The organism is Parapedobacter soli (assembly GCF_025460835.1).
Lineage (GTDB): Bacteria > Bacteroidota > Bacteroidia > Sphingobacteriales > Sphingobacteriaceae > Parapedobacter > Parapedobacter soli.
The window spans coordinates 1-57,671 of the sequence record NZ_JAMXAY010000016.1 but is presented as its reverse complement, the minus strand read 5'-3'; the positions used below and the strand labels follow the sequence as shown (position 1 = coordinate 57,671).

Genomic DNA, 57,671 nt, shown 5'->3' with positions numbered 1-57,671 from the left:
TTGCAGTAAATGACAATGTGTATGGCTGTTATACCAATCTGGGTGTGCAGGGAGCAAATGAATACCCCATACGGACAATTGTGGGCAGACGCCATAAGTTGATTGTGAACCTCCGGCAAGGCAATCGCTTTTCGTTGAAGGCGATGGATGAGCCGGATGAGCGCGCCATAATCGACGCTAGGATGGTGCTGGACTCATGGGTGTTAAGTGGGGACGCTGGCGTAGCCCGGGCGAATAACTACCGGTATCGGCCTGCACTTGAGTTATATGACCTACTGGAGGACCCTTACGAGTTAACCAACCTTGCCGACGACAAAAAACTCCGTGAAACGATAGTAACCATGTACCGGGCCCTGGCCGTGTGGATGGAAGAACAACAAGACCCCTTTTCAAATGAAATGCGGGCAACCGAGACAGATTTATTCACCAAATGAACAGAAAAGAATTTTTATATAAGACAACCGCCGGGTTCACCGCTTTAATGGTGGCGCCCAGCCTTTGGGCATTCCGAACGATAGAAGAGGGCTGGAAATCATTTGATTTCCGCCCGTTCAGAAAGGGTGAAACGGCCGCACCGATAATCCAGGTAACGCCAAACGATGGATATTACCTGCATACATTTTATGACATATGCCCTTGGAGCCCCTCGGGGCGGTATTTGGCGTTGACGAAATTACCCTATCAGCAACGGAAACCAGTCTGGGGTGATATCGCAGAAATTTGCGTGGTCGATCTGGAAAACCAAGCAATCCGCACAGTGTACAGAACCAAGGCATGGTCTTTCCAGGTCGGGGCAAATGTGCAATGGAATCATGTTGCTGACCGGTACCTCTATACTAATGACATCATCAATGGGAAACCCGTGTGTGTACGTATCGACGTCAACTCGGGTGAGGCCATTGCCTTTTCCGGCGCCAAGTATGATGTGTCGCCGGATGGCAGATCCGTTGTAAGCCCAAACCTGCTCAATATGAATATCCATCAATATGGGTATGGCGTACCCGACCCGCCGCCCGGTAAGCCCAAACCGTTCATGCCGGAAGATAGGGTTCATGAGGGATTGTGGAAAACAGATTTGGAAAGAGACAAGACGACACTGCTGGTAACGATAGACCAGTTTTTTGATGCGGTGGCAGAAAGTGACCGTAAACGGTACCGCGATAGTATCGGGTACCTCTTCCATTCCAAGTTCAATAGACAGGGCACCCGGATACTACAGGTATTCCGTGCACAAGTCGATAGCAAGGGCCGCAACGCTTCATTATTTACGTTGGATGCAGATGGGCAGGCACTAACCCAATGCCTGACCGCCGAAAAGTGGAACCAGCGTGCGCGGTTGGGCGGGTCGGGAAATCACCCCAACTGGCATCCCGACGGAGAGCGGGTGATTATGAACTGCATACCTACGTGGCTGGGTTATACTGATATGCTGTTTTGTTCTTTTGACTACCGGGGCAATCAATTTACAGTGCTCTCCGAGAAACACCTCGGCAGTGGCCATCCAACGATGCACCCGGACTCGCGGTACCTGCTTACCGACGCTTACCCTAAGCAAACATATGTGGTCCCCGAGAGCGGGGAAATACCAATCCGGTTGATTGATTTGAAATACGATAAGGAGGTTACCGTCTGTACCATGCCGACCGATGTAGGTGGTGGTAGCAACCAATATTTGCCCGAAGATAGGATAACGGGTGGCAGCCACCACAAGTTGGACCCCCACCCGGCTTGGAGTAGAAACTATACTCAAGTCTGCTTCAATGGCGCACCGGGAGGGCAGAGACAAGTGTTCATTGCTGATATCAATGCGTTAATATCATGATTAGATTGACTATTGTTTTATTGTTTTTAATTATTACCCCGTGCACCGTTAGCGCACAGGGGGCTTGGCAGAAACGTGATATACTCCATTTGATGAATAAGTCAGCACAATGGCAGATGCAACAGCCAAGCAAATATCCGGTTCTTGACTGGCACGAAGGGACTTGGTACGCCGGCTTAACGGCACTTTATGAAACTACCCGCGACTCACGCTACTACCGTTACCTGTGCAATATGGCGTCGACGCATGATTGGCAAGGAATGCCAGACATATATGATGCGGACCGTTTGATGGTTGTACAGACATATCTGGATTTATTCCAGCTCGAACCAGACAGCCAACGCATGTTGTATAGCAAATGGGTGTTGGATGCCCATGTAGGCCGGCGGCCTAAAGCCGATGTGCGCTTTATCGACAACCCCTACCGTAGGGAATGGTGGTCGTGGTGCGATGCACTATTCATGGCACCCCCCGCATTTGCGAAATACTACCGGTTGACGGGGGATGAGAAATACCTCGATTACCTAACCGAACACTGGAGGAAAACATCGGAATACCTCTATGCCCAACCGGAGAACCTCTTTTACCGCGATGACCGATTCTTGGATGCCAGAAGCCCCAATGGTGCGAAAGTGTTCTGGAGCCGCGGCAATGGATGGGTGTTAGCGGCTATTGCGCGCATCTGTAGCGAATTGCCCACCGATTTTAAAGGCCGCCCCCGGTTCGAAAAGCAATTTGTAGAGATGGCCGCATCCATCCGTGCGTGTCAGGGGGCCGACGGGCTTTGGCGGGCTAGTCTGCTCGATTACGATGCTTTCCCCGAACCGGAATGCAGTAGCACGGCACTTTTCTGCTATGCCTTTGCTTGGGGGGTCCGTACCGGCTTACTCGACGCGGACACCTATCTACCCGTCGTCAAGAAGGCTTGGGCCGGGCTAAGCAGCCACGTCAATGCAGAAGGCCGGCTGGGCTTTGTACAGCCACCCGGCATCGAGCCCAAGGCTTTTTCGGAAGAAAACTGGGAGTCGTACGGAACCGGTGCGTTCTTGCTGGCGGGATGTGAAATCCTTCGGCTGCTTGACGGGCCGGAGCTCCGGGAGACATACGGAAAAGGAGTACTGCTTTATGAGAATAAGCTGGCAGACACCACCGATGTGCGTGGATGGGTGATGGAAGGACCGGGTAAACTGAGCTTCAAAAATGACTGGATGGAAATGTATGCCGAGCAGCAGCAATGGCACCATGTACTGTGGTGCCCTAAGACATTCCCCGACAGTTTTATCGCCGAATGGGAGGTACAAAACCTCTACCGCGAAGCCGGCTTATTGATTGCATTCTTTGCCGCTGCCGGAAGAGCGGGCGAGGACCTGTTCGACTCCAGCCTCCCTCCCCGCGAAGGTACGTTCAAGTACTATACAAAAGATCAGATTAACAGCTACCACATATCTTACTACGCCAATAATCCCAAGAACCCTGCACGGGAGTTCGCCCATCTCCGTAAGAACAGTGGCTTCGCATTGGTACAAACGGGAGCTGAAGGTATTCCAAAGCAGTCCCCCGCTGTTCACCGGATAAAGCTGGTGAAAGACCAAAGCCGTATTTACTTCTTTATCGATGACCGGAAAATCATTGATTGGACAGATGCGGGAACTACCGGGGGGCCGGCACTCGGTGGAGGCAAGATAGGCTTCCGACAGATGCAATGGTCCCATTTCCGATACCGGAATTTCAGGGTTTGGAGCCTGGTCCACCAAAACCGTACACAGCATGGTACGTAAGCAGCCAACTTGTTTTGTCTTGGGTATAGCCGCGGCTGTTGTTATGCAATGCAGCACACCACACACCACGCCGCCACCCTATCCCGGCACGGTATATTCACGGTATCTCGCAGTGGCCCAGCCGACCGCAGGTATTGCAGCGCAGTTCAATGTGCCTGTCCTCCGCTGGCCGGCAGAAAAAGAAAAGACGACGTATTATGACGTCCGCTTGTCGCAAGATTCACTATTTAGAGGACATACGATATACCGGGAACAAATTCCATGGGCAATGTTCAATCCACATCAACGCCTTTCGGATGGACAATGGTATTGGCAATATCGGGTGTCCGGCAAAACCTGGTCTGCTTTGCAGACTTTCCAAATTACACCGGAGGCAATCCCGTTGGTATCTCCACCCATTGACCGGTTCTTCAAAGGCATACCTCCAGACCACCCGCGGCTACTCGCCGATGGGGCGGCGGATATACCACGTATCAGGACGCTCGTTGCCAATGGTGATGCGGAGGCCATCATCCGCGAAGCGGAAAAGGCCCTTAAACAACCGATCATGACGGAGCGTGAAGGCTTGCCAAAAAACCGGCTCAACGATGCGGAGCAAAACCGTAAGCTAGAGCAGGATGCTAGTAAGAGGTTGGGTGACTTTGCCTATGGAACCACAATGCCGCTCTGCCAGGCATACCTCCTTACCGGCGACAGCCGGTATCGGCTCCACGCCATACGCATTGCCAGGGAAGTTGCGACATGGGATACACAAGGGGTATCCAAGATAAGTGATTTCAGTGATGCACGCTGTATGCTGGCGCTCGCTACCGTATATGATACCTTCCATACGTCTCTCGACAGTGCAGACCGCGTCGCACTGGTCGGGCCGATCGTTGAGCGGGCCACCGGTTTTTATATAAGCTGGCGGAACGATGTGGAAGCAAAAATATTGAGCGGCCACGTGTGGCAGCACATACTGCATTATTTCTTCCAAACCGGGATAGCCGTATATGGAAAGGTGCCCGAGGCCGCCCAATGGCTGGCATATGCCTATGAATTGTTCCTCGCCCGTGCACCCATATTGGGGGGGGTGGATGGCGGCTGGATTGAGGGGGCCTCCTATTTCCGGATGAATATGGCGACACTCATCGACATCCCGCTCACAATCAAACAGTATACCGGATTTGATTTTATTAGCACGCATCCGTGGTATACGAACACTATCGACTGGCTTTTATACCATGTGCCGCCCGGGTCTTCCGCAGACGGGTTTGGAGATAACACGGAAGAGGTATTTTCACCCGGGGTAGCCTATATTGCCTATGCCGATATACTTGCAAGGCTGACGCGCGACCCCAGGGCCGCCGAATATGTGAAAAGGTGCCGGCAATACGAAAACCCTGATATCTCTGCTGATAAGTCCTTGAGATGGATCAGGCTTTCCCGGACCGAAGAGACGGATACGGCAGATTTGGCTACGGAAAACGACATGGAAATGGGGAAGGTTTTCCGGGAAATCGGCTTAGCAGCACTACATTCCAATCCGGCCAATACCGATGAAAACCTCATGGTGGCCATGCGTTCGAGCCCCTTCGGGTCGTATGGGCATTTCCTTTCCGACCAAAACTCGTTTAATATCTTATACGGCGGAAAGCGTGCTTTCTTCCGTACCGGCTATAAAGTAACGATGAAAGACCCACACCGTACAGGATGGTACCAGCACACAAAAAGTAATAACAGCGTGCTGATTGACGGTGCCGGCCAGCCATACAGTGTAGAAGCCTATGGCTGGATACCCCGGTTCCTGCAAGGTGAAGACATGGCCTACGTGATGGGGGACGCGTCTGCCGCGTACAGTAGCAACGAAACCAATGAAGACCACGGGGTGAAGAAATTTTACCGGCATCTGCTCTTGCTTAAACCGGATATCATAGTGGTATACGATGAGTTGGAATCCGACCATCCGGCTAGTTGGTCTTGGCTGCTCCACAGTATGGCCAGAATCCATATCGATACTACGAGCAACCGCTTTTCATCCCACTTCGATGGGTTTAACGGAGTAGGTAAACTGTGGACCCCTGATGCCGTATCGTGGAGCTTGGCCGACACATTTGAAGTGCGGGCAGAAAATTGGCGGGGTAGCCGCAATGAGTCGGGGGAGTTGAAGCGTTACGATGACGAACAGTGGCACCTTAAAGCAATCAATCGTTCCAAAACCCGTACCACACGCTTCCTCGCCGTTTTCCAGATTGGCCCCGCAGCGGCGATCGAATCGGCAGAAGAAGTATACCGCGATGGCGTGGTGACAGTTTCCCTGGGCGATTGGGATATCCAAGCGCAATTAGACACGGCGCTGTCGCCCAATGTATCTGTAATGAACCATTCGGGGACAACAGTGTTCTCTACACACGCGAAACAGATTTCGCTAGCCGGGAAAAACTTTGGCCAACATGAGGGGCACGCAAAGCTCGCCGAAAAGCTTAACAGCCATATCCGGTATGTGGAAGCCCCGGATGAGTTGCCCCATGCTATCCGGCAACGGTTGTTAGTCGACGGCAAAAACGATAGAAAATGAACAAGTTACTGATCTGCAACATATTGATTGGCTCCATCATGAGTTGGAGCGCCTGTACGCAGCAATCCCATAAAACGAAGCCGCAACGCGCGCCCAACATCCTGTTTGCTATTGCCGATGACCAATCGTACCCATACACCTCGATTTACGGTATGCCACAGTTCGTGACCCCTGCATTTGATAGCGTGGCGAGGCATGGTGTCCTGTTCAATAACGCATTTGTTGCCGCACCGCAATGCAGCCCTTCCAGGGCGGCAATTCTTACGGGGCGCAACATCTGGCAGCTGGAAGAAGCAGGCACACATAGCAGCTATTTCCCCAAGAAATTCCCCGTATTCACCGATGCGTTGGCATCGGCCGGCTATTTTACCGGGTATACCGGCAAGGCGTGGGGACCGGGCAATTGGCGTGATGCCGGATGGCAGCAAAATCCGGTGGGACCGGAATACAACAGCGAAAAATACACGGGTGTACCTACAAGTGGGATCAATCGCACAAACTATGCCGCCAATTTTGAGCGTTTCCTTGCTGAAAGGCCGGAAGGGAAGCCGTTCTTTTTTTGGTTTGGCTGCCATGAGCCACATCGGGTATATGAATACGGGTCGGGCCTTCGCCAAGGGCTGGACTCCGTGGGAATGCGTGTCCCGCCCTTTTTGCCCAGCCATGATACGGTGAGGACCGATTTATTGGATTATGCTTTTGAAGTCAGTTGGTTTGATCGGCACCTCAAAGAGATGCTCGACCTATTGGAACGCATTGGGGAGCTGGAAAATACCATCATCGTCGTAACAGCCGACAATGGCATGGCATTCCCGCATGCGAAAGCGGGCTTGCACGAGTATGGCATCCATGTGCCTCTGGCCATCTGCGGCCCCGGAATCAGGGGGCCGCGCACAATCGACGTGCCCGTAGGTCTCATCGATTTGGCCCCTACCATCCTCGGCTGGGCTGATGCCGCCCCACTGCCCGCCACTGCCGGGGAAAGCCTTGTTCCGTTATTAAATGATGGGGTGTCTGATACCAGTCGCCGCTACGTATTGAGCGGGAGGGAGCGGCATACACATGCCCGGCCGGATAATCTAGGTTATCCGGCGCGTGCTATCCGGACAACGGATTACCTGTATATATGTAACCTCAAACCCGATCGGTGGCCGATGGGCGACCCGCCGCCAGTTATCCCGGTGGATGTTGCCTCCGGCACCGGAATGAAGCCAATTGTGTGGGGGTTTGAAGACATCGACGATTCGCCCACTAAAGAGCTCCTGCTCACCAATCGGTACCGCTGGCCGGAACAGTTCGGCTTGGCTACCGCCAAACGGGGTGCTGAAGAGTTGTACGCCATCCGCGAAGATCCCGCCTGCTTAACGAACCTGGCATCCGATAGCCGCTATGCCGACGTGCTGGCCGGGCTCCGTACAGAACTCTGGCGGGTGCTGGCTGAGCAGGGCGACCCTCGGGTCGTGTCGGGAGGTGAAGTGTTTGATAGCTACCCCCGGTTCGGCAGGATGCGCCCATTCCCTGGGTTCCGTGAACAGGGCGTCTATAACCCGGCTTACCAGGATAAGGAGTGAAACTTGGATGAAATTGAAGGAAGACAATTATGGACAATGATTTTTGAGTGAAATGAGTAAACAGAGTAGAAGAAACTTCCTGAAGAAAACCGGGCTCGGCATGATGGCGCTCCCCTCCTTCCATGAACTCGCCGCAGCCATTTCCCCGGTGGTTTATTTGACAACCGGATTTAAAATTTCGGAAGTGACTGACCGGTCGGCTATTTTCTGGACTCGATTATGCCGTCAAGAAGCACCCGTTCCCATCCGGCACAAACGGAGGGAAGAGGTATTCAGGCACCCCATTGGTTTCGATGAAAACCAACCCGTGGAGGAAATGGACGGGGCCGTTGCCGGTGCGGCTGGGTTTGTACGGGTTACACTCCTCGGCGACGGTATACAAACTTTCCGCTCGGATTGGCATGCAGCCATAGCTGACGACGATTACACGGTCAGGATCACCATAGACAACCTGGAAAGCAATACCAGTTACCATATCGAGGTCGAAGCGCGCGCATCGATGAATGGGACTTCCAACTATGCCAAGGGCTCCTTCCGAACGGCACCGGACCCGCAAACAGCTGCTGCGGTATGCTTGGTGGCCTGCACTTGCCAATACTTCTGGAGTTATGACGACGAGGAACGCGGATTTAGGGTGTATGACAGCATGCGCCAACTGCGGCCGGATTTTTACGCCCATACAGGTGATTATGTCTATTATGATAAACCCGGGCCATTGGCTACCACGAGGGAAAAGGCAAGGCATAAGTGGCATGCGATGAACTCAAGACCGTCGATACGGGATTTCTGCCGTGAGGTCCCTATCTACATGCTGAAGGACGACCATGACCTGCTGAAAAACGATGTCGATCCCACGGCGCAACCCTATGGTGAGCTTTCTTATACGGATGGCCTGAAGGTGTGGCAGGAGCAAGTTCAGCTCCGGGATAAACCCTACCGGACCTATCGGTGGGGTAAGGACCTGCAAATATGGTTGATCGAATCGCGCGAATACCGGTCAAACAATGATATGCCCGACGGACCCGGCAAAACCATCTGGGGTGGAGAGCAGATAGCATGGTTCAAGGAGACCATAGGGGCCTCTAACGCCACATTCAAACTGCTGATTTCACCGACACCGATTGTCGGCCCCGACCGGGATACCAAAAAGGATAACCACGCCAATAGAAATTTCCAAACCGAGGGGACATGGCTGCGGCAGTACCTGTCAACCATAGACCGGTTGTTCATCGTCAGCGGCGACAGGCACTGGCAATATGTTTCTGAAGATCCCGGAACGGGCTTGATGGAATTCGGTTCGGGCCCGGTCAGCGATTTCCATGCGCAAGGGTGGAAGCCGGATGATATACGGCCGGAACACCGTTTCCTGCGGGTTAAGGGCGGATTTCTGCAGGTCCGCGTATACCGGAAAGACGGCAACCCCTATATCCAATTCGATCACTGCGATGTGGATGGCAAAATTGTCAACACCTACTCGCAATATGCTCACTCATAAACCACAAATTATGATCCCAAGAAAATCGTTTTTACTTGTTTCGATAGTGTTAGCAGGGTTTTCCACGCATGTACTCGCGCAGCAACCCGAAACGCCAAACATTATATTCATTTTGGCCGATGACCTCGGTTGGTCGTCGCTCTCCATGCCGATGGACAAAACCGACCCGCGTTCGTCCAGTGATTACCACGAAACCCCCAACTTGGATCGGCTAGCTACCGGAGGCATTCGTTTTTCCCGGACTTATGCCTCCGCGTCCATCTGTTCGCCCTCCAGGCGAAGCATCCTCTTTGGCCATACACCCGCCCGGCAGGGAGATGAGTCGTTTGGAGCAAATTACCAGCCAACTGCAGGGAACTACCCAACCTTGCCCCAAGTACTCAAAGGCATCAACAGTCGCTATCAGACGGCTCATTTCGGCAAGTGGGATATGCGTGCCGGGTTTTCGCCGGAAGATGCAGGCTATGACGAAAGCGACGGCGATACCGGCAACAAAAACGGCAACTTTGCCATCGAGGGAACGGACAAGTGGACCGATTATTTCATCACGGGCGATCCGAAACGGGTGAATACACTCGCGGCACGGGCGGGCAATTTCATGACACGCCACGCGAAAGCCGGAACTCCCTTTTTCCTACAAATCTCGCACTATGCCACGCATATAGAGAAGCAGACGACTGCCGGGTCGTATGAGAAATACCAGAAGAAACCTGGGGGAAAGAAGCATGACGACCCTGCGTTCGCAGGTATGCTGGAAGATCTCGACCGCAGCATCGGGGCCGTGTTGGATACCCTCGAACGGCTGGGCATTGCACAAAACACGTATGTCTTTTTCATGGCCGACAATGGCGCCACCGAATTCATGCCTGCAGTGCGGAACCGGCTGGATCACCCATCGAAGTTTCCCAAGCCGATGCGGAATTATCCCCTTCGCGGCGGAAAATGGACACTTTACGAAGGGGGCATACGGGTGCCGTTCCTGGTCAGGGGTCCCGGTATTGAGGCCGGTAGCCAATGTGACGCCCCAATTGTCGGTTGGGACCTGCTGGCTACGTTTGCCGAGCTGGCCGGTGGAACCCCCGCTTCCAGTAACCTGGACACCGATGGCGGCAGCTTCGTGAACATGCTCCGGGGCGAAACGGGCAAACCCGTTGCGCGCACAAACAACGCACTCATTTTCCACCGCTACAACGACGGGTATCCCCACTCAGCGGTGATCAATGGCGACTACAAACTGTTGAAATTCTGGAAATCCGGCAAGGTGGAATTGTACAACCTCAAGGAAGACCGGGGTGAAACGCATAACATTGCCCATAAAAATCCCGGAAAAGTCGAGGAATTAGAAGCCGAAATGACTGCCTATTTCCGAAAAGTGAATCCCGAATTATTAACGCGTTATCAATAGCAAAACCATGAAGTACGGTTCTTTATCCTTTTTGCTCGTAGGGTACCTGCTGCTTTTCGCTGCCCGGTCATCCGGACAGCAGAAAGCTTCCCCGCCGATTATTGTCATCATGGCCGACCAGTTGCGGGCCGATGTCATCGGCGAAATGACACCGAATATTTCGGCACTTGCGGAGGCCGGGGTCTCGTTTACTTCCGCGTATGCGGCCTCACCGCTTTGTGCGCCTTCGAGGGCCTCTTTCTTCACCGGGCTTTATCCCAATCGCACGCATTCGCTGATTAACCCGTGGGCGCCACAGGATGCCCATTATGGGTATGTAAGTGCGGGCATTCCCAACCTATATACCCTCATGGAGGATAGTTGGGACAGCTGGCATGTGGGCAAGCAACACCTTTTTACCGAGGATCCGCTTGAAAAGGATCCGGAAAGTAAAACCAAATGGATTACCCAGCAGACGTATGCGCAGTGGATGAAATCGGAAGGTGTGGACAAGCCCGGAGGACGCATTTTCAAGGCATTGGTTCCAGAACAGATATCCGGACGCTATACCGGTGCCCGGTATTATTCAACTCCTTTTGCGGCACCTTACGCCCCGGGCGTCGACTACTTTACAGACCGGTATTTCAGCAACGAGGCACAGCGGGCCATCCGACAGCGCGACAAAACCAAGCCTTTGCTGCTCAACTGCATGTTTCTGGCTCCGCATCCACCCTTCCATATCCCCGAACCTTATTTTTCCGCCATCGCCAGCCAACAGGTTGACCTGCCGGACAATGTGGGCCAGTGGTACCCCGGCCAGTCTCCCCTGCAATTGTATAACATCACCGGGTTTCTGGGCACCCGGTATACCCGCGATGAATGGCGGGATACCTGGGCAAGATACCTCGGACTGGTCAAACTCCTGGACGATGAAGTGGGCCGGATCGTCCAAGCACTGAAAGACGAAGGCCTGTACGATGAGGCTATCATTGTTTTCACTGCCGACCACGGCGAAATGCTCGGCAGCCATTCGCTCTGGCAGAAAAACTGCATGTATGAAGAGTCCGTCCGCGTACCGTTGTATATCCGGTTTCCGGTTGGTTTTCCGGTTGACCGTACAGCCATTGTTGAGCCGGTGAGCCTGGTAGACGTATTGCCTACCTTATTGGACTATACGGGTGTGCCCGTTCCGGAGGACCTTGATGGCCAGTCGTTACTCCCGTTGGTGCGTAACGAGCAGCCAAACAAGGCACGACCGATATTCCTGCAATACGACGGCAACGGTTCCCTGGGAAACTTCCAGCGGGCAGTCGTAAAGGATGGGTATAAATTGATCGTCGATCTATTTGGTGACGAGGTATTCCTCGAATTATACCAGGTAACCGAAGACCCCCAGGAAAAAATGAACCTCGCTTTCCAACGGGAAAACGAACGCAGGGTGCGCGAACTGTTGACTTGCCTCCGGGCACATATGGAACAGACGGACGATCACCTCTCAATTCCGGAAAATGTGTACGCACAATTTACAAGCCATTACAGCCGTTTGAACTAATGATGAATAGCTCTCATGAATAACTCCCTTTTTAAGAATATACTGCTATGCCTAATTGGGCTTGGCTCCGTCGTCCAACCGATCAGGGCACAGCCAGCCCAACCCAATATTGTGTACATCCTTGCTGACGACCTGGGTTACGGCGATGTAAGCATCTACAATCCCGACGGCCGGATTAATACGCCCCACATCGACGCCCTAGCTAAGCAAGGAATGCGGTTTACGGATGCCCATGCCCCAACGTCGGTCTGTACGCCCACCCGCTACGCGATCATGACAGGTACGTATGCCTGGAGAAGCCGTTTACCTGTCGGCGTACTCCGGGGATATGGTCGCACGCTTATTCCACAGGGTAGTTTTACGATAGGTACCTTGCTCCAACAACAAGGCTATCACACCGCCGTCATCGGCAAATGGCATCTTGGGTTGGATTGGGCGGTCAAGGAAGCGCATCGTGACGTGCTTGATTCCAGCAATCCGGAAATGAACGAATATGGGCTATTGAAAGACATGAATCCCGAATACATCGACTTTACTAAACCGCCGACGGGAGGACCGTTGAGCCATGGATTCGACTATTCCTTTATACTCCCGGCCTCGCTCGACATGGAGCCTTACTGTTACCTTGAGCGGGATACGCTGATTGAGCTTCCCTCCGCCTACACACCGGGTAACGACCTGAATACGGGGTACACCGGTGCCTTCTGGCGCGCGGGGAAAATGGCACCTTCATTTAATTTTGACCGCGTATTGCCGACGTTTACCGACAAAGCCGTGCAATACGTCGAACAGCAAGCAAAGCAGCCGCAGCCGTTTTTTCTGTACCTTCCCCTTCCCGCCCCCCATACACCGTGGTTGCCTACCGGTGACCAGCGTGGGGCCTCCAACGCCGGGGATTATGGTGATTACGTACAAATGGTAGACGATGCCGTAGGTCGCGTATTACGGGCAATCGACAGTCTCGGCATGACACAGCATACAGTGGTCGTCTTCACCAGCGACAACGGTCCCTACTGGCGTCCGCAATTTGCCGAACGTTTTCACCACCGCGCAACCGGTCCCTATCGCGGAATGAAGGGCGATGCCTGGGAAGGCGGCCACCGCATCCCCTTTATCGTGCGCTGGCCCGCTGCGGTGAAGCCGGGTACAACGAGTGATGCGTTGACGACGTTGACCAACCTTTCGGCTACCTGTGCTGCCATCCTGCAAACCGGAGTGCCGGCAGATGCTGCTCTCGACAGTTACAGTATCTTGCCCGTATTGAAGGGAGAGACAGCCGACATTCCCGATCAGCGCGCCGTGATCCATCAGGCTTCAAACGGTTATCTTGCCATCCGCAAAGGTGCCTGGAAATTGATAGACGGCCTGGGGTCCGGCGGCTTTTCCGAACCTCAACGTGCAGAAGCCGTTCCCGGTGGACCCGCCGGGCAGCTGTACAACCTTGAAAAGGATCCGCAAGAAACCACCAATCTATATCAGCAATTTCCAGCTAAAGTAACGGAATTGCAGGCGCTGCTCGCCGAAATAAAAGGAATGCACCAAACCGATTGAAACCGATGAAGACGACCATTTTCCCGCTTTTGATGCAGCTACTTGCCTATTGCTGCAACCCAAGTTTCGCCCAGCAGGGCCCAGCAGATCGCCCCAACATCGTAATTATCCTCGCTGATGATATGGGGTACTCGGATGTGGGTTGTTATGGTGGAGAAATACATACACCGAATATCGATAAACTTGCTGAAGAGGGATTACGCTTCCGGAGCTTTTATAATGCCGGAAGGTGCTGCCCCACACGTGCATCGTTGCTAACGGGGCAATACCCGCACGACGCGGGTATGGGGCACATGGTCACTTACGCCGACGAGCCCATCACGCCCGGCCCCTATCAGGGGTTTCTGCGCACGGACCAGCCGACGATTGCTGAAATGCTGCGCGAAGCGGGATACAGCACCTATATGGCCGGGAAATGGCACGTCGGCGAGCGGCCCCAGCACTGGCCCCGGAAACGGGGGTTTGATCGGTACTTCGGGCTGATTTCGGGCGCCAGTAGCTATTACGAGATTGTTGACGAAAAGCGGCGCCGGGTGATGGTGAGCGATGATGATCCATGGACTCCCCCGGCAGATGGGTTTTACATGACCAACGCATTTACAGATTCGGCCCGCTCGTTTATCAACCAGCATTATACCGATCGTAATACGGCAGGGCGACCGTTTCTACTTTACCTTGCCTACACCGCGCCCCACTGGCCGCTGCATGCGCCAGACTCCGTGGTAACCAAGTATGAGACACTTTATCTGCAAGGGTGGGATGCCATCCACAGGTCGAGATTTGACCGGATGGAAGCAATGGAAGTGATTGACAGGCGCTACGTGCTCCCACAGCGGCCAACCACTATACCCGAATGGGATTCAGTAGACGATAAAAAGCAGTGGGCTAGGAAAATGGCAGTATATGCGGCAATGGTTGAGGTTATGGACGAGAACATCGGGAAGCTTATTCGCCAACTTGAGGAAGAAGGAGCGTTGGACAATACGCTAATCATATTCCTTTCGGACAACGGTGCCTGTGCGGAGAGTGTAGAGCGAAGGGGACTGAATGACACAACCAAGCAGATCGGTGAGCCGGGCTCATACACTGCGTATGAAGCTCCATGGGCTTACGCATCGAATACGCCGTTTAGGAAATACAAGAAATATATGCACGAAGGAGGCATTGTGACCCCATCTATCTGGCACTGGCCGAAGGGTATTGAGCAGCCCGGGCGATTCACCAATAGAGTGGGCCATATCATTGATCTGATGCCTACTTTGTTGGAAGCGGCAGGGGTAAATGAAGACGGAAACTCCCCGGGAACGAGCTTAGTACCCTTGCTGCAAGGCAAGGAGCCACGTGGGGCGCATGAGCGGATTATCTATTGGGAACACGAGGGAAACGTGGCTCTCCGTGCGGGAGACTGGAAGCTTGTAAAGGATAAGGAGGACCCGTTGTGGGCATTATACAATCTGGCAGATGATCCAGGGGAGTCCGTGGATTTAAGCGGGCCTCACGCAGGTAAGGTACAAGAGCTGAAGGCTATTTTAACGGGGAAATTGGAAGCGACCTTGCCGTGAGGTGCCGGTTATACATTATTCGTAGCGTAACGCCTCCACCGGGTCGAGCCGAGAAGCCTTGGACGCCGGATAATATCCGGAAACCATTCCCACACCTACACAGACGGCAACCCCCAGGATAATCCAGTTCCATGGGACGATGAAGCTGGCACCCATCACCACCGCGAGGATGTTGCCGATAAGTATGCCCAGGAAGATACCCGCAAATCCGCCCATTAGGCAAATCACTACGGCTTCGGTAAGGAACTGTCGGCGAATAACGGTGGGTGTTGCGCCTATCGCTTTGCGTATGCCAATTTCGCGGGTACGCTCGGTGACCGAGACCAACATGATGTTCATCAATCCGATAGATGCACCTATAAGCGTAATCAACGCGATGACAACCGCGCCGATGGTCACGTAGGTAAGGCTTTCGATAAGCATCTGTGCCACGGCGTCGCTTTTGGTAATCTCGAAATTGGTTTCCTGCCCTACCCTGACCCCGCGGACGTTCCGGAAGAGCGCCGTCGCCTCGCCGATAGCCATTTCGATTTGTTGCGGGTTTCCGGCCATTACCGTTATGGTATAGGATGGCCGGCCCATGGACATTACGGCACGTGCTTTGGCCAACGGGATGATACAGGCGCGGTCGCCGCCAAAGCCGGCGCTTGAACCTTTGTCTTCAAGCACGCCAATGATCGTATATTGGGAGTTTCCGATTCGTATAACTTGGTTCAATGGATCCTCGTTTTTCTTGAAGAGCCGTTTTACGATTTCAGATCCCACGATGACCACGTTGTTCCCAAACTCGATTTCGCGAAGGGAAAAATTCCGGCCGGCCGATAGGTTGTATCCGGCGGTTTGCAGGTAGTTTTCGTCGGCACCGAGCACATTTATATTTGGATTTGTCTCTTCACTTTTGTACTTCACTGTTGCCCCAGTAGATGCATAGGCGCTCAATGATACAACCGCAGGGTAGTTGAACCGCTCCTTAAACGCCTTCGCTTCGTAGTAGGTAATCTGCGGAAATTGCTTGGGCCGTGTACCACCGCCACCAATCTGTACGTTCAACCCCCGGTTACGTATGTTGAACGAATTGGACCCCATGGCTGAAAAGGAGTCGGTCAGGGAATTCTTGATTGCGTCTATGGAGGTAAGGATACCCACCAATGCCGTAATGCCGATGGCGATGATCAGCGCCGTGAGGAACGTGCGTAGCTTGTTGCTACTAATCGACTGTAGCGACAACTTGACATTTTCCTTATTGGACATTTTAACCGACATCTCACTCCATGTTTATAAACGATTAGACCGCAGTCTCCGCTATGTGTTACACGGCGGTTATTATTTGGTGTGGCCGAACAGCCATGGTAGCAATTCGGGTTCCGCAAAAGCATCATCCCAACTGTTGTGGTTGGCGGCCGGGTAGAATGTGGCTTTTGGGTTGGCTCCCAAGCGCTTCAGTTCAGCTATAAGCGCATGCGAATGCGTGGATGGCACGACATTATCTTGTTCGCCATGGAATATCCAAAGTGGGATACGCCGATATTTCTTTACGTTGGCTGTGTTATCTCCCCCACAGATAGCAAAAGCAGCCGCAAAAAACTTTGGCGCTCGGCGTAGTGCCTCGAAGGTTCCCATGGCCCCCATGGATAGCCCCCCAATATAAAGACGTTGCTTGTCTACCGCTTCTTCTTTACGGATGTTTTTTACAAGCCGCAAGAGCAGTGACATGGCGTCAGATGGTTTTCCTTTGGTTCGGAAATAAAACTCCCGCCCACCTTCGGGGGTCGATTGGATATCCACATTGCTCCAATACGAATCGGTCGGACATTGCGGAAAGATCACGATCGCCGGGAACGCGCTGCGTATACTGTCTTCAAGAAACAGCTTGCCCCCATGCACCAGTTGCTTTTGGTTGTCATTACCCCGCTCGCCGGAGCCGTGCAGAAAAAACAATACGGGGTAGCTTCCCGCTGGGTCATATCCCTCCGGATACAAAATCCGGTAGGGCAACGTGTCGCCCCGATGGATGAGTTGTTTGGATTGGAAAGCAGAAAAGTCTTGTGCTTGCACCGCTATAGACATAAAAAAACAACCAATGGCAATCAATAACGTTTGCTTCATACGACAATAAGGTTAGTTTGTTTCACCAAAACATAAAAGTACTACTTTATTCCTTTCTTGCAAATAAAAGTGGAATATCCGCGAATTTATTAGGTGGTCGCACTGGCGTTCTTTTTGAATGAAGAGGGCGGCATACCATATTTGCTTTTGAAAGCCGTGGAGAAGTATGCGGGAGAAGAGAAGCCGGTTTGATAGGCCACAATGTTGACCGGCATTCCCTGTTGCAGCAACACCTTGGCTTTGCGGAGACGCCTGGCCGATATATAGTCATTAATACTGCAATTGAGCAGCGACTTTACCCTCCGGTACAGCTGGATGCGGGATACGGCAAGATGCTCACAGAGGTAATCCACATTCAGCTCACTGTTGGCAATGTTTTCTTCCACTACAGCGGCAAGTTCGTTGAGGAATTGCCGGTCGGCCGAAGCGAGTTTTGAAACCGGTTGGAGTTCGACGGCATCGCTGCTGAAATGATGGCGCAATAACTTTCGGTTCTGAATCAAGTTGTTGGCAACGGCGATAAGGTGGTCGAAATTGAAAGGCTTCGTGAGGTACGCGTCGGCTAAAGTATCTAGGCCGGTCAGCATCTGTTCATCCGACCCCCGGGCTGTCAACAGAATAATTGGAATGGTGGCCGTTCGCACGTCGGCTTTGAGCTTTTTGGCAAATTCGGTACCCAGCAGTCCCGGCATCAACACATCGGAAATAATCAGGTCTGGCAATTGTGCCTGCGCTTGGTTGATCCCTTCTCTTGCATCAGCCGCTGTAAAGACGGTAAAATGTGCAGCCAATTTTTCCGAAAGGAACCGTCGCATTTCCGGATGGTCTTCGACGACCAATATCGAATGGTCTTTTACGACGTCAGGATTCGATATTTCCGTTGCGGTGCCATTTCCATGCGCATCGCTCTCATGCTCATGCTCCAACACCGACAAAAGAGACGCGGTCTCATTCGCTTCGCCAGACGCATGGGGGGCTGGCGACTGTGCTTTATCTTCTTCGGTAAGGTGCGCATCACCCATGGGGAGCCTGACAGTGAATTCGGTTCCCTTTCCCAGTTCGCTGCGTACGGTGATACTACCGTGGTGAAGCGAGGCGATTTCCTTGCACAACGACAATCCGAGACCGGTTCCGTTTGTGTGATTTTCGGCTTGGTAGAACGGCTCGAATAGGCGTGAAATGTCGGCTTCGGCGATACCCTTGCCCGTATCGGTTACCTGGATTTCAAGTTCTTTTGCGTCGTAAGCGGTTGAGGCTATCCGCAGCACGATCTCTCCCTGCGGCGGGGTGAACTTGAATGCGTTTGACAGGAGATTGTACAGTAGCTTCTCCATAAGGACTTCATCAAACCACAGGGTCGTATCCGCCGATTTGTTCTCCAGCCTGAAACTGATGGATCTTTGCTGTGCAAGGGGACGGAATGATTGGACGACCTGATTGCAAAATAAGAGTATATTTCCTTTTTTAGCCTTTATCCGTAAGTTTTCGTATCCCATCCGCCGCAAATCGATCAATTGCGACACGAGGTGCTGCAAAATTAAGGCGTTCTTTTTTACCAAGGATAACGATCGGAGGGCGCTTTCGGGGAGCTTCTCGTTCTTAACGATATTTTCGAGCGGAATCAGCATCAGTGATAGCGGTGTCTTGAACTCGTGTGAAATATTGGTGAAGAAATTGATTTTTGCCTCAGTGGCCTGTTCCACCTCGCTGGTCATCTCGAGGATCCGCTGTTGCTGGGCAAGGATTTCATGGTTCTGCTGTTCCAGTTGCTTGTTTTTTTCCCAATTGGCTTTCAACGAGTAAAACGAGACGCCTGCAAATACCACCGCAAACACCAGACTGACCACCAAGATATTTAGTACGCGTTGCTGATTGCTGAATAGCTGTTCTTGTTCGGCCAGAAGCCGTTGTTGCTTGTCGATATCTCGTTGTTGGCTAATGACTTTGTCGGTTTGGAGCTTCATGAGGTGTACATTGGCCGAGTCAATGACCAATGTGCCTAGGATGTTTTCCCGTTGATAGGGCTGATTGTTGAGTATGGCCACGGCTGTTTGGATACACTCCTTGCCGCCTGTCGGGTAAAGCATGGTCGCGTCCAGTACCTTTTCGGCCACGGAGTGCAGGCCGTTGCCGTCGCCCGGCAGCGCATCTACGCCGACTATCTTAATTCCGTTACCTGGCAGTGCTTGCTGTAGTGCCCCATACGTCCCCAGGGCCATTTGGTCGTTGTAGGCAAATATGGCATCCGAAGCGGCGAGGTCATCCGTTCGCTGCGCCACCTGCAACTTGGCCTCGTCGATCAACCACCGGCCGTTTATTTGCGCGACGAGCCGGATGCCAGGATGGGGTTTGAGGGCGTCATGGAACCCCTTCTGGCGTTCGATAGCCGCCGATGATCCAGGCAGCCCCATTACTTCGCTGATTGCGCCTTGACCACCTAATTGGCGGGCGAGGTACTGGCCCGCCATGAAGCCGATTTCGTAATTGTCGGCGCCTACATACGCGTGGTACAGGCCGGAGGAGGTCTTTCGGTCTGTCACAATCACCGGAATACCGTTCCGGAAAATTTCATCGACCACCGGAGTGAGCGGCTCGGCTTCATTGGGTGAAACAATGATCAGGTCCGGGCGCATCGCAAGCAATTCCCGGAGCTGATCGATTTGCCGTTTGTTGCTATTGTCGGCATCGCGGTAGACGAACTCGATATCGGGATAAAAGGAAAGCTCTCTTTTCATTTCCTCGAGCATCGTCTGCCGCCAGGCATCAGACCCCACACATTGCGAAAACGCAATGCGATAAGTCGGTTCTTTTTCTACCAACCCACATGTTTGCATACACAATGCTAAAAACAGGATAATCCAATGTATTTTCATCACGCCCAATAACCCAATTGCGATATTTCCGTTAACCCGGCGCAAAGCCAAAGTGGCTCCAAGGGAATATCGCTACCGATTGATTTATAATTTACCGTGAAGTTAGCAAAAAAATACGTATGCTGATCCGTGCTACTGTAAATTTGTGTATCCTTTCGTGTTGTAGATGTTCAAATATTGAAAGACGGAGATACAATAACGAAAATCAGCACATTCTTTCAAAAAGAAATCGTCTGATTAATAATCAGTTGTCAGCGTAAACTAAAAACGAATGATTTTGGAATAATCCCAAACCCGCTCGAATCCGGTGGCTATTACATTTGCTACAGACAACACCAGATTATAGAACAAAAGAATCTTATGACAAAAAATACTGTAGTAGCGTGGTCGTTCGTGGTGGCTTTAGGCGGCTTTCTTTTTGGCTTTGATACCGCCGTGATATCCGGAGCCGAGAAATTGGTGCAAGTGTATTGGCATTTGAGTGAAGTGGAACATGGGGTTACCATGGCCATCGCATTATTAGGGACAGTAGCTGGGGCGCTGCTGGGTGCCTATCCGTCCGACAGGTTCGGACGCAGGCGTACGCTTTTCATGATTGCGGCGCTATACTTTTTTTCCGCTCTCGGCACGGCCCTCGCGCACGATTGGTATTTGTTTATCCTATTCAGGTTTCTCGGGGGTATCGGCGTAGGCGTATCTTCAGTAACAGCCCCCATCTATATTTCGGAGATTTCTCCCGCCGACAAACGTGGACGTTTGGTCGGCCTGTTTCAGTTCAATATTGTATTGGGGATCCTCGTATCCTATCTTTCCAACTACCTGATTGGGCAAGGTGGGGAAAATTCATGGCGATGGATGCTGGGGGTACAAGCGTTTCCAGCGGCAGTGTTTTATATACTCATCCATTTTGTACCTGAAAGTCCGCGGTGGCTGCTCTTGTATCGGAAAAACCAGGCTGGGGCCTTGCAAATACTTAAGAAGATCAACCCTTTGCATTATGCCGATGAACTGGAAACCATCCTTGCATCGGCAAAGGCGACAAACGGCAATGGCACTCGCACATCGCTATTTAGCAGAAAATACCGCTTCCCGGTACTTTTAGCGATTCTTTTTGCCGTGTTCAATCAGGTATCGGGCATTAATGCCATTATTTACTACGCCCCGCGCGTGTTTGAGATGGCGGGCCTCGGCGCCCAAAGTTCCCTGTTGTCAACGGTGGGGATTGGGTTGGTCAATTTCACGTTCACGTTAATCGCTATTAATATCATTGATAAGGTGGGGCGGCGCAAATTGATGCTGGTTGGTTCATTCGGGATGATAGCCTCGCTTGCCATGGTGTCCTACTCGTTTTATACCGAAAACCCCGATGGCCTTATGGTCACGGCTTACCTCATGGTTTTCATTGCTTTTTTTGCCTTTTCGCAAGGCGCGGTTATCTGGGTGTTCATTTCGGAGATCTTTCCCAACGAAGTACGCGCCAAAGGGCAGACACTGGGTAGTCTCACCCATTGGGTGATGGCCGCCATTATCACGTTTTTCTTTCCTATACTCAGCGAATGGACCGGGGGAGGCACCACGTTTCTCATATTCGCGGGCTTTATGGCGTTGCAGCTGCTGTTCGTATGGAAGTTGATGCCCGAAACCAAGGGCAAGTCATTGGAATTGATTGGCGGAACAATGATGCCAAAATAGCGGGTGAATAATAGTTATAAGTAAAGGAGCAAAAATGGTGTACACGGGAAACAAAAAGGTAGTATGTTTTGGTGAAGTCCTCTGGGATATGCTCCCAACAGGCAAAAAGCCCGGTGGAGCCCCCATGAACGTGGCGTACCACCTCAACCGCCTCGGCATCCATAGCACCATCATCAGCAGAATTGGTATGGATCGCGAGGGGGAGGAATTGAAAGGTTTTTTAGCCAACATTGGCATGCCCACGGAATTTATACAGACAGACGAGCGGTATCCAACTAGTAAGGTGCTCGCCCACATCGGTGCTGACGATGAGGTTACGTACGACATCGTGGCACCCGTGGCTTGGGATTTCATCCGGTATGAACATGGATTCGCCCGGTTGATCGAAGACGCCGATGTATTGGTCTATGGTAGCTTGGTAGCGCGCAATGCCACCAGTTGCGATACCTTGTTGCAACTGCTGGACAAGGCGCGGTATCGGCTGTTTGATGTTAACTTGCGTGCACCACACTATGCGCCGGATACCATCGACCTCCTGTTGCACCAGGCGGATGCCGTCAAACTGAACATCCACGAACTCCACGAACTGTCGGGCTTGTTGGTTAATCGGCCGGGTAATGAATCCATGGGTATCCGCCTATTGCAGGATCGATACGGCCTGGAGGAAATCATCGTCACGAAAGGTGCTCAGGGCGCTTCGTATTATACGCCGCAGGCACGGCATGATTGCTCGGGGATACGGGTGCTGGTAAAAGACACGGTGGGAAGCGGCGATTCGTTCCTCGCCGGCTTTCTTGCACAAAAGCTGCGTGGAGAAAACAGTGAAAACATGTTGGGTTTCGCAACGGGGCTTGGTGCCTATGTCGCCACACAAGTTGGCGCTTGCCCACCTTATTCGCGAGCGGATTTGGACCGGTTTATATGGGAGAAGTCATTCGAAGCGACATAGTGGAAACGAAAAATCATATGGACTATCAATTATAAAATAAATGTTTCACCAAAAAACCAATTAAATGAGAAAAGGAGCACTGACGATATGTTGCATAGGGATACTGGTTAGTACCCTATTTGCCCAAGATCCGCTTTTCAGCGGCAAAGTGACCGATACGGAGGGGACTCCCCTGGATGGTGTGACGGTGGCGCTCGTTGAAGCCAACCTAGCCACCACGACAGATGCCAATGGGGCATTTTCTATTAAAGCTACAGTTGGACAAACCCTAAGGTTCTCTTTTGTGGGTGCTGAAACGAAGCTGGTTACCATAATAAGTATCCAGCCCATCGTAGTCCAGCTGGAAGAAACCCTTCATTTGAACGAGGTGGTGGTAACGGGATACCAGAAAGAGAAGAAGAAAGATTTGACCGGTGCCGTATCGGTGGTAGATGTTGAAGCGGTCGAAGACCTGCCTCCCGGAAATATCATGAAAAATCTGCAAGGACGGATTCCCGGTGTTTTTATCACAACCAACGGCCATCCCGGTTCGCCTGCAACTATCCGGATACGAGGGATAGGCACCCTCAATAACAACGACCCCCTCTATGTGATTGACGGCGTTCCCACGAAAAAGGGAATGCACGAATTAAATCCCAATGAGATCGCGTCTATCCAGGTACTGAAAGACGCATCCTCCGCCAGTATATATGGGTCACGGGCGGCCAATGGCGTGATTATCATTACCACGAAGCGGGCTAAGACCAATCGTGTGCAGGTAGATTTCGATGCCGCATCCACCTTGCAGCACTACGCGCACCACTTAGACATGCTAAACACCGAAGAGCGCGCACAGGTCGCCTGGAGGGCTGCCGTAAATGACGGGATTTCGCCGGCAAACCCGCTTTATCTATTTGATACCGGTACCGACAACGAAGGAAACCCGGTACTAAATCGCGTTTTGTTCGCTGAGTTCATAGACCCTCAGAGGACGATGCGGCCGAGCAATACAAATTGGTTTGACGAGGTAAGCAAGCCTTCTTTTCTGCAATCGTATAACATGACGGTGTCCAACGGGAATGAAAGGGGTGATTTTTTGGTGTCGTTGGGGCATATGGACAACCGAGGAATTATAAAAGAATCAAGGGTAGTGCGGACTAACCTACGGTTGAACTCGGAATACCGGTTTTTAGGCAACAGGTTTCGGATTGGGGAAAATTTTCAGCTTTCGAAGCAAAGTGAAGTGGCCATACCCTCCAACGATATCATGTTTCTGGCATTGGTACAGCAACCAATTGTTCCAGTTCACACCGTTGATGGTGGCTGGGGCGGACCTGCACCCGGAATGTCGGATAGACATAATCCGGTCCGTTTGATAGCTGATAATAAACAGAATAAAAGCACGTATATACGGCCGTTTGGTAATTTTTATGTAGAAGCAGAACCCATCGCCGGGCTAACGCTGCGGAGTAGCCTAGGAATCGACTATGGTTTGCACTACAGCAGGCATTTGCAAAAGAGCTACCGATCTGGGTTCTTAAGTGAACCTAATAATCGGGTGACCAACGGGGCATGGTTTGACGGCAGCTGGGTTTTCCAAAACACACTGACCTATGATTTCTCAATAAACAGCCATCAGTTTAGTTTTTTAGGGGGAGTTGAACAGATTAAATACAATGGGGAGCAATTTTCTGCATCGCAACGCGGCTTGGCCATCGAAACCATCGACTATGCCTTTTTAAACGCGGCCACTGAACTTCCTGTAACCGGGGGTTCTGGGTCGCACCATGCGTTGCAGTCGTTTTTCAGCAAACTGAACTACATCTACGACGATCGTTATCTTCTTTCCCTTACGATGAGGCGAGACGGTTCTTCACGGTTTGGCCAGAACAATCGCTACGGCAATTTTCCGGCCGTTTCAGCCGGTTGGCGCTTGTCAGAGGAAAGCTTCCTAAGCAACGTGGATTTCATTTCGGATCTGAAGATAAGGGTCGGTTGGGGTCAAAATGGCAACCAAGAAATTTCAAATACAGCCGTCTACAATTTGTACATCGCACAATATGCCACCAATGCCACCTGGGATCCCGATGCGGGAACGGCGTATGACATTGAGGGTGCCGATCGTGGGGAACTGCTTTCCGGTTTCCGGCTGACGCAACAGGCAAACCCGGATCTAAGGTGGGAAACCACCACACAAGCCAACTTCGGACTGGATTTTTCATTGGCAGACGATAAGTTGTATGGATCGGTGGACTATTTCATCAAGCAAACGGACGACATCCTGATACGGCCCCCTTACCTGGGTGCTATAGGTGAGGGGGGCAGCCGCTGGGTAAATGGCGCATCGATCGAAAATAAGGGTGTCGAGGTAGCGTTGGGCTTTATGGAAACCGTTGGTGACCTGAAAGTTGACATCTCTGCAAACGCGTTTAACTATCGGAACAAAGTTGTTCATTTGCCTGACGCAGTAGTCAATGCTTACGGAGGGAATGGGAAAGACAAGAATATCCTGGGTAGATCCATCAATTCCTTATTCGGCTATGTACACGACGGACTCTTCACAAGCGGCGAAGAAGTCCTTGCGCACGCCGATCAACCAGGAAAGGGACTAGGCCGGATTCGGTATGTTGACGTGAATGGAGACGGGATAATTGATGACGATGACCGGGATTGGATCGGGCTCCGAGACCCAAAACTATCCTATGGATTGAATGCCAACATAACCTGGAAGCAGTTTAATCTACAACTGTTTGTACAAGGTATTACCGGAATTGACGTTTTCAACGATACAAAGATATATACGGATTTTATGTTGGTACAAGGCACAAATTACGGTAGGAGGACGTTGGACGCTTGGTCACCTGCCAACCCGACGTCGACCATTCCTGCGCTTTCATTGGCGGATAACAACTTTGAGGCGAGGACGTCGACCTATTTTATGGAAAACGGATCGTACGTTAAATTGCGGAATATTCAATTGAGCTATTCCTTTCCGCCGACGGTATTGAATAAGCACTCGATTCGGAATCTCCGCGTTTTTTTGCAGGGCCAGAATCTCTGGACATTAAAAAACAAGCGGTTTACTGGCCCGGACCCGGAAAATCCGGGCAATGGTTATCCGATCCCTTCCATGTATACAGTAGGGGTCAGTGTTTCACTCTAAATAACAGACAAAATGAAAAAAATAGCATATGTCATATTAACCGCGGCGATGCTGCAAATGTCCTGCAACAGTAATTTCTTGGATTTGCCGCCTCTTGGTACCATTTCCGATGCACAGCTAAACACACCCGAAAATGTTGAAAAACTCATCATAGCGGCCTATTCAAGTCTCGGCAACGACCATTATACCGTGCCAAACGCGCTATGGCCGTACGGGGATCTGAGAAGCGGCGACGCGTATAAAGGAGGTGCCGGGCCATCAGATATAGGTGATTTCCATTTTTTTGAGACGTTTGTTTATAACCTGCCAGCCAACGGGTTAGCGGATAGGAAATGGTTTGTGCAATACGTGGCCATATCTCGGGTAAATAATGCGCTGAGGCGGCTTAATGCCATGAGGGAGGCTGAATTTCCGCTTAAGCAGATCAGGCAAGCCGAGTTGAGGTTTCTCAGGGGACACTTTTTCTTTGACCTGAAAATTTTGTTCAAACATATTCCCTACTTTGACGAAACAGCAACTGTTGAAGACATTAACGGAATCAGTAACGACATGCCAAACGACGAACTCTGGAATGCGATTGCTGAAGATTTCCAGTTTGCCGCGGCACACCTTCCGGAAACACAGCTTCAGGTGGGGCGGGCAAACAAAGTCCAAGCGAAAGCCTATTTAGCCAAAGTGCGCTTATACCAAGCCTACGAGCAAGACGATCAACACCGGGTCGTCCATATTAATCAAAATAGATTGAACGAAGTGGTTCAACTGGTTGACGATGTGATTGCGTCTAAGAAGTATGCCTTAGCCGATGACTTTGCCGAACCGTTTTTATGGGAGTATGAGAATGGGCCGGAATCGGTATTCGAGATACAGCGGTCAAGGGACGATAATTCTCCCCAAGGAGGAAAGGTTGACTTCTCTGCTATGCTGAACAACCCGATGAACCCTGAATTCGGATGCTGTTGGTTCCACATTCCATCGCAAAATCTGGTCAATGCTTTCCAAACCGATGCAGCGGGACTGCCGTTGCTCAATGCACTCAATAACAATGATTTGACGAACGTGCAGGAGTTGCGAAGCAGGTATATAGATCCTCGCCTAAACCATACGGTGGCGTTTCCGGGTACCCCATGGAAATACGACCATAAATATATTTATCAGAACAACTGGACCCGGGCGCCCAATATTTACGGATATTTCTCTTCACTGAAGGAAAATGTGTCTCCTGATTGTGATTGTTTCGTAAAGCTTCCACCGTTTATGTCGAGTTCCAAAAACACCATTCTTATCCGATATGCGGATGTGCTCTTGTGGAAGGCAGAAGCGTTAATTGAATTGGGACGGCATCAGGAAGCACGGCCGATCATCAATCAAATTCGTAACAGAGCTGCGCAAAGTACGGCAAGGCTTACGCAGCCGTCGGGATCCCTGATTGGCAATTACCATGTTTCCGGTTACGATGCCGGGGTGTGGACGCAGGATTTCGCAAGACAAGCTCTTCGTATGGAACGTCGGTTAGAGTTGGCAATGGAGGGACACCGATTCTTTGATTTGGTAAGATGGGGGGTGGCCGCTGAATATCTCAATGCATATTTCGAGGTAGAGAAAGGCAAGCGGGAGTATTTGAGGGAAGCGAGATTCCAGAAAAGTAAGGATGAGTATCTTCCTATTCCCCAGCAACAGATGAACTGGAGTAAAAACCTTTATAAACAAAATACGGGTTGGTAATAAACCGAAAACGAAAAAATATGAAAAGTTTCAAGAACATATTTCCTCTTTTTATCACTTTGTTGTTGCTTCACTATTCCTGCGAACGACATGAAGTTGGGCTGCAGATCAATGCAGATGTTACCATTCACGGTCTCTCGATAGCTGACCGGGAAGGACGGATCAACGAGGGGGATAAGGTCATTGTTGTGGAAGTACCCGAAGGTACCGATTTAACAAACCTTTACCCGGCCGTCAGTTTAGATGCCGGGGCGGTATTGTTGCCTGATATCACGGCAGGTTATGATTTTTCAAACCCAGTGTCCGTAAAGGTTATCAACGGGGATTTGTACAGTGAATATACCATCCAGGTATCTTATATTGATGTTTCCTTTAACGCTTTTTACGTTAACGGGGTAAGAGGTATCGTAAATGACGCCGAACGCACCGTGACGGTCGTACTTCCCGACGGAACGGATATAACCGGTTTGTCAATCAATGTTGAACTCCCGGCGGGCGCTTCGATTTCACCGGAAATAAGTCCGGCGCTCGATTTCTCCGCGCCGGTAAGCCTTAAAATCACCAACCAAGGCGCTTCTCGGACATACTCGGTAATCGTTAAAATACAGGAAACGCTCATTGGCTTTTTAGGTACCTATGCGGACTCCCTTTCGATAACCGACGACGATGAAAAGGCTGCCGCTAAATGGCTGTTCGAAAACTATGAGAATGCACGATACATCAGTTTCGATGAAATCAAAAACGGTGAGGAGAACCTGAGTTCATATCGCCTGTTGTGGTGGTATCATGATGCGTATGGACATCTGCCCGGGATTGCGATAGACCCGCTTGTTTTGAACGCTATTACCTCCTATTATAAAAACGGAGGTAACCTCCTGTTAAATACGCATGCCGTTGGTTACCTTTGGCCAATGGGTCGCATAACCAATAACTACGCAAAGGCCGTGGGAACAGGAGGGGGCTTTGACCTGAACGACACGTGGTATGTAGGGGTAACCGTGGGCGGAAATCTGCAACCCCACGATAAAAGCACCCACCCCGTATATGAGGGGCTGTCGGTTGTAATCCAACCCAACGGTGACAAATGGATACCGCTCATTTCTCCGGGTTGGGCAGAGGACCATAACCATGTCATTATAGAAATAGCACCGTTTCATGGGTATGACTATGGGAATGCAGGTGCCTATAACGCTTTCCAGCAAGCGAACCAGGTTGAATGGTTGGGAGTCTGGGCAGGGAACCGTGATTTTTATATGGCAGGTGTAATGGAACTGCTGCCAACTGACCTATTCCAAGGGAGAGCCATCGCTCAGGGCTTGGGGGCTTTTGAGTTCAATAGGGAAGCAAAAGGAAATTTGAGTCCTGAAGGCGTAAACCTATACCAATCGAATGTTGAACGGTTTACAAAGAACGCCATTCGGTATTTATTAACCAATTAGCGGTTTTTGGGCATTTGGCTTTCAAATGCCCCAATTAAATGATGATTATGAAAACAGGTATGGTGAAGCGATCAGGGTGGCGATCGGTGTTTGGGACGCTAATCATGGTGTTATTGTTGGGTGCTTGTAAATCTGACCCAGCGGGGCCGGACAAGAAAGAGTCCGAGGAACTCCAACGCCGGGCAACTCGTCCTTTTTATCATTTGACACCGCCTACGGCGTGGATGAATGACCCGGCGGGCATGGTATATTATAAAGGTGAATACCATATTTTTTACCAGCATAACCCTAACGACGTCGTGTGGGGGCCTATGCATTGGAGGCACGCGATAAGCACGGAACTCTTCCACTGGAAAGACCAGGGGATAAAACTGGCGCCCGATCAGTTGGGTACGATATTTACCGGAAGTGCGGTAGTCGATTGGAGCAATTCCAGCGGTTTTCAGGTCGGTGAGGAAAATGTGCTTGTTGCCATGTTCACGAACGCAGGCAATCTGCAAACCCAAAGCCTCGCCTATAGTAACGACAAGGGCCGGACATGGGTGAAGTATGAACATAATCCGATTTTGTCGAAGACCGGAGATTTCAGGGATCCGAAAGTGATTTTCCACGAAGCTACGCAAAAATGGATCCAAGTAGTAGCCGCGGGTGATCGAATCCAAATCTATTCTTCCATCAATTTAATAGAATGGAAGTGGGAAAGCGACTTCGGTCCACGCATTGGTTATACCAACGGCGTATGGGAGTGTCCGGATTTTTTCCCCTTAAAAGCAGATGATGGCACGGAGAAATGGATCATGATTGTTAGTGTCGGTGGCGAGTCGGAATACAGCGGTATAAACGGCGGAAGTGCAACGCAATACTTTGTGGGGCGTTTCGACGGGAGAAAATTTACACACGAGAATCAGGAGGTGCTCTGGGTGGATTATGGCATCGATAATTACGCTGGAATAACTTGGTCAGATATACCCAAAGCGGATGGCAGGCGAATTTTTATTGCGTGGATGAATAACTGGCATTATGCCGGATTAATTCCTGCCACGGACTGGAGAGGGGCAATGACTGCTCCCAGGCAAGTCGGATTGAAGAAAAGAACAGGTCATGGCAATGGTTATTTTCTTACTTTCGAACCCGTGGACGAACTTGACCAAATAATGGGCAGTACGGAGACTTATAAAGATTCATCCCCGTCTGTGTTGCTGAAAAGTAGTCCGATCATCGAAAGCGGCAGCTTCCGCATTCGTGCCGACATTGACTTGACGCATCACTCGGCTTTCGATTTTAGCATCCGAAATAAAAGGGAAGTCGTCCGACTAACGTACGAAAAGAGCAATGCAACATTTGTACTGGACAGAAGTCAATCCGGAAGTGCCAGTTTTCATCGCCTCTTCAGCAAACAAATACGTTGCGAATTTCCGTTCGGGGGAAACGTTCTTCCGATAGAGATACTTCTGGACCAATCTTCCATCGAAGTGTTTATCAATAATGGTGAAAAGGTAATGACTGCTTTGATTTTTCCGAGGTATAACTTTACCGATATGGAAATTGCCGGAAATGGTACAGGTGCGCTTGTCCAGCATCTGGAGTTATCTTCTATTCATAAAACTATTAGTTATGACTAACGCAGCTATTTCAAAATACTTATGGTCTTATCTAGCCGGATTTTCAATATTGCTCATGATGGGGTGTTCCAAAGGTGGCCCATCTCCGAAGGCCCCGGACGGAGATGCCAAGGTGCTCTCGTTTAGATTGGGCGTCGAGAAGAATGACATACCGGTAAGTTCAGAAGGAACCATTGACGGCGAACGGATCACGTTATTCCTGCCAACTGGAACAGATGTTTCCGCATTGGTGCCTGACTTTACGCTATCGGACAATGCCAAGGCGGTTGTAGGTGGTGAGGAGGTAATCAGCGGGAAGACCGCCATTGATTTTCGTCACACCGTCCAGTTCTTGGTATCGTCAGGTGGCGGCCCGTCCAAGAGCTATGAGATTAATCTAAAAACCGATGATGCCTCCATCGACAGTGAAGTGAGCCGTATCATGAACAAATATAACATCCCGGGGTTGCAGTTGGCCATTACGTACAAAGATCGATTGGTCTACCTGAAATCATATGGTGTGGGCAACAAAGAGACCGGTGAGCCGGTGACGAATGAGTCGTTATTCAGAATCGCAAGCGTATCCAAAGTTATCACACTGGTCGCGATATTGAAGCTAATCGACGAAAAGCGATTGCGTTTCGATGATAAGGTATTTGGACAAAACGGTGTCTTAGGGTTCGATTTCGGAACCAAGCCTTATAGCCAATATGAGGAAGCGATTACCGTTAAACACTTGATTGAACATAAATCTGGGTGGACGAACTATCCGTTTGACCCGATGTTCGGTTACCCCGGGTATTCAAATGAAGATTTGCTGACGGAAATGCTGGACAACCGCCCCCCTGTAAATCTGCCGGGGTCAGTGGAGAACTATTTGAATTTCGGGTATTTTGTGCTTGCAAGGATCATTGAAAAAGTAACGGGACTTCCTTACGAGACGTATGTTCGCCAGACGCTGTTTGAGCCATTCGGTATCATGGGCATGAAAGTGGGTAGGAATTCGATTGATCAGCGGTACGAAAACGAGGTGACCTATTATGACCAGGAGAATTATAGCCCCTATCTGATTGACGTGACCCGCATGGACGCGGGCGGAGGTTGGGTGGCCAGCGCCGCGGATCTTGCGCGGTTACTGGTCCGAATAAATCGGAATAGCCTAAAGCCAGACATTCTCCCCGGGAACGCCCTGAACTACCTGTATCTAGCGTTTCATACCTGGGTGTCCAATGGTTCAATGTCCGGCACTGCGGCATCGCTGGTCAGGATCAACGATGATTTGGGTGGGGCGATCGTGGTAAATACCAGACCGATACCGGATGGGGATATGTTGAATGACATCAACAACCTCCTGACCAACCGAGTTAGCCTGATAAGCCGATGGCCGGCTTATGACCTTTTGGGGGATTAAAAGAATTAATACCTAACAAACATAGAATGAGAAACCAAAAAAAGAATATCGCCGGCGGAAATTGGATGGGGGGCTGGATTGTGTTCTCACTATTCGCATTTGTATTTCCAAGCTGCGCGCAAAAGGAGAAAAATATCGCCCATCAGGAGGTTAGCCTTACCCACCAAGAACAGCATAGGCCCCAATACCACTTCACACCGCAAGCCATGTGGATGAACGATCCCAACGGAATGGTCTATTACCAGGGAGAGTATCACCTGTTTTATCAACATTATCCAGACAGCACGGTATGGGGCCCGATGCATTGGGGGCATGCGATCAGCAAGGACCTCGTGCACTGGGAGTATTACCCTATAGCCCTATATCCCGATAGTTTGGGTTATATTTTTTCAGGCAGTGCCGTGGTAGATTGGGACAATACCTCTGGTTTCGGCTCCGCGGATGCCCCTCCGCTGGTGGCGATTTTTACCCATCGCCACCTCGGTAACAAGAAACGTGGCTTCGAAAGCCAATCACTGGCTTATAGTATCGACAAAGGAAGAAGTTGGGTGAAGTATGAAGGCAACCCTGTTTTGGTTGACGAAAATAGCCTCGGGTTTAGGGACCCGAAAGTGTTTTGGCACGAAGAGACAAAAAAATGGGTCATGGTTATATCGGCGGAAGATCAGGTTAAACTGTTCTCTTCGGAAAACCTCATCGATTGGACGTTGGAAAGCGAGTTCGGACGAAACTTGGGTGCACATGGAGGGGTTTGGGAATGCCCGGATCTTTTCGAGCTGGTCGTCGAAGGTTCGGATGAAACGAAATGGGTCATGCTGGTCAGTATCGGCAGCGGTGGACCAAACGGTGGCTCGGCCACCCAGTACTTTGTTGGTGATTTCGATGGCACTTCGTTTATACCGGTTGAAAGCGGTATCAACTGGCTTGACTACGGCAAGGATAATTACGCTGGGGTTACGTGGTATAACCATCCGGATAACCTACGGGTTTATGTTGGGTGGATGAGCAATTGGCAATACGCAAATGTAGTGCCTACGCACCCTTGGCGTAGTGCCATGACCATTCCCCGGCAACTGCGCTTACAATATTCAAACAACCAGTATAAACTGGTGTCGGCCCCCATAGCGGAACTCAAAAACCTAAGGGGTGATTCGCGCAAAATACCCTCCCAAATTATTGCAACAGGGCATGATGTGCTTGTTGAAGACCAAGGTCTAAGTCAGGCTGAGTACATCTTTGAATTTGATGGCCAAGCAAATCAGGGAGCTTTGACAGCGGATTCGCTAGTTATCGAATGGTCAAACCGGTTAGGGGAGAAATTGGAACTGGGATACTCGATTGTCAACAACCAATTCTACATCAACCGGGCCCGTGCGGGCGCGGTAGGCTTTTCAGACGAATTCCCCGTGGTGCAGCATGCGCCGCTTAATAATCGGGGCGATTTAAAAGTACATGTTTTCATGGATTGGTCATCCATCGAAGTTTTTGTCAACGATGGAGCATTGGCAATGACGTCTTTGGTGTTTCCTAATGAGCCTTTCGACCGCTTGCGGATTTTTACCGTCCAGGGGGAAGTGGAGATGAAAGGCGCCGAAATATGGGGTTTGAAAGCCATTTGGTCAAACGAAGTACGGGACTGATGCAGAATTAAGGCAATAGCATCGTTACGCGGGGAACAGTTCGCAATGCGCACCAGATCGATTCGTCCGCCGTACTATGCATGATCCGTGCGATTATTATGCTCGCAAACCCTCTTTTCTATGACCTTAATATAACTGGAAGGTGTGAGATTCATTACATATTTAAACTTCCTGTTAAAATAGGTTAGGTTGTTGTAGCCGGACTGGTGGGCACTTTCTGCAATCGTCACATCACGATCCATCAATAGTTTACACGCATTGGCAATTCTAACTTCATTTAAAAATTGAATATAGGTTTTCTGCGTTTTGGATTTAAAATATCGGCAAAATGATGCCGGTGACATACATGCCAGGTCAGCGACCTTGTCAATTGTCACTTCTTCTTTGAAATTGGAAAATGTAAACTGGAGTATTTTGTCCAATGTTTTTGTCTCACTTTCGTTATAGACCTTTTTTGCGTTTGGTGCCAATACTGTATACGCTGTATTCACACATAAGTGCAAAAGTTTCGTGAAGTGCAGAATTTTGTCGAAGCCCCAACTTTCGGCAGCTCGCTCAATCGCTGCGCTAATTTCAATTGAATCTGCCGGTTTGATCTTCATGCAATGCTGTGTATTTCCAAGCCATTCTCTCAATACCTCACACTCGGGCAGCGCTAAAAAATGTTCGCCAAGAAAGTCGGGTTTAAAAATAATTGATAACGCGTTTTCCCCTGTCGGCTCTACATCGCCGTCACTTCTAAAAACATGCGGTATATTAGATCCTATTACATATACCTCCCCCGTATAGAAACGGCCATAATGCCCCCCCGATAGTACGTCGCCTGTTGCTTTTTTAATGAGCGTTATTTGTATTTCGGGATGGACATGGAGTTTGGAGAAGAATGTTCTTCCTTTGTAGTCATCAACCCAAAAAGATTCACTGTTTGTTTTCGGTACATTAAAACTTGAAATTCTCATAACCCAATACTGAAGATAGCTGCTATGTTAACTTGGCAAGTATGCAACACGGCAATGATTGAACGCTGTCAGGACGTATGCAAATTTAACAAAACCGTTGAAATATAACACTATTTTAACAATTTCGGCCAAATATAGAGCCGGAATGCGTTAATTATGTACCTTGGTCTGTCGGGTTTGATGTCTCGGAAACATCACCCCATGTGGCGAAATCTAAAAACGTATATAATGAAAAGGAAAACACGGTTTTTTGGGATAGCTTTATTGATTGTAATTTTCTGTTTCAATCATTTCGCTTTCCCATTTCCACACGTTTATTCAGATAGGCACCATGAACGGGTAACCTCCATAGGTAGTAACACGAGCTTGGCTCAAAACCTAGATTCGGCCCTTAGTTTCGGGAAAGAGGTTTCCGAGTCCATCCAGTACAATGATGAACACGCTTACACGCTCGAGGCCAATGCCGGCCAATATGTCGATATCGAGGTCGTGCAACGGGGCACCAACATCGGGGTTACCGTATTCGCGCCCGACGGCACGGTGGTGGCCGCGGAAGACGTCCAGAAACACGTCCATGCCGTCGAGCGGCTCTCGTTCGAGGCGGGCCAGGGCGGCACCTACCGGATCAAGCTGTCCCCGCAGCCCGGCTTTTCCATCCAAACGGGGCTTGATGCCAACGCGTTCATCTGGGACGGGGAGCGGCGCGTGCCGTATGAGATGGCCAACGACGGCGGGGAATACACGCTGACGGTGAGCCGACCTTCAACAAGCGACAGCAGCAAGCTGGGTCAAATCGACCGGCTTTTCCGCCCCTACGCCACCGCCGGGTCCGCCGGGGTCGCCGTAGGGATCGTCAAGGACGGGGCCATGCTTTTCTCGCGGGGTTACGGGTTAGCCAACCTGGAGTATGGGATTCCGGTGTCGCCCCATACGCCATTCCATATCGCCTCGGTGTCGAAGCAGTTCGCAGGCTACGCCATAGCGGCACTGCACGATGCCGGAAAGCTGTCGCTGGATGACGATATCCACCAATACCTGCCCGAGTTGAAAACCCCGGAGCGGACCACCATCCGGCAGCTGCTGAACCACACCAGCGGCATCCGCGACCAATGGGTGGTCGCGGCACTGGCCGGCTGGCGCATGGACGATGTGATCACCCAGGAGCAGTTACTGGGATTGATCTTCAGCCAGGAGGCGCTGAACTTTCCGCCGGGCACGGCGTACCAATATTCCAATTCCAACTACACGCTGGCCGCCGAGATCGTCCGGCGGGTCACGGGCAGGACACTGCGCGAATGGACCACGGCAGAAGTCTTCGAGCCGTTGGGTATGCGGAACACGTTCTTCTACGATGACCATGAAGAAATCCTCCCGCAGCGGGCGTATTCCTACGACGACCGCTCGGGAACGGTGAAGAAAAGCGTTCTCAGTTTCGCCAATTATGGTGCCACGAGCCTGTTCACCACCGTCCACGATTTCGTGAAATGGATGCCCAATTTCCGGCATCCGTCCGTCGGCAACGCCCGGATATTCGAACTGATGACCACACGGGGTAAACTCAATGACGGTACCCGGCTAAGTTACGCTTTGGGGGTAGCCGTTGGCCAGTACAAGGGCCTGCCCACCATCGACCACTCGGGGGTGGATGCCGGTTACCGGTCGTTCATGCTGTATTTCCCCGAGCAGGATGTCGGCATCATTGTGCTGAGTAACCTCGCATCATGCAACACGGTCGACTTGGCAAGGCGCACGGCCGACATCCTGCTGGATCTGCCCACCGAGCGGAAACCGGAGGCCCTGAAACCCCAAGCCCCGGCACAGCCCTACGGCACAATGGCCTACGAGCCGACGGCACTGGCCTCGGATTACACCGGCGTGTATTACTGTCCCGAGATCCAGACCGAATACCGCATTAGCGAGCGGGAGGGCCAGCTGTATCTCAGCCACAAGCGGTTTTCCGATGTCCGGCTGCTGCCTACGGCCGCAGACCGGCTCAAGGGTACCTACTGGATCTTCGACGACATGGAATTCAGCCGTAACCGGCGGGGAGAGGTCACCGGTTTTACTGTCTCGAACCGCGGGGTAACCCGTATGGAATTTACGAAACTTACAGAAGAAAATACAAAGACACGATGAAGCAAGTTATCGCAAGCAACGATGCGCCCGCCGCGATCGGGCCCTACAGCCAGGCCATCCGGCACGGCAACCTCGTTTTCCTTTCCGGCCAGTTGCCGATCGACGCCACCGACGGCTCGGTTCCCGACGACATCCAGGCGCAGACGCGACAGTCGCTGGAGAACATGCGCCACGTGCTGGCCGCCACCGGCTGTACGATGGACGACGTGGTGAAGACCACGTGTTACCTGGCCGACATGGAGCTGTTCCAGGAAATGAACGAAGTATACCGGTCATTCTTCGGTAGCGCCCCCCCGGCGCGGACAACCATTGCTGCCAAAGGGCTGCCGCGCGGCGTGTTGGTGGAAATCGATTGCATGGCCGTTCACACCGACGAATAACATGGATATGACGACAGAAGCCCCTACAAAAGAGGTGTGGTACCGCGTGGGCAACGCGCATGAAATCGATTCGCCCGCGCTCTTGGTATACCCCGAGCGGGTTAAGCATAATATCAACCTGGCGAAGTCGATGGTTGGCGATGCGAGCCGTTTGAGGCCACACGTGAAAACGCACAAGTCGTCGGCCATTACGAAGCTGCAGCTGGCCGCCGGGATTACCCGTTACAAGTGCGCCACGCTCGCCGAAGCCGAGATGCTCGGCCGGTGCGGAGCACCTGATGTGTTGGTGGCCTACCCGCTCTTCGGGCCGCGGGTACAGGCCTTTTTGGCGCTGGCCGGCCAGTATCCTACGAGCCGGTTTTCCACCCTCGTGGACGATCGCTCCGCTGCCGGGCAGCTTTCGGAAGCCGCCGTGTCGCGGGGCGTTGTCGCAGACGTTTACATTGACCTAGACATCGGCATGGGGCGGACGGGTGCGCCCATCGATGCATCGGCCGAGGGGCTGTATGCCTATTGCCGTTCGCTGGTTGGCCTGCGGGTGCTGGGCTTGCACGCTTATGATGGCCAGGTGCGCGAACCGGAGGCCGCGGAACTATGGCGGCAGTGCCGGGAGAACTACCGGCCGCTGGCAGCCCTCGTGGATCGCCTGGTTGCGCAGGGATTCCCGAAGCCCGAGGTCATCGTCGGTGGCTCGCCCTCGTTCCCTTTTTATGCGGGCATTGAGGGGGTGCAGTGCAGTCCCGGCACGTTCATCCTGTGGGACCACGGCTACGCCACCGATTGCCCGAACCAGGGCTTCCTGCCCGCGGCGGTCTTGATGACTCGGATCATATCCATGCCCACGCCGGAGACCATCTGCGTGGACCTCGGGCACAAGGCGGTCGGTGCGGAAAACCCGATCGACAAGCGGGTACATTTCCCGGATGCGCCATCGCTCAAGGCGCTCCGCCAGAGCGAGGAACACCTCGTGCTGCAGGCACCCCGGGGGCACGGGTACAAACTGGGAGACGTACTCTACGGCATTCCCTACCACATCTGTCCAACGGTGAACCTGTATGATGCCTATAATGTCGTCGAAAACGGAACGGCCACCGGCAGCTGGGATATCGATGCCCGGCAACGGTTCCGTTTTCCCGTAGGTATAGATCAGTGACGCGGCAGATTCGCTTAACCATTTTATTAACCCATAACGTTTCGATATGAAGTTTAACCTGAAATCCCAAGTGTTGCAACCGCTGGTTGCATCCATTTTCCTGATGGGGGCGGCCTGCGCCCCCCAATCGCCCAAGCAGGTTTACCAGGAGAAATACGGTGCGCCAACCGTCTCGACCGTCGCCGAGTACCGCGAGCATGTGGAGCAGGACCCCAACCGGGAGCTGGTGGACCTGCGTTCGTACCTGCCGGATGCGGTTTTCGACGTGGTGTACGCCACGGCCGACAATTTCATGGGTAAGCCCGTTTATACCAAGCCGGGCGCCTACCTGCGCAAACCGGCCGCGGAAGCGTTGCAGGCGGTCGGGGCTGAATTGGCCACGATGGGTTACGGGTTAAAGATTTGGGACGCCTACCGGCCTTACCGGGTAACGGTGGAATTTTATGAGCACGTGCTGGACTCCACGTTCGCCGCCTCGCCCTACACGGGTTCCAAGCACAACCGGGGTTGTGCGGTGGACCTTACGCTTATCGACAAGGCTACCGGTGAGGAGTTGGCCATGCCTACGCCGTTCGACGAATTTACGCCCAAGGCCCATGTGGAGTATAACGACCTACCGGAGGAAGTGCTGCGGAACCGGGAACTGCTCATCCAGGCCATGGCCAAACACGGTTTTGCCGTATACGCGGACGAATGGTGGCATTTTGATTTCCACGATTGGGAGCAATACAGTTTGATGGACCTCGAATTCGAGGAATTGGAATCGGCCGGTTTTTAACCGTCGGCGGAACGATCGAAACTACATGTCGATGATTGAGGTATCCTTTATCCATAGCCTTTTGGCGTTGTTGGCGGGCGTTGCGGCCATCGTTTTGCTGACCACCCGGTTCAAGGTGCATGCGTTCTTCGCTTTATTGATCGCCTGTCTGGTGGTCGGTCTCGGCGTAGGCATGCCTTTCGGGGAAGTCTTGTCTACGGGCAAGGACGGCTTCGGCAACATCATCGGTTCGCTGGGCCTGATTATCGTTTTCGGTACCACCCTGGGCGCCATCCTGGAACATACTGGGGCCACGCTGGTACTGGCCAATGCCATCCTGCGGATTACGGGAAGACACCGTGCGGCCGGGGCGATGAATGCGGTCGGCTACGTGGTGGGGTTGCCGATTTTCTGCGATTCGGGCTACATCGTGATGAGCGGCCTGAACCGCGGCTTGGCCCGCCAGACCGGAACGCCGATGGTGCTGATGGCCACGTCGCTTGCCGCGGGGCTGTATGCGGTGCATTGCCTCATCCCGCCGCACCCGGGCGCCGCGGCGGCGACAGGTACGCTGGGCGCCGATTTCGGCCGTGTCATGCTGTACGGTATGCTGGTGGCCATCCCCGCCGCGTTATGCGGGTTGCTGTGGGCGCGGTATGCCGCGCGTCGGTTGCCGGCCTCCGATAAGCAGGCCGAAGAGCCCGACACGCAAGGGGCACCCCAACGGCTCCCCTCGGTGCTGCTGTCCGTGCTCCCCATTGCGGTGCCCATCCTGCTTATTGGCCTCCGCTCGTTCACCCCGGCGGACGGCCTGTCGCTTGCGGTACGCCTCGTGCAGGCTGCCGGTATCCCGGAAGCCGCTTTGGCCATCGGCATCCTGTTGGCCATGCTCGGCAAGCGGCAGTGGAAGCGGGAAGACCTCAATTCACTGTTACGCGGTGCGGTCGAAAAGGCGGGTGACATCCTGCTGATCATCGGTGCCGGGGGGGCGTTCGGGGCACTGATCGCCCAGACGGACATCGGTCGGCACTTTGCTGGCAGCGGCATGGTCAGTGGCATGGGCATATTCTTCCCGTTCCTGGTGGCGGCCGTGCTCAAGACGGCGCAGGGTTCCTCCTCGGTGGCCATCATCACGGCGGCCACTATGGTGCTGCCCGTGCTCCCGGCATTGGGGCTTGACAACGAGATGGGCAAGGTGTTCGCCGTGCTGGCCATGGGTGCGGGGTCCATGATGGTATCGCACGCCAACGACTCCTATTTCTGGGTGATTTCGAAATTTTCGGACGTGGGCATGGGCGCCATGCTGCGGGTATATACGGTCGCCACGTTCATCATGGGGTCGGTTGCGATCGGTACGGTATACCTGCTTTCCCTATTGTTTTGAATCCGTAGGGCGTGCGCACCCTTAGGTTACTCCTTGAACTTTCGTGTTTCGGATTAGAGAGATGTCCACCAAGTTTTCAGTAAAACAACAGTCCGCAGTTGCTTGAAAGCCGACTTCCGGACTGTGCTTTTCGATTGCACCGGTTAAGGGCACGATTAGATCAGGAGTAAATACGGCAGCCTGCAAACCATTTGGGGGGTCTCTTTGTTGTAAAGAAAACCGGAAGACCATGAGCAATTTAGTTTTGCCGCTTGCGTTATTGTGTATGGCTCCGCAATACCCCTCTTTTGAACGGCAACTGATAGATGACCAGCTATCCATCGGGTATGGGCTTGCCATCGGCGACGTGGATGGCGATGGCAAGCCCGACATCCTATTGGCCGACAAGCACGCCTTTGTCTGGTACCGCAACGGCGATTGGAAGAGGTTTGTCATGGTTGAAAATCTCACTGAGCACGACAATGTATGCATTGCAGCCCGTGATATCGACGGTGACGGGAAAGTGGAAGTTGCGGTGGGTGCACAATGGAACCCGGGAGAAACATCCGATACGACCCAGTCGGGATCCGTTCATTACCTCATTCGGCCTGATAACCCGACGCAGCTTTGGACGCCGGTAAAGCTGCACCATGAACCTACCGTGCACCGGATGCGTTGGGCGAGGATTTCGGACGGCAAGTACCATCTCATCGTGCTCCCGCTCCACGGGAGGGGCAACACGAAAAGCGAGGGCAAAGGCGCTAAAGTAATTGCTTACGAAAGACCCGATGACCCCCGTTGGCCGTGGCAGCATTGGGTCATTGATGAATCCATGCACCTTACCCATAACCTGGATGTACACGGTGATAGCGAGGGCGAGCAAGTTTACATCGGCGGTAACGAGGGGGTGAAGGCCTTCTCGTATTCCAATGGGAAATGGCGACGCCATGGTAAGGAATGGGTAATTAAAGGCCAACGTTTCAGTGAGATCCGCGTTGGCAATGCCGGTACTATCCCGATCATAGCGGGTATCGAACCCTTGCATGGAAATGTCGTAACTACCTATGTGCCGCGCGGAGGTGCGCCGCGACTTGACCGGGCGGAACGTATCGTGCTGGACAAAACGCTTAGCGAGGGCCATGCGTTGGCGGTGGCCGACTTTTTCGGCCAGGGAAAGGATCAGGTTGTGGCTGGATGGCGACACCCCGATAAAGCCGGGCGCGTGGGCATCAAGATATACATCCCTTTCAACGCGCTGTGGGAAGCATGGACCGTTCGTGGTATCGATATCGGCGGCATAGCTTGTGAAGACTTGGCTGTGGCCGATCTCAATGGCGACGGGAAACTGGATATCGTTGCAACGGGGAGGTCGACGCACAACCTCGTTATCTATTGGAATCGGAGTGAATAAAGAAAGCGACGATGAGCTATGCGTTTTTCCGGCTCGGTTTTTCGCCCCTGATTAATTCAAAGACGGTGATTTCCGGCAGGATGCCCACCCGGCCGGGATAGCCGAGGAAGCCGAATCCGGTATTCACATAGAGTTGCTGCTGCCCCTGCCGATAGAGTCCCGCCCACTCCTTGTAAATGTATTGCGCCGGGCTCCATTTGACGTTTCCCACGCGTACGCCGAACTGCATGCCATGGGTGTGGCCTGCAAACATGACATCCACATCCGGCCGGGCCAGCACCTCGGCGCGCCAGTGTGACGGGTCGTGCGAGAGCAGTAATTTTACCGGCATCTCGGCCGTGCCTTGCAGTGCTTGCTCCAAGCGGCCATGTTTCGGGAAGCGGCCCGTACCCCAGTTTTCCACACCGATGATACCGATTTCGTCATTGCCGACCTTTAATTTGCGGTTTTCGTTGAGCAACAGGTCCCAGCCCATCACCTTGTGGGTGTCTTTCACGTCCTGAAGGTTTTTCGCCTTCGCCGCAGATGGCTCGGGTCCAAAGTGGTAATCACCGTAGTCGTGGTTTCCCAATGTGGAAAAAACACCCAGCGGCGCTCGTACTTTCGTAAAGATGTCCTGGTAATCCCGCATTTCGCTGGCGAGGTAGTTGACCAGGTCGCCGGTAAAGAAAACGACATCCGGTTTTTCAGCCAGAAGCAAGTCCACACCACCCTGCACGGCGGTTTTGTTGTAGAAGCTTCCGGAGTGGACATCAGAAAGCTGGCCGATTTTCATCCCGTGGAATGCGCTCGGCAAATTGGGGAGATATAGTTTCTCGCGGCGGACACGGTAATCGTAGGCGCCCGAGATGACGCCCCAGCCAAGCGGTGCCAACGGGGCTGCAGCCACTAATATACCGGCCTTCGTCAGAAATTGGGAACGACTGATGCCCTTTACCGGCTTTTCTGGTAACGATGCGTCACTGTCCTCCGCGGGGGCGATCTGTTTCTTCTTCGGTATAAGCAGCCGCTTTAACCATAAGCCACCCCTTCGGATATCGTCCGCCAATAAGATCAAGATAAACGTAAACTTACTGATGAACGTCAGGAAAAAGGCCACCAAGATGATGGAACGGAACATCAAGGGTATGCTAACATAGATGCTGACAAAAATGCAAACGGTGAGTAATAAGCTGTAGCCCCACCAGATTTTCGGAAACAGTGGAGACGCGACCCACCGTATCCGCGTAGCACGCAGGGCCTTGTAGATATAAAAATCTATTAAAAGTAAGACTATGGTGTTAAAAACTATCATTTACCTATTGCCAGGTTTTCCAAAGCCGAAATCCAGAGGGGGTGGTCGTTGAGGCTCTCTACCAACTGCACGTGCTCTCCTCCCAATGCCTTGAATTCTGTTGCATATTCTGTGCCAATCTCGTAGATGGTTTCTAGGCAATCTGCCACGAATGCCGGGCACAGCACGAGCAGGCGTTTAGCGCCTTTGGCCGCCACGGTTTTCAATACATCGGTTGTGTAGGGTTGCACCCAGGGTGTTTTACCCAGCCGAGATTGGAAACATACGGTATATTGGTCTGCCCTGATGCCGATTTTTTCGGCCAGTAACCGGGTCGTCGCATAACATTGTGCCACGTAACAATACCGATTGTGCCCATCGATGCGTTCCCGGCAGCCGGCCGTTTCGCAATGATGCGGACCCGATGGGTCGATGTCCGTCAGTTGCCGCACAGGTAAGCCATGGTAACTGAATAAGAGGTGGTCGTAGGTTTCCGGACGATGCTTCCGTGCGTTTTCGACAAACACATCGACCATCAACTCATTGCTGTAAAAGTCATTGACGATCGACATTTCGGGAAAGGTGGGCCAAGAGCGCATAAGCTCCATCACTTTATCAATCACCGACCCCGTGCTCGCCGAGGCATATTGCGGAAAGAGCGGTATGATGCGGAGAGACTCCAGATTCATCTGTTTCAACTTTGCCAATGCTGATGCGATCGACGGGTTCTGATAGCGCATGGCCAGCTCCACGTGGTATTCCTCGCCCAGGCGTTCCTGCAGCAACTGCTGTTGGAGCACGCTATAGTGTAGCAAGGGTGAACCCGTATCTTCGTCCCAGATTTCTTGGTAGAGCTTGGCAGAATTAGGTGCCCGGAATGGCACAATAAATCCTCGCACCACGAAAAAGCGGCGCCATGCCGGAATATCGATTACGCGGCCGTCCATCAAAAACTCATTGAGGTAGCGCCTTACATCGGGTACGGAAGGACTATCCGGGGTACCCAGGTTGATCAACAAGATTCCCTTTTTTGGTGTACTCATCGACCGCAAAAGTACGAATTAGTAGTGCGATGTGCCCTCGCCGGTTATAATTTGATGCTTAGATGACGGTTAAGGACGGTCAGTAGCTTTCCACCGCCGTCTTCACCTGCTCCATCAGCCACATGGGGGTTGAGGTGGCGCCGCAGATACCTATGGTGTCGCCGGGGTTGAAATTCTCGGGATTCAACTCGGAAGGGTCCGACACGAAGTAGCTGTTCGGGTTATGTTTGAGGCAGACCTCATAAAGCACCCGGCCGTTGGATGATTTCTTACCGGAAACAAAAACGACCTTATCGTATTGGCGGGCAAAATCGCCCAAATCTTCGTACCGGTTGGAAACCTGTCGGCAAATCGTGTCGTTGGCCTTCACATCGTATCCCCGGCGGAGCAGTTCATCTTTGATGGCATAGAATTTATCCACGCTCTTGGTCGTTTGGCTATATAGCGTAAAACTGTCGGGGAGTTCCACATCGTCCAATTCGGCGATATCCTGGAAAACGAGGGCGTCGCCGCCGGTCTGTCCCTGCAGGCCGATGACCTCGGCGTGGCCGTGTTTCCCGTAAATGAGGACTTTCTCTTTCTTGTCGAAAGATGTCTTTACCCGGTTTTGCAACTTGAGTACCACGGGGCAAGAAGCATCGATAAGGGTGATGTTGTTCTCCAGCGCAATCCGGTAGGTCTCGGGCGCTTCACCATGCGCACGGATCAGTACTTTTTCGTTCTTCAGCGTATGGAGGTCGTCGTGGCCGATGATGCGGAGTCCTTTCGCTTTGAGCCTGGCCACCTCCTCATCGTTGTGAACGATGTCGCCCAGGCAGTAGAGGTAGCCATCCTCTTCGAGGATTTCCTCAGCCATATCAATGGCATAAACCACCCCGAAGCAGAATCCGGAGTCCTTGTCGATGGTTGCCTGTAGGTTAAGTCCCATGCAGGGGCAAAGTTAGCGAATAAATCGCTATAAGACGAAATGCCGGTACAAGCAATTGATGAGATCGCGGTGGATGTCGGGGAAGTCGTCCGTGTACGATGTGCGGCAGCCATTGATGATGACTACGAAACCGAATTTCTCCTGTGGCTGGAAGAACATCGCGCTGTTGAGGCCATAGGCTGAACCGGTGTGGCCCTTCATTATCTTGCCCGAAACCAGGTTGTCTTCGGTTGTAATGGCCAGCCCGTATCCATTTCCTGCAGGTACCGAGGTTTGCATGGTGCGTGCACTGGCTTCTGATAAGATACGAGTGTTGCCGAGTATGCCATAGTTCATGTGCAAGGTCATGTATCGGGCGAGGTTGGCAGCGGAGATTTTCATGCCACCGGTCGGCGAAAAGATGGGAGCGTCATATCCCAATTGGTAGTCTTTCAATGATGCGGCTGGCGACCGGTAGGCTGCGGGCGATGCAATAAACCGGTTGCTGTCGGGATCATACGAATACAGCTTGGCAAACCGTACGCTATCCAGCTCGTCCACGTTATAACTTGCGTAAAGGCCCAGGGGTTCGAGTATATGCTTGCGGACATACCGGTCGAAACGTTCGCCGCTATGCTTTTCGAGTATCGCGCCGGCCAGGTTGAAATTGAGGTTGCAATATTGGTAGTCGGTGCCCGGCGCATAATCGTTGTAGGCGGTTGCCCAATCGGGATTCTTCCCCGGGTTGAAGGCATCCAACGTAAAGTAACCGTTTTTATCGCTGATGCTGGACGTGTGCGACATGACCATGCGCAGGGTGATGATCGAGTCGGGGTAATTTGGGTTTCGTATGGGAAAGCCAATCAGCTCACCCACATCGTCATCGAGGGATAGCTTTCCGCCTTCGACCAGCTGCATGAGGCTGGTGGCCACAAACGATTTGGAAATGGAGGCAATGCGGAAGACGTCGTTATTTTCCAATGGCTCCTGTGTGGCCAAGTTCTTGAAGCCAAACGAATGGTTATATACCAACTCATTATCCTTCACTACAGCAACGGATGTACCCACGGCGTCGTATTTGGCCATGATGGCGGCGATTTCTTCCGCAACGTTAGCGGCCGGCTGTGCAGTAGTGGCCAGTGTTGCAGCAAGCAGCGCGAGCAGGGCCAGTAACCTGCTTTTCAGTTGGAAACTTTTCATGAGTCGTAATGTAAGGATATGTTATGCGGATAAGGCATTGTTATTTTAATAAAGCCTCTAAAGTCTGCTCCAGTTGTTCTCCCCGCAGCTTTTTCGCTACTATTTTCCCTTCGGGGTCGATCAAGAAATTATCTGGAATGCCATGCACGTTATATTGCTTGGCCACTACGTTGTTCCAACCGTTGAGGTCAGATACCTGTGTCCACGGCAAGCCGTCTTTTTCAATCGCTTCCAACCAGTCTGATTTTTTCCCGGGGTTGTCGAGTGAAATGCCTAACACGGTAAAATTTTTGCCTTTGAACCGCTCGTAGGCCGCCACTAAGTTGGGATTCTCTTCACGGCAGGGCACACACCAGCTGGCCCAGAAATCTACAAGTACGTATTGTCCCCTGAAGTCGGTTAGCGAAACCGGGTTGCCATTGGGGTCATTCTGTGTAAAGAAGGGCGCTTGCTGGCCGATGGCCGTTGCCCTGCCTGCCTCGATGCGTTGTGCCACATCCCTTGCCGGTATATTGTTCCTCGCACCTACTGTCAACCCATTCAGTAGCACTTCCCGCTCATCGAGCTCGATGTCCCTGAGGTCCTGGTAGATGGCTAAGGCACTTATGGGCGAAGCGGGATGATCTTTGACCCACTGCTTGGTTTTTTCCCGGCGATCCATAAGGATGTGCATGAGCTCCTGCATGATGGTGTCTAGGGCCGCCGTGTCTTTTCGGCGATAAAGATCCGCTTGTTTTTCTCGAAGCGCCACAATTTTTTCATTCCCCACGGCATCAAGAAAATCATTGTAATCGTGTACCCAGGGGCTGCCAGAAAACGTTGCACCCTTAAAAAGAGGCCCTTTTCCTTCGATTTCTAAGACCCCTTCATCGAGGTAGAGGAACAGTAAGGAGTTGGCATCTTCGAAGTTTCGCTCGATACTGATCGCGTAATTATTGCCTTCTCCGGCGCGGATAGGTATGTGGAGTGAAAAGCCACCGGAATGTGTTTTTACGGAATCCCGTTTGTCATCGCCGCCCTGTTCACGGTAAAATACCCACTTTCCGGCAGGAAGGTCCTGGATGGTTGCGCGAATCGTGAGGCCCGGCTGCTGCGCAAAAGCTGACAGTGTTGCGCAGACTATCGCGATGGTCATCAGTGCAGTTTTCATGGCAAGCGAAATTTTGGTTATGAATCGTATTGTAAACCAACGAACATAAGGTCGTCGATAACAACACGAAGGTACGAATTTCCGCGACTTAACACAGGCCGAAATGCGGGCGATATTTTGATGTTTCCCGAATTTCAAGTTTTTTTGCGTAAATAATGGTGCGGATAAGCACAGATAATGACGAGAACAACACTGGATATTCCCGAGCTGATCGCTGAAGCAATGGTGCTGACCGGCTCGAAAACTAAAAATCAATTAATCAAGGAAGTATTGGAAGCGCATATTAAGCGAATCAGGCGGAAGCGTTTAGTTGCGTTGAAAGGCACACTTGATTTCGACATCGATTTGGATACGCTCCCTGGAAGGGAAGATGTCAAGGTATAATGTAGCATTTAACCTCTCGGTACCGTCTTACCTGAAAAAGAACCAAGATGAAACGATTTGTAATTTATGGAATGCTGCTGGCAGGTGCGGCGGCGATGAGTCTGGCGGCTTGTGAAAAAGCCAATCCGGAAAAGCTGGGGCCGGGCAAAGATTTGATCCTCACGGCCGTGGAACAGGAGAAGGCCGAAAGTGACAACCGGTTTGCCTTCGAACTGTTCCGAGTAGCCACGGATAATCTCGGACCCAACGAAAACGCCATGCTATCGCCTTTGAGTGTGGGTATGGCATTGGCGATGACCAACAACGGGGCAGCCGGTGAAACCCGTAATGCGATTGAAAAGACACTAAAGTTCGATGGTTTCGATACGGATGACATTAATGCCTACTACCAGAAGCTGGCGGCCGACCTGCCGCAGCTCGATCCGCGCACCACGCTGGATATTGCAAATTCCATCTGGTACCGGAAGGGATTCGATGTCTTGCCCGACTTTTTGGACGTAAACCAGGAGTTCTACAAGGCGGAAGTAAACGCGTTGGATTTTGCCGACCCGGGCGCTCCGGGTGTGATCAACGACTGGGTCAGCAACAAAACCAAAAAGAAAATCCCGACGATTATCGAGGGGGGTATTCCCGGCGATATGGTGATGTACCTCATCAATGCGGTATATTTCAAAGGGGCATGGGAGCAGCGGTTTGATAAGAAGCAGACCGAGAAAGGGACATTTACCCGTGCTGATGGCACAACGCTGCAAACAGACTTCATGCACGTGAAACACACGTTCAACGTAGCCGCGACCGAGGCGGTGGAAGCGATTGAGCTACCTTATGGCGACAAGAAGTTCAGCATGGTGGTATTGAAGCCCCGTGGGGATGCGGACCTTGCGCAACTCTCGGAAAAGCTGGCAGAAGCGGGCTTCTGGGCCACGCTTGCGTCGTCTTTCTATTCGCGGGAAACCCAGCTGGCCTTGCCGAAGTTCAAGTTCAGCTACGAAAATGGGCTGAATGATGAGTTGACCCGCATGGGGATGGGCATCGCGTTCACGCCGGCTGTGGACTTCTCGGGTATCAGTGCCGCCCCCCTCGCCATCAGCGAGGTGAAGCACAAGTCGTTTATCGAGGTAAACGAGGAGGGTACGGAAGCGGCGGCGGTGACGTCGGTCGGTATGGTTACGACCTCGTTACCCCAGGTGTATACGTTCACCGCCGACCGCCCGTTCCTGTTTGCCATCCGGGAAATGACTACCGGTTTGATTTTGTTCATCGGGCAGGTGAATGACCCATCGGTGGAAGCGACGAGGGGGTGAGTAAAATTAGTGCCAGCAGCCCAACTTCCTTGGCCTGCTTTTCACTGCGGGCGGTGCTCAGGTTGGTGAAAGCCGTTCAGTAACGGACACGCGCTATTTTCGTGTTGTCTTGAGGTATTGCTCGGCGGTCATCACCGGGAGTTGTGACTTTTTGTAATCTTTCAGGTTTCGGGTAATGATCATATCGCAGCGATTAGCCAGTGCTATCGAGTATTGAACGGCGTCTTCGATGTCGTTGAATGCGGTAGCCATTGCGGTTCGAATGGCTATACTGTCGGTGGGTAAAACACGTAGCTTGTTTTCCAGTAGGCCGACCGATTTGATGGCTGCTGGTTTGCCGGCGTGCTTGCGCGTAAAATAATAGACATTTAGAAGATTATGGGCAGAGATGCACAGCGAATGATCTCCCCTGTCAACAAACGACAGTATCTGAACGGCAGGTTGATAATACGGCTCCCTACGCAACACGGCATCGAGAAGGATATCCGAGTCGATAAATAGCGTCATCAGGGGTTGTATTTATCTAAAATCGCGTCCCGATAATCCGATTTATGGTCGAAATCCGGTGTTGGTTTCTTTACGGCTGTCAGTTCTTTCGTCCAAGGCGAAACTTCGGTAGTCTTCTCTTCTCGGTCAGTAAGGCTACTGAGATAGTTCTCCACAATCTTAGATAAACTTACATGTTGTCGATTGGCATACGCTTTGGCCTGATCAATGACATGCGTTTTGATATTCAACGTTAGTTTTGTACTCGGCATAATATAACCCTTCCGTCTTTACGTGCAAAAATAAGAAAAAGATACGTGACACACAAAGTGTGTTGTGCATTGGCTACGCATCACTCATCCCGCAACGAGTCGACCGGATTAGCCACCGCCGCCCGTATCGCCTGCCAGCTTACGGTAAGCAAGGCGATGACCACGGCTACCAATCCCGCTACGGCAAACACCCACCACTGTATATCGATGCGGTAAGCGAAATCTTCCAACCATTTGCTCATCAGCCACCAGGCAACCGGTGCCGCGATAACGATGGCGATGAGTACCAATTTCAAGAAATCCCGGGAGAGCAGCTGCACGATGCCGGCCACCGATGCGCCCAGTACTTTCCTGATACCGATTTCTTTCATCCGCAGTTCGGCCATGTACATGGATAGCCCCAGAAGACCCAAGCAGGAAATGAAAATAGCGATGCCCGCGAAGACGCCGAACAGCAGCTGCTGGGTCTGCTCACGTTCATACAATTCGGCAAACCGATTATCCAAGAAATCATACCGGAAGGGGATGTCGGGAAAACGGGCTTTCCATACCGATTCCAGCTGGTTCAACGTCGCGCGGACGTCGCCCGAAGACCGTACGGACCACCATGAGTAGCCGGCGAGATTCATCGACATCGCCATCGGAACGATGTTTTGGTGCAATGATTCAAAATGGAAATCTTTGGTAACGCCGATTATCTGTCCTTTCCGGTCGCCATAAGCGAAAGCCTTGCCGATGGCTTTTTCGGGGCTACCCAGCCCCAGCGCGGTAACAGCCGACTCATTGAGAATATATCCTTCCGTGCGATCTGTTGGATGCGCACGCGATAGATTCCTGCCGGCAGCCATCTCGATCTGATAGGTCGGGATAAACTGCTCGTCTATGGCTAGCCCCTTGATCATCGCACCCGTTGGTGCCAACTCACTGCCCCGCATTACAGAAGCCCCTTGTCCGTCTAAAAGTCTACCCGTAGGGATGCGTGACGAACGGGCCACGTCGGCGATGCCCGTATGCCGGATCAGCTGTTGCCGCACCGACTCAAATTCGGAGGAATCGCCCGCGGCGGGCAAAAGGATAACCTGCTCCTTATTGTACCCCAATTTGAAATCCTGGATATGCCGCATTTGGTTGTACACCACCGTTGTGCAGATGATTAGCAACACGGCAATGGCAAACTGTACCGTAACCAGGAGCTGTTGAAGGATGCCCCGTTTCAAATCGGATGCTACCTTGCCTTTGAACACTTTTATGGGCTGGAAGGCGGTGAGAAAGAAAGCGGGGTAGCTGCCAGAGACCAATGCGGTAAATAATATGATGCCTACGATGATACCAAGAAATGCTGGACTGAACAGGTCACCGAACAGCAGGTCCTTACCCGACAGGTTATTCAACAGGGGCAGGGTAGCCAGTGTAAAAGCGAAAGACACCAATAAGGCGATGAAGGTGTAGAGCAACGACTCGGTAAGGAATTGCCTGATGAGTTGTCCACGTTGTGCACCCACCACTTTACGCATGCCCACCTCCTTGGCGCGCTTGGCCGACCGTGCCGTGGTCAGGTTCATATAGTTGATACAGGCAATGACCAAAATAAACAGTGCGATAGCCGAGAAAAAGTATACGTATCGGATGTCTGATGTGGGCTCGATTTCCGAATCGGTATGTGAGTGTAAGTGGATGTCCGTGAGCTTCATCAGGTGGAGCACGGACCAGTCGGACGTGTTCTCGCCCATGTGTTTGTTTTGAAACGCGGGGAAGGCATCCACTATTTTTTGCGCATCATAACCTGCCGGCAGCAAGAGGAAGGTGTTAAAAGCATTGTTTCCCCAGTTTGTCTGCAAGTTTTCGGTGCCGTATATGTTTTCATCGTTCAGTGTAGCAAAAGAAATCAATAGTTCGGGATGCATGGTGGATTGGCTGGGAAAAGGCTTAAACACACCGGAGACCATCATCTCCGACTGGTTGTCCACCCGCACCATCTTGCCAATGGGGTTTTCATTGCCAAAGTATTTTTCGGCCAAGGTGGTCGAAAGCATCAGCGTAAATGGATCTTTTAGCGCTGTATGGGTATCGCCCTGCACCACATTGACCGTAAACATGTCCAAAAAGCCATCTTCGGCGAAAAACACCCGCTCTTCATTGAACAGGGCATCGCCATATTGGATGGTCAGGTTGGTTTCCAACATGCGCACCATCTGTTCCACTTCCGGAAAATCCTGGGCGATGAGTGGTCCGTAGGGGGGCGCTACACGTGCGAGATGCAAGTCCGTTGCACCATCTTCGGAGAGGAATTCCCGTGAGACCCGGTAAATCCGGTCGGCGTTTTCTTGGAATCTATCATAGCCTAACTCGTCTTGGATGTATAGCGCCAACAACAGGAAAGCGGTAAGCCCGATGGCCAGTCCGGTAATGTTGATGACCGAAAAGATCTTACCTCGTAGCAGATTCCGCCATGCGGTTTTGAAATAGTTTTTCAGCATATTGCTTATTTTTATTGGTGCTTCAGCTATCCTCCCCTCTGGTCGGATGGTTTGATTATTTTAGATATGAGACATGAGACATGAGATATGAGACGCGTTCGTCCTTGCTCCACGCTCTTTTCATCCGTATTCCTCGTTCATTTTTTGAGCCAAAAATGTAACGAGTTGTTAGTTAGCTAGTTGGTTTTGTTTTGTTGGGTGACAGTGTTCGATATCGAACACCGATTGTTCACTTGCGGACAGTGTTGAGGCGGCGGGGAGCTTGTTTAACTACGCCAAAACCCAATTTTTATACCCTGAACCTTTAATTCAATGAGGAATTACAAAAAACATAAGCCGGAAGGACATCAATCGTTTTCCCATTTTTTTCAAAGCGATCTGTCTGATCTAGGGTAATGATGCATCCGTTATCTGATTTAAAGTACTCAAGTGCTTCAACAAGTCCGTTTAACTCCCTGTCCAAGTTGTCCTGATTAAGTGAATAGCATACTTGGATGGCGCGTTGAAATGTTCCACGGCTAAAAACCGTAAAATCGCATTCGCCCTTTTCCGAGAAATAGTATATTTCTTTATAGCTTCTCCGTAAGTGCAGGTAAATCAGGTTTTCGAATTTTCGCCCTTGATCTTCCGTAAAGGCCGTAGAAATGGTGTTAACGATCCCTGTGTCAATCGCATATACCTTTCGCGGGTTGACCAATTGAGCGCGTTGAGAATAGCTGAATTTGGGAACAAAGTGTAACAGGTAGGCATGCTCCAAATGGGAAAGGTATTCATTGATCGTGCTTGTAGAGCCAAAATCAAACAGGCTTTTAAGCCGGTTTGCAGTTATCCGATTTCCAATGTGAGTAACTAAATATTGTGCCAACCGCTGCATGCCCCTGACGTCGCGCACGCCGTATCTCACAACGATGTCCCGCAGGATAATATCATCAAAAAGTTGCGCTAGCACCCTGGCCTCATCCTCTTTAACATATTCCGGAAACCCACCTTTTTGTAAGTACTGTACGATGCTTTGTTTGTCGGCCTTTAACTCTTTAAAAGTGATGAATTCCAGATACGAAAATGGGAAAAGTTCGGTGCTGATATGCCGTCCGGTAAGTTTGGTGCCGAGTTCCCTACTCAGCAGCGAAGCGTTCGAGCCAGTAATAACCAATTTATAACGCTCATCCAGCTTCTGCCTGACGTAGCTTTCCCATCGGGGTATAATCTGTATTTCATCAAACATCAAGACCTCACTGCCTGATTGCTTAATCACCGTATCCAGCCGTACGAAGTCTGCAGGTTCAAATTCATACAACCGTGGATCTTCAAAATTAAGATATAGGGCGTCTTTATACTTATCCCGCAACAACTGAAACAACAGCGTGCTTTTCCCGCTTCTTCGGATGCCTGTTACGATCAAGGCGTGTGCGGCAAGGTTAGGCAGTTCGTTTAATGCTGTCCGACGTAGGCCGGCATCCCACGCTTTCATCCCTAATTTTTGAGATTTGACGATTTCAGTCAATGTTGTTTCCAGTATCATACAAACCGGTTAAGACTACAAAAGTACCCATTTGATCGATAATATCGAAAACTTTTGTTCGATACTAATGGCAAAGGTTGTTCGATACTATCGATCACCTTCGGATTTTACTCATCTCTCAAACTATCCACCGGATTGGCCACTGCCGCCCGTATCGCCTGCCAACTTACGGTAAGCGATGCAATGACTACGGCTACCCATTAGGGGACAGTGTTTAGAAAAAGCAGTAGGACTACCACAAATGCTTTAATCCCACAGACTGGTATTTGCTGATGGTTTTGCCTTTGCTCAATAGCGTTAAATTGTGGAGGATGGCCTGCCAGATAAGCATCCGATCGAAAGGGTCACGGTGCCAATCGGCTTTTAACAGGTGATAACCTGCGGCTTCAGGTGGTAGGAGTGGAAGAACATCGAGGCCACTTTCTTGCGCGAGAGCGGGAAGCTCTTCGGGAGAGACCCCTATTAAGTCGAGTTTACCCAACCGGTACTTCAATGAAAGTTCCCAAAAGCTCACAGAACTCACGAATACCGTATTGGTGGCGTCTTCCAACAAGATGGATACCTTGGCCGATAGCTTTTTGCGATCCAATAATGCCCAAAGAAATGTATGCGAATCCAAGAGGTATTTCATCCCAACAAGTCTTCTTCGGTCATTTTAAAATTGGTCTTAAAGCGGACTTTAGCTTTTCCTTCCAGTAAGCCAAGTTTACGTGTAGGTTTGGCGACATGTGATTCGGGGAGGAAGTAACCAACAACTTCTTTCTTACGGCCGTAAGTAACTGCAAACCCGACCCCGGACTTAACTTGCTCAAGTACCTCAGCAAAGCGTGTCTTGAATTCACCAACTGTCATCGTTTTCATATAGACAAAGATAATGTTTTCTTGTCAAGAATATACAAGAGCGCAGTTACTCATCCCTAAGCGACTCCACCGGATTGGCCACCGCTGCCCTTATCGCCTGCCAGCCTACGGTAAGCAATGCAATCACTACGGCTACCAATCCCGACAAGGCAAACATCCACCATTGGATGTNGCGACTCCACCGGATTGGCCACCGCTGCCCTTATCGCCTGCCAGCCTACGGTAAGCAATGCAATCACTACGGCTACCAATCCCGACAAGGCAAACATCCACCATTGGATGTCGATGCGGTAGGCGAAATCTTCCAACCATTTGTTCATCGCCCACCAAGCAATGGGTGAGGCAATGACGATGGCAATCAACACCAATTTGATGAAGTCTTTTGACAGCAAGCTAACGATACCGGATACCGTAGCACCCAGCACCTTGCGGATACCGATTTCCTTAGTGCGCTGCCGAGCAGTAAAGGTACTTAAGGCAAAAACACCCATGATTGCAATGGCTAGACTTACGAAACTCAGCAGGCCGGTGAGTTTGCCAAAGCGGACATATTTTTCAATTAGCTTCGAGAAATCGTCGTCCAACCAACTGTAACGCATGGGTCCACTATCGTCTACTGATTTCCAAATCGAAGAAATCTTGTCGACCGCTTCCTTGACATTCCTCCCATTTTTTATTCGGAGCAACAACTGCCGGCGACCGGCCATGATATTTGGTTCCACACCGATGAAGTAGATTTCTGGCTGAACAACGGTTGTATAACCTGCACCGTAATTGTCTGGAACAACCCCTATAATGGTGTAATCTCTGGCGATTACGGTTACCCGCTCCCCGATGGGATTGTCAAAACGTAAGGCCCGAGCAGCTGTCTCGTTGATAATAGCCGAATTGACGGTGTCCATGGCGTAGTTGGTCGTAAAGTCCCTCCCTTGCTTGATGCGTATTCCTAATGTTTCGAAATAAGAGAGTCCGACGAAATTAGTGCTTAGCGAAAGCTGGTCCTTTGCCTGTCCAAATAGCGCTGTCTGGAAGCTATGGGATGGTTGTCCGGGATAAAAATAGGTAGCTGCAACGGATTCCACTTCCGGAAGGTTCCGCAATCGGTTCATTAGGGAAGTGTGTTTATCTATCGACTCGTAGAACGCCATGGGTATTCGCTTGCCATCAATACGGAGTACTTGCTCACGATCAAAGCCGGGGTCATTTTGCTGCATGAACCGGATCTGGTTGTTCATGATGAAAAGCGATGTTATAAAAGCCATTGCAATCACAAATTGTGAGATAACTAATGCGTTACGTAGTTTTAAGCTCTTTGTACCAGTAGATAGTTCCCCTTTCAGTATCTGGACAGGCCGGTAGCTGGCTAATAGTAGCGCCGGATATGAACCCGAGAGCAATGTTACGATAATAGTGACAACGGTAAGCTGTGTTATCAACTGAAAATTGGCTGCAGGGTTAATGGTGTTCCACAGCGTCAGCTGCAAACCAAATGTGCTATTGAGGTATTGGATGAATAGCTGGCTGAACAATAGGCCCAAGCATAAAGAAAAAACCACGTGGATAGATGATTCAAGCAGAAATTGAATAATCAGTTGCGTTTTACTTGCCCCAACAACCTTGCGTAGCCCCGAGTTTTTTGCACGGCTATTGCCTTGCGCAATCACCAGCGTGACATAGTTAATACATGCTAGTAACAGCACCAATAGAGCGATTATGGAAAAAACCATCACGGGGATATGATTGCCCTTTTCATAATCCTGTACCGGGTGGTTGGCTGGTGAATCCTGCCAGGGATATGATGCCGGTCTGAGGTGAATACTACTTACGGGCTCCAACACGGTGCGGATGTCGGTAATCTGTTGGTTTTCAGCAAGCCACTTGCGGGCATTTTCAAATGATGTAATAGCCTCCTCGATGTGTCCATTAGCAGCCTGAACTGGATTTGTTTGGAAAGCCCTTGCATACTCAAGTGTATATTTATTGTTGATTTTTTTGGCTACCCGGTTGGCATCGGTATCTCGCTTCAACAGTACGTAAGCGAAGCGTACACTAGCCTGCCAATTATGTGGATTTTCGTGTAGGGAGACACACATGTTAAAATCCAAGTGTGAGGGAGTGGTCTGCCTGAATACCCCAGTAATCGTATAAAGGTTTTCTTGATTATTATTTATTTTCATGGTTCGCCCGATTGGGTTTTCCTTACCAAACCATCGTTTGCTCATCTCTTCACTTATGACGACGGACCATGGGGCTGTTAATGCGGTGGATGGCCCCCCATATATAAATTGGTACGGGAAGACGGAAAAAAAGAAGCTATCGGTGGCAATAAGTTGCTTTTCGTAGTATTGTTCGCCAGCAATCTCAATTACTGTTTCACGCCACTCTTGCAAGCTGGTTGCTTGTTCCACTTCCGGTAGGCTGTGCCGCATGAAATAAGCCAAAGGGGGAGGTACAAAAGAGGTAAATTCCCTATTTCCGCCCCAGTTTTTACCCATATTCACTCGGTACACTCGCTCCAGTTGACCATCCCACCGGTCATAGCTTTTTTCGCGGTTGACGTAAATCAGGGCCGTGACGAATACCGAAAGACCGAGTCCTAGCCCGAGCGAATTAAGCAGCGCATACTTACGGTTCAACCATATTGTGCGCCAGGCGGTTTTGAAATAGTTCTTGATCATTTTGTGTTTAGTACATAGTAGTAAGTGCTTAGTAGTTAAACGACAGATCGCCTGTCTTTATTCCCAGGGATTTCGCTTTTAAGAATTTTGGGGATTGGATTTGCAGGG

Annotated in this window: 42 protein-coding genes (1 of these 42 running past the window's edge); 26 read left to right on the top strand and 16 right to left on the bottom strand. The window is 51.4% G+C overall.

The genetic code is table 11. The features are described from left to right. The 10 genes from NGM62_RS09245 to NGM62_RS09200 all read left to right on the top strand — a co-directional run. A protein-coding gene (locus NGM62_RS09245; RefSeq protein WP_262247373.1) for a sulfatase family protein crosses the window boundary here: on the top strand, positions 1 to 434 show its 3' portion. Its footprint begins 919 nt before the window's first position; only the last 434 of its 1,353 coding nucleotides appear in the window; the start codon falls outside the window, past its left edge; the stop codon is at positions 432 to 434. Then, positions 431 to 1,822 (top strand): hypothetical protein, encoded by a 1,392-nt coding sequence (locus tag NGM62_RS09240; RefSeq protein WP_262247371.1) that lies wholly within the window; start codon positions 431 to 433, stop codon positions 1,820 to 1,822. Before NGM62_RS09245 ends, NGM62_RS09240 begins: the two co-directional genes overlap by 4 nt. 92 nt (positions 1,823 to 1,914) lie before the next feature. Continuing rightward, positions 1,915 to 3,600 carry a DUF1961 family protein gene (locus NGM62_RS09235; RefSeq protein ID WP_262247369.1) on the top strand — a complete coding sequence of 562 codons (1,686 nt, stop codon included), beginning with the start codon at positions 1,915 to 1,917 and terminating at the stop codon, positions 3,598 to 3,600. Continuing rightward, the gene (locus NGM62_RS09230) at positions 3,590 to 6,157 is read left to right on the top strand and encodes a DUF4962 domain-containing protein (protein WP_262247367.1); all 2,568 of its coding nucleotides are present in this window, start codon (positions 3,590 to 3,592) and stop codon (positions 6,155 to 6,157) included. Before NGM62_RS09235 ends, NGM62_RS09230 begins: the two co-directional genes overlap by 11 nt. Beyond that, complete coding sequence (locus NGM62_RS09225) at positions 6,154 to 7,728, top strand: sulfatase family protein (protein ID WP_262247365.1); 1,575 nt, start codon at positions 6,154 to 6,156, stop codon at positions 7,726 to 7,728. The genes NGM62_RS09230 and NGM62_RS09225 overlap by 4 nt, the downstream gene beginning before the upstream one ends. Positions 7,729 to 7,780: 52 nt before the next feature. Then, entirely contained in the window at positions 7,781 to 9,223 is a 1,443-nt protein-coding gene (locus tag NGM62_RS09220) for an alkaline phosphatase D family protein (RefSeq protein WP_262247362.1), read from the top strand. 10 nt (positions 9,224 to 9,233) lie between these two features. Next, positions 9,234 to 10,628, top strand: a complete 1,395-nt coding sequence (locus NGM62_RS09215; RefSeq protein WP_262247360.1) for a sulfatase — start codon at positions 9,234 to 9,236, stop codon at positions 10,626 to 10,628. A gap of 7 nt (positions 10,629 to 10,635) precedes the next feature. Continuing rightward, positions 10,636 to 12,159, top strand: a complete 1,524-nt coding sequence (locus tag NGM62_RS09210) for a sulfatase family protein (RefSeq protein WP_262247358.1) — start codon at positions 10,636 to 10,638, stop codon at positions 12,157 to 12,159. A 15-nt stretch (positions 12,160 to 12,174) separates the two neighbouring features. After that, a complete protein-coding gene (locus tag NGM62_RS09205) occupies positions 12,175 to 13,710 on the top strand; it encodes a sulfatase family protein (protein ID WP_262247357.1) in 1,536 nt (511 codons plus the stop codon). A 5-nt stretch (positions 13,711 to 13,715) separates the two neighbouring features. Further along, entirely contained in the window at positions 13,716 to 15,272 is a 1,557-nt protein-coding gene (locus NGM62_RS09200) for an arylsulfatase (RefSeq protein WP_262247355.1), read from the top strand. A 15-nt stretch (positions 15,273 to 15,287) separates the two neighbouring features. On the opposite strand, the gene NGM62_RS09195 is transcribed toward NGM62_RS09200, so the two are convergent. The 3 genes from NGM62_RS09195 to NGM62_RS09185 all read right to left on the bottom strand — a co-directional run bounded on the left by NGM62_RS09195 (position 15,288) and on the right by NGM62_RS09185 (position 20,212). After that, positions 15,288 to 16,535 carry an ABC transporter permease gene (locus tag NGM62_RS09195; RefSeq protein WP_262247354.1) on the bottom strand — a complete coding sequence of 416 codons (1,248 nt, stop codon included), beginning with the start codon at positions 16,533 to 16,535 and terminating at the stop codon, positions 15,288 to 15,290. 60 nt (positions 16,536 to 16,595) lie between these two features. Further along, positions 16,596 to 17,378 carry a carboxylesterase family protein gene (locus NGM62_RS09190; RefSeq protein ID WP_262247353.1) on the bottom strand — a complete coding sequence of 261 codons (783 nt, stop codon included), beginning with the start codon at positions 17,376 to 17,378 and terminating at the stop codon, positions 16,596 to 16,598. A gap of 89 nt (positions 17,379 to 17,467) precedes the next feature. Beyond that, positions 17,468 to 20,212 carry a substrate-binding domain-containing protein gene (locus NGM62_RS09185; RefSeq protein WP_262247351.1) on the bottom strand — a complete coding sequence of 915 codons (2,745 nt, stop codon included), beginning with the start codon at positions 20,210 to 20,212 and terminating at the stop codon, positions 17,468 to 17,470. Positions 20,213 to 20,533: 321 nt separating this feature from the next. On the opposite strand from NGM62_RS09185, the gene NGM62_RS09180 reads away from it, so the two are divergent. The 8 genes from NGM62_RS09180 (at position 20,534) to NGM62_RS09145 (ending at position 33,847) form a co-directional block, all read left to right on the top strand. Then, positions 20,534 to 21,943 (top strand): sugar porter family MFS transporter, encoded by a 1,410-nt coding sequence (locus NGM62_RS09180; RefSeq protein ID WP_390936906.1) that lies wholly within the window; start codon positions 20,534 to 20,536, stop codon positions 21,941 to 21,943. An 88-nt stretch (positions 21,944 to 22,031) separates the two neighbouring features. Next, entirely contained in the window at positions 22,032 to 22,892 is an 861-nt protein-coding gene (locus NGM62_RS09175; protein WP_262247349.1) for a carbohydrate kinase family protein, read from the top strand. A gap of 64 nt (positions 22,893 to 22,956) precedes the next feature. Next, positions 22,957 to 26,034, top strand: coding sequence for a SusC/RagA family TonB-linked outer membrane protein (locus tag NGM62_RS09170; protein ID WP_262247347.1), 3,078 nt, complete (start codon positions 22,957 to 22,959; stop codon positions 26,032 to 26,034). 12 nt (positions 26,035 to 26,046) lie between these two features. Further along, positions 26,047 to 27,756 carry a RagB/SusD family nutrient uptake outer membrane protein gene (locus NGM62_RS09165; protein ID WP_262247346.1) on the top strand — a complete coding sequence of 570 codons (1,710 nt, stop codon included), beginning with the start codon at positions 26,047 to 26,049 and terminating at the stop codon, positions 27,754 to 27,756. A 20-nt stretch (positions 27,757 to 27,776) separates the two neighbouring features. Continuing rightward, positions 27,777 to 29,195 (top strand): DUF4960 domain-containing protein, encoded by a 1,419-nt coding sequence (locus tag NGM62_RS09160; RefSeq protein ID WP_262247345.1) that lies wholly within the window; start codon positions 27,777 to 27,779, stop codon positions 29,193 to 29,195. Between the two features lie 47 nt (positions 29,196 to 29,242). Further along, positions 29,243 to 30,817, top strand: coding sequence for a glycoside hydrolase family 32 protein (locus NGM62_RS09155; protein WP_262247343.1), 1,575 nt, complete (start codon positions 29,243 to 29,245; stop codon positions 30,815 to 30,817). Continuing rightward, the gene (locus NGM62_RS09150; protein ID WP_262247341.1) at positions 30,810 to 32,207 is read left to right on the top strand and encodes a serine hydrolase domain-containing protein; all 1,398 of its coding nucleotides are present in this window, start codon (positions 30,810 to 30,812) and stop codon (positions 32,205 to 32,207) included. The genes NGM62_RS09155 and NGM62_RS09150 overlap by 8 nt, the downstream gene beginning before the upstream one ends. Before the next feature lie 26 nt (positions 32,208 to 32,233). Further along, positions 32,234 to 33,847: a glycoside hydrolase family 32 protein gene (locus tag NGM62_RS09145; RefSeq protein ID WP_262247339.1), complete on the top strand. Its 1,614-nt coding sequence runs from the start codon at positions 32,234 to 32,236 to the stop codon at positions 33,845 to 33,847. Between the two features lie 74 nt (positions 33,848 to 33,921). Here NGM62_RS09145 and NGM62_RS09140 read toward each other — a convergent pair whose 3' ends face one another. After that, entirely contained in the window at positions 33,922 to 34,806 is an 885-nt protein-coding gene (locus tag NGM62_RS09140) for an AraC family transcriptional regulator (protein WP_262247337.1), read from the bottom strand. Positions 34,807 to 35,034: 228 nt separating this feature from the next. On the opposite strand from NGM62_RS09140, the gene NGM62_RS09135 reads away from it, so the two are divergent. The 6 genes from NGM62_RS09135 to NGM62_RS09110 all read left to right on the top strand — a co-directional run bounded on the left by NGM62_RS09135 (position 35,035) and on the right by NGM62_RS09110 (position 42,006). Continuing rightward, positions 35,035 to 36,942 (top strand): serine hydrolase, encoded by a 1,908-nt coding sequence (locus tag NGM62_RS09135; protein WP_262247335.1) that lies wholly within the window; start codon positions 35,035 to 35,037, stop codon positions 36,940 to 36,942. Further along, complete coding sequence (locus tag NGM62_RS09130; RefSeq protein WP_262247332.1) at positions 36,939 to 37,322, top strand: RidA family protein; 384 nt, start codon at positions 36,939 to 36,941, stop codon at positions 37,320 to 37,322. The genes NGM62_RS09135 and NGM62_RS09130 overlap by 4 nt, the downstream gene beginning before the upstream one ends. A 1-nt stretch (position 37,323) precedes the next feature. Then, the gene (locus tag NGM62_RS09125; protein WP_262247330.1) at positions 37,324 to 38,475 is read left to right on the top strand and encodes a D-TA family PLP-dependent enzyme; all 1,152 of its coding nucleotides are present in this window, start codon (positions 37,324 to 37,326) and stop codon (positions 38,473 to 38,475) included. Between the two features lie 46 nt (positions 38,476 to 38,521). Continuing rightward, positions 38,522 to 39,253 carry a M15 family metallopeptidase gene (locus tag NGM62_RS09120; protein ID WP_262247328.1) on the top strand — a complete coding sequence of 244 codons (732 nt, stop codon included), beginning with the start codon at positions 38,522 to 38,524 and terminating at the stop codon, positions 39,251 to 39,253. Between the two features lie 31 nt (positions 39,254 to 39,284). Then, complete coding sequence (locus NGM62_RS09115; RefSeq protein ID WP_262247326.1) at positions 39,285 to 40,616, top strand: GntP family permease; 1,332 nt, start codon at positions 39,285 to 39,287, stop codon at positions 40,614 to 40,616. A 229-nt stretch (positions 40,617 to 40,845) separates the two neighbouring features. Further along, positions 40,846 to 42,006 (top strand): FG-GAP repeat domain-containing protein, encoded by a 1,161-nt coding sequence (locus NGM62_RS09110; protein ID WP_262247325.1) that lies wholly within the window; start codon positions 40,846 to 40,848, stop codon positions 42,004 to 42,006. Between the two features lie 16 nt (positions 42,007 to 42,022). Here the strand turns inward: NGM62_RS09110 and NGM62_RS09105 are convergent, their stop codons facing one another. From NGM62_RS09105 to NGM62_RS09085, 5 genes are all read right to left on the bottom strand, one after another. After that, positions 42,023 to 43,300, bottom strand: coding sequence for a metallophosphoesterase (locus NGM62_RS09105; protein ID WP_262247324.1), 1,278 nt, complete (start codon positions 43,298 to 43,300; stop codon positions 42,023 to 42,025). Further along, positions 43,297 to 44,322 (bottom strand): ferrochelatase, encoded by a 1,026-nt coding sequence (gene hemH / locus NGM62_RS09100; RefSeq protein ID WP_262247322.1) that lies wholly within the window; start codon positions 44,320 to 44,322, stop codon positions 43,297 to 43,299. The genes NGM62_RS09105 and hemH overlap by 4 nt, the downstream gene beginning before the upstream one ends. Before the next feature lie 79 nt (positions 44,323 to 44,401). Beyond that, positions 44,402 to 45,250: a 4-hydroxy-3-methylbut-2-enyl diphosphate reductase gene (locus tag NGM62_RS09095; protein WP_262247320.1), complete on the bottom strand. Its 849-nt coding sequence runs from the start codon at positions 45,248 to 45,250 to the stop codon at positions 44,402 to 44,404. A gap of 27 nt (positions 45,251 to 45,277) precedes the next feature. Beyond that, positions 45,278 to 46,429 carry a serine hydrolase domain-containing protein gene (locus NGM62_RS09090; RefSeq protein WP_262247318.1) on the bottom strand — a complete coding sequence of 384 codons (1,152 nt, stop codon included), beginning with the start codon at positions 46,427 to 46,429 and terminating at the stop codon, positions 45,278 to 45,280. 40 nt (positions 46,430 to 46,469) lie between these two features. Next, positions 46,470 to 47,579, bottom strand: a complete 1,110-nt coding sequence (locus NGM62_RS09085) for a peroxiredoxin family protein (protein ID WP_262247317.1) — start codon at positions 47,577 to 47,579, stop codon at positions 46,470 to 46,472. Between the two features lie 177 nt (positions 47,580 to 47,756). Here NGM62_RS09085 and NGM62_RS09080 point away from each other — a divergent pair, with 177 nt between their 5' ends. Both NGM62_RS09080 and NGM62_RS09075 read left to right on the top strand, forming a co-directional pair. Beyond that, complete coding sequence (locus NGM62_RS09080) at positions 47,757 to 47,963, top strand: type II toxin-antitoxin system VapB family antitoxin (RefSeq protein ID WP_262247316.1); 207 nt, start codon at positions 47,757 to 47,759, stop codon at positions 47,961 to 47,963. Between the two features lie 47 nt (positions 47,964 to 48,010). Next, entirely contained in the window at positions 48,011 to 49,267 is a 1,257-nt protein-coding gene (locus NGM62_RS09075; RefSeq protein WP_262247314.1) for a serpin family protein, read from the top strand. 93 nt (positions 49,268 to 49,360) lie between these two features. Here NGM62_RS09075 and NGM62_RS09070 read toward each other — a convergent pair whose 3' ends face one another. The 7 genes from NGM62_RS09070 to NGM62_RS09040 all read right to left on the bottom strand — a co-directional run bounded on the left by NGM62_RS09070 (position 49,361) and on the right by NGM62_RS09040 (position 57,563). After that, positions 49,361 to 49,774 carry a type II toxin-antitoxin system VapC family toxin gene (locus NGM62_RS09070; protein WP_262247311.1) on the bottom strand — a complete coding sequence of 138 codons (414 nt, stop codon included), beginning with the start codon at positions 49,772 to 49,774 and terminating at the stop codon, positions 49,361 to 49,363. After that, positions 49,774 to 50,025: a DUF6364 family protein gene (locus NGM62_RS09065; RefSeq protein ID WP_262247309.1), complete on the bottom strand. Its 252-nt coding sequence runs from the start codon at positions 50,023 to 50,025 to the stop codon at positions 49,774 to 49,776. The genes NGM62_RS09070 and NGM62_RS09065 overlap by 1 nt, the downstream gene beginning before the upstream one ends. 80 nt (positions 50,026 to 50,105) lie before the next feature. Then, the gene (locus NGM62_RS09060) at positions 50,106 to 52,502 is read right to left on the bottom strand and encodes an ABC transporter permease (protein WP_262247308.1); all 2,397 of its coding nucleotides are present in this window, start codon (positions 52,500 to 52,502) and stop codon (positions 50,106 to 50,108) included. A 304-nt stretch (positions 52,503 to 52,806) separates the two neighbouring features. Further along, the gene (locus NGM62_RS09055; protein WP_262247306.1) at positions 52,807 to 54,024 is read right to left on the bottom strand and encodes an ATP-binding protein; all 1,218 of its coding nucleotides are present in this window, start codon (positions 54,022 to 54,024) and stop codon (positions 52,807 to 52,809) included. 232 nt (positions 54,025 to 54,256) lie between these two features. Beyond that, the gene (locus tag NGM62_RS09050) at positions 54,257 to 54,655 is read right to left on the bottom strand and encodes a type II toxin-antitoxin system VapC family toxin (RefSeq protein ID WP_262247304.1); all 399 of its coding nucleotides are present in this window, start codon (positions 54,653 to 54,655) and stop codon (positions 54,257 to 54,259) included. Beyond that, positions 54,652 to 54,885, bottom strand: coding sequence for a type II toxin-antitoxin system Phd/YefM family antitoxin (locus NGM62_RS09045; RefSeq protein ID WP_262247302.1), 234 nt, complete (start codon positions 54,883 to 54,885; stop codon positions 54,652 to 54,654). The genes NGM62_RS09050 and NGM62_RS09045 overlap by 4 nt, the downstream gene beginning before the upstream one ends. A gap of 56 nt (positions 54,886 to 54,941) precedes the next feature. Continuing rightward, positions 54,942 to 57,563: an ABC transporter permease gene (locus NGM62_RS09040; protein ID WP_262247300.1), complete on the bottom strand. Its 2,622-nt coding sequence runs from the start codon at positions 57,561 to 57,563 to the stop codon at positions 54,942 to 54,944. Positions 57,564 to 57,671 lie beyond the last annotated feature (108 nt).

Bases quoted from the DNA above. Each gene is read 5' to 3' on its own strand.
- NGM62_RS09120 (WP_262247328.1), top strand. From the start codon at position 38,522: ATGAAGTTTAACCTGAAATCCCAAGTGTTGCAACCGCTGGTTGCATCC.
- NGM62_RS09185 (WP_262247351.1), bottom strand. From the start codon at position 20,212: ATGCAAACATGTGGGTTGGTAGAAAAAGAACCGACTTATCGCATTGCG.
- NGM62_RS09135 (WP_262247335.1), top strand. From the start codon at position 35,035: ATGAAAAGGAAAACACGGTTTTTTGGGATAGCTTTATTGATTGTAATT.
- NGM62_RS09080 (WP_262247316.1), top strand. From the start codon at position 47,757: ATGACGAGAACAACACTGGATATTCCCGAGCTGATCGCTGAAGCAATG.
- NGM62_RS09085 (WP_262247317.1), bottom strand. From the start codon at position 47,579: ATGAAAACTGCACTGATGACCATCGCGATAGTCTGCGCAACACTGTCA.
- NGM62_RS09170 (WP_262247347.1), top strand. From the start codon at position 22,957: ATGAGAAAAGGAGCACTGACGATATGTTGCATAGGGATACTGGTTAGT.
- NGM62_RS09240 (WP_262247371.1), top strand. From the start codon at position 431: ATGAACAGAAAAGAATTTTTATATAAGACAACCGCCGGGTTCACCGCT.
- NGM62_RS09210 (WP_262247358.1), top strand. From the start codon at position 10,636: ATGAAGTACGGTTCTTTATCCTTTTTGCTCGTAGGGTACCTGCTGCTT.
- NGM62_RS09235 (WP_262247369.1), top strand. From the start codon at position 1,915: ATGAATAAGTCAGCACAATGGCAGATGCAACAGCCAAGCAAATATCCG.
- NGM62_RS09195 (WP_262247354.1), bottom strand. From the start codon at position 16,535: ATGTCGGTTAAAATGTCCAATAAGGAAAATGTCAAGTTGTCGCTACAG.
- NGM62_RS09050 (WP_262247304.1), bottom strand. From the start codon at position 54,655: ATGAAATACCTCTTGGATTCGCATACATTTCTTTGGGCATTATTGGAT.
- NGM62_RS09175 (WP_262247349.1), top strand. From the start codon at position 22,032: ATGCTCCCAACAGGCAAAAAGCCCGGTGGAGCCCCCATGAACGTGGCG.
- NGM62_RS09155 (WP_262247343.1), top strand. From the start codon at position 29,243: ATGAAAACAGGTATGGTGAAGCGATCAGGGTGGCGATCGGTGTTTGGG.
- NGM62_RS09145 (WP_262247339.1), top strand. From the start codon at position 32,234: ATGAGAAACCAAAAAAAGAATATCGCCGGCGGAAATTGGATGGGGGGC.
- NGM62_RS09190 (WP_262247353.1), bottom strand. From the start codon at position 17,378: ATGAAGCAAACGTTATTGATTGCCATTGGTTGTTTTTTTATGTCTATA.
- NGM62_RS09105 (WP_262247324.1), bottom strand. From the start codon at position 43,300: ATGATAGTTTTTAACACCATAGTCTTACTTTTAATAGATTTTTATATC.
- NGM62_RS09140 (WP_262247337.1), bottom strand. From the start codon at position 34,806: ATGAGAATTTCAAGTTTTAATGTACCGAAAACAAACAGTGAATCTTTT.
- NGM62_RS09055 (WP_262247306.1), bottom strand. From the start codon at position 54,024: ATGATACTGGAAACAACATTGACTGAAATCGTCAAATCTCAAAAATTA.
- NGM62_RS09045 (WP_262247302.1), bottom strand. From the start codon at position 54,885: ATGAAAACGATGACAGTTGGTGAATTCAAGACACGCTTTGCTGAGGTA.
- NGM62_RS09075 (WP_262247314.1), top strand. From the start codon at position 48,011: ATGAAACGATTTGTAATTTATGGAATGCTGCTGGCAGGTGCGGCGGCG.
- NGM62_RS09060 (WP_262247308.1), bottom strand. From the start codon at position 52,502: ATGCTGAAAAACTATTTCAAAACCGCATGGCGGAATCTGCTACGAGGT.
- NGM62_RS09225 (WP_262247365.1), top strand. From the start codon at position 6,154: ATGAACAAGTTACTGATCTGCAACATATTGATTGGCTCCATCATGAGT.
- hemH (WP_262247322.1), bottom strand. From the start codon at position 44,322: ATGAGTACACCAAAAAAGGGAATCTTGTTGATCAACCTGGGTACCCCG.
- NGM62_RS09070 (WP_262247311.1), bottom strand. From the start codon at position 49,774: ATGACGCTATTTATCGACTCGGATATCCTTCTCGATGCCGTGTTGCGT.
- NGM62_RS09150 (WP_262247341.1), top strand. From the start codon at position 30,810: ATGACTAACGCAGCTATTTCAAAATACTTATGGTCTTATCTAGCCGGA.
- NGM62_RS09200 (WP_262247355.1), top strand. From the start codon at position 13,716: ATGAAGACGACCATTTTCCCGCTTTTGATGCAGCTACTTGCCTATTGC.
- NGM62_RS09095 (WP_262247320.1), bottom strand. From the start codon at position 45,250: ATGGGACTTAACCTACAGGCAACCATCGACAAGGACTCCGGATTCTGC.
- NGM62_RS09065 (WP_262247309.1), bottom strand. From the start codon at position 50,025: ATGCCGAGTACAAAACTAACGTTGAATATCAAAACGCATGTCATTGAT.
- NGM62_RS09125 (WP_262247330.1), top strand. From the start codon at position 37,324: ATGGATATGACGACAGAAGCCCCTACAAAAGAGGTGTGGTACCGCGTG.
- NGM62_RS09165 (WP_262247346.1), top strand. From the start codon at position 26,047: ATGAAAAAAATAGCATATGTCATATTAACCGCGGCGATGCTGCAAATG.
- NGM62_RS09110 (WP_262247325.1), top strand. From the start codon at position 40,846: ATGAGCAATTTAGTTTTGCCGCTTGCGTTATTGTGTATGGCTCCGCAA.
- NGM62_RS09115 (WP_262247326.1), top strand. From the start codon at position 39,285: ATGATTGAGGTATCCTTTATCCATAGCCTTTTGGCGTTGTTGGCGGGC.
- NGM62_RS09205 (WP_262247357.1), top strand. From the start codon at position 12,175: ATGAATAACTCCCTTTTTAAGAATATACTGCTATGCCTAATTGGGCTT.
- NGM62_RS09090 (WP_262247318.1), bottom strand. From the start codon at position 46,429: ATGAAAAGTTTCCAACTGAAAAGCAGGTTACTGGCCCTGCTCGCGCTG.
- NGM62_RS09130 (WP_262247332.1), top strand. From the start codon at position 36,939: ATGAAGCAAGTTATCGCAAGCAACGATGCGCCCGCCGCGATCGGGCCC.
- NGM62_RS09215 (WP_262247360.1), top strand. From the start codon at position 9,234: ATGATCCCAAGAAAATCGTTTTTACTTGTTTCGATAGTGTTAGCAGGG.
- NGM62_RS09230 (WP_262247367.1), top strand. From the start codon at position 3,590: ATGGTACGTAAGCAGCCAACTTGTTTTGTCTTGGGTATAGCCGCGGCT.
- NGM62_RS09220 (WP_262247362.1), top strand. From the start codon at position 7,781: ATGAGTAAACAGAGTAGAAGAAACTTCCTGAAGAAAACCGGGCTCGGC.
- NGM62_RS09160 (WP_262247345.1), top strand. From the start codon at position 27,777: ATGAAAAGTTTCAAGAACATATTTCCTCTTTTTATCACTTTGTTGTTG.